This window comes from Acidovorax sp. DW039 (genome assembly GCF_037101375.1).
Classification (GTDB): Bacteria; Pseudomonadota; Gammaproteobacteria; order Burkholderiales; family Burkholderiaceae_C; genus Acidovorax.
In genome coordinates, this window is the sequence record NZ_AP029020.1 from 228,661 (window position 1) to 286,331 (window position 57,671).

Here is a 57,671-nt window from a genome sequence, read left to right on the forward strand (position 1 = left end):
CCGCTCTATGCGGATTTCGACCACGCCATCCTTACCGGCACCCGGATGCCTTAGCGATGAAGCAAGCGAATCGCAGTGCCCGTCAGAAATCGACTATCACAAGGAGGCTTATATGATTCGACTCACCGCCAAGGATTTTCACCCTGAGCTGCTGGAACTGTACGACGGCTACGTGCATGGACGCTTGAGCCGGCGCGACTTCCTCGATCGCGCGGCGCGGTTCGCCGTTGGCGGGCTCACTGCTGCAGCGATCCTAGCCTCGCTGAGCCCTGACTATGCGTTGGCACAACAGATCGCCTTCACCGATCCAGACATCCATGCCGAGTACATCCGCTATCCCTCGCCGAACGGTCACGGCGTGGTGCGCGGCTACCTGGTGCGCCCGGCCAAGGCGTCCGGCCGGGTGGCCGGCGTCGTCGTGGTCCACGAGAACCGCGGCCTAAATCCCTACATCGAGGACGTGGCGCGGCGCGTGGCCAAGGCCGGCTTCGTCGCACTGGCACCCGACGGTCTGAGTTCGGTCGGCGGGTACCCTGGCAACGACGAGGAAGGCCGGCGGCTACAGCAGCAGGTCGATCCACAGAAGCTGATGAACGACTTCTTCGCCGCCATTGAGTACCTGCATACCAGCGAGCTGACCACCGACAAAATTGGCATCACCGGCTTTTGCTACGGTGGCGGTATCTCCAATGCGGCGGCCGTGGCCTTTCCGGAGCTGGCCGCGGCGGTGCCGTTCTATGGCCGTCAGGCCAAGCCGGAGAACGTGCCGCACATCCAGGCGCCGCTGCTGCTGCACTTCGCCGAGACCGACCCGAACGTCAACGCCACCTGGCCGGCCTACGAGGCGGCGTTGAAGGCGGCGGGCAAGACCTACGAAGCCCACGTTTATCCCGGCACCAACCACGGATTCCACAACGACTCCACGCCGCGCTACGACGAGGCCGCCGCCAAGCTCGCCTGGGATCGTACTCTGGCTTGGTTTCGGCGGTACCTGAGCTGAGTGATGCACGGGCCACTCTGATATCAGATTTGATGATGCATGGTATAGAAATATAGGATTGGATTTATTTCTTGTTGCGCACGACCATAACGGTTGTGCCGAAAGGCGTTGCAGTTCCGAGCGTCTGCTGTGCTGCCTGCAAAGCGGCACAGAGCCAAACCGGCCTTACTCAACGATTCCAGGAGTGTTTCCATGACCATGAACGCCATCATCTGGCCCGAAGGCTACGTCCCGGGCTTCACAGAAAACTTCGCCTCTAACGAGGTCATCATCGCAGGCCTGAGCGCTGCCGAGGTCTGGCCGCTGCTGGCCGAACCGGCTAAGTGGCCCACCTATTACGCCAACTCGGCCAACGTGCGCTTTTACGACGGCAAGGGGCCGTTGCTGGCCGACGGCGACCGCTTCTATTTTGAAACCTTTGGCTTCCCGGTCGAGGCGCAGTGCAATGAATACGTCCCACCAGCGGCTGGTCAGCCTGGACGCGTCGCTTGGCACGGCTGGTCGGGCGAAGTCGGTGCCGACGACCGCTTGGACGTCCACCATGCGTGGCTGGTCGAGGATCTTGAAGGCGGCCGCGTGCGCATCCTCACCCAGGAGACCCAGAAGGGCAAACCGGCCGCCGAACTGCATGCCGCCAAGCCCAACCCGATGATCAACGGGCATCAGGATTGGCTTGACGGCCTAGTCGCCGCTGCTCGCACCGCCAAGGGAGCGAAGTGATGAAGGCCGTTATCGTTCGTGCACCGGGTGGACTGGAGCGTCTCGAAGTCACTGAGTTGCCCGATCCCGGCCAGCCAGGGCCAGGGCAGATCCGTGTGGCCGTGCATGCCACATCGCTGAATTTCCACGACTTGCTGGTCGCCAATGGCGGCATTCCCGCCGACGACGGCCGGGTGCCGATGGCCGATGCCGCCGGTGTGGTCGAGGCCGTAGGCAACGGCGTGACAGAGTTCAAGCCCGGAGATCAAGTGGTTTCCGGTTTCTTCCCTCAGTGGCCCGACGGCCTGCCGTTCGATGACGTCGGCCATTTTCGCAAGACTCCGGGCGATGGCATCGACGGCTATGCCTGCGAATATGTGGTGCGCGCAGCCAGCGACTTCACCTTGGCTCCGCGCGGCTGGAGCCATGCCGAGGCAGCCACCATCACCACCGCTGGGCTGACCGCTTGGCGCGCGCTGGTGGTCGATGGCCAGCTCAAGGCTGGCGTCAGCGTATTGGTGCTGGGCACCGGCGGTGTGTCGATCGCCGCGCTGCAGATCGCCAAGGCGATGGACGCACGGGTCATCGTCACCTCGTCCTCCGACGACAAGCTGGCGCGTGCCCGTAGGCTCGGTGCCGACGAGGTGATCAATTACCGGCAGGTGCCCGACTGGGGTAATCGTGTGCTGGAACTGACCGGCGGCCGTGGCGTCGACCACGTGATCGAGGTTGGCGGGCCGGGCACTCTGACGCAGTCGATCAAGGCGGTACGCGTGGGCGGCCACATCGCCCTGATCGGTGTGCTGACCGGCCGCGAGGGTGCCTTGCCCACCGCGGTTCTGATGGCCAAGCAGGCGCGTCTGCAGGGGCTGATTGTCGGCAGCCGCCGCGACCAGCAGGACTATGTGGCGGCGCTGGAGCAGACCGGCATCCGCCCGGTGATCGACCGCAGCTTCCCGCTGGAGCAACTGGCCGAGGCCTTCCGCTTCCAGGAAAGAGGCGCCCACTTCGGCAAGGTGGTGGTCGAATGGTGAGGCACGACATGAACCGTCCCCGCGCGCCGCTGGCTGCGCTGTTCACAGCCCTGGCTATGGTGCTCATGGCCGGCTGCGCGTCATCGCATGGCATCGGTGCGGTTGCCGACACGCAGAGCGCCATCGTCTGGCCCGAAGGCTATCTGCCCGGCACCACCGACAACTTCGTCTCCAACGAAGTCATCGTTGCCGGGCTCAATGCGGCCGATGTGTGGCCGTTGCTATCTGATGCGACCCGCTGGCCGAGCTACTACGCCAACTCAGCTGACGTGCGTTTCTATGATGGCAAGGGCCCGGAACTGGCCGCCGGTGACCGCTTCTTCTTCAAGACTTTCGGCTTTCCGGTCGAGGCTCAGGTCACCGAATACGTGGCGCCGACTAACGGCAAGCCGGGCCGGGTGGCCTGGCATGGCTGGGCCGGCGAGCAAGGCAGCTCCGAGCGGCTTGACGTGATTCATGCTTGGCTGGTCGAGGATATGTCCGGCGGACGGGTGCGCGTGCTCACCCAGGAAAGCCAGAAAGGCAAGCCAGCGCAGGCATTGGCCTCCAGCAAGCCGAACATCATGATCAACGGCCATCAGGACTGGCTGACGGGTCTAGTCGAGGCTGCGCGCAAGACCAAGGCGCAGTGACGATTCCGCCGCCGTCCACATGCGGGCGTAGGCGGCGGTTTCTTCCCTCTTCCCCCGAATGCAGGAAACCATTTTCATGAGCACCACCATCAAGATCCTGATGATCCTTACCTCCCAGGCCACCATGGGCGACGGTCCGCGGCCAACCGGCGTGTGGTTCGAGGAACTGTCCACACCGTACTACGCCTTCGTCGATGCCGGCGCGCAGGTGGACATCGCCTCCATCGCCGGTGGCAAGATTCCGATCGACCCGCACTCGCTGGCAGTCGAGGGCAAGAACTCGCCCAGCGTCGAGCGCTTCCTCAAGGACGCCGCGGCAATTCGCAAGATCGAGGTCTCGATGAAGATCGACGGCCTGTCCACCGAAGGCTACTCGGCGGTGTTCTTGCCCGGCGGGCATGGCACCATGTGGGACCTGCCCAGGAGCGCCGAACTGGCGTCCTTGCTGTCCACCGCCTGGGCAAACGGCAAGGTCGTCTCGGCGGTCTGCCACGGCCCGGCTGGGCTGGTTAACGTCAAGGACACTAACGGCCAGCCACTGGTCGCCGGCCGCCGCGTGGCGGCCTTCACCAACAGCGAGGAAGCGGTCGTCGGCCTGACCGACAAGGTGCCATTCCTTCTGGAGACTCGTATTAGCATGCTGGGCGCCAAGTATGAGAGCGGCCCGGACTTCCAGCCCTTCGCGGTGCGTGACGGCAAGCTCGTCACCGGGCAGAACCCGGCCTCCTCCGATGAAGTCGCGCGCTTGGTGCTGCAAGCCGTCCACGAGGCGCGCTAAGGCAACGCTGAACAAGCTGTCGTAATTTGACATGCGGCACTGAACGACGCAGTTTTCGTATTTTTGGGACCGTTGCGCTGTCCATTTAGGCAGTTCGCGGGACTTTCAGGTCCGATTCCTGCCCTCATGGGCGCACCAGTCCCTGCAGATGCAATAGGGACAGGTAAATGTTGCCAAGTGCCAAGGCAGTGAACGCACGCGTGGCGTTCTTTTGTAGCCCGCGATAGCGCACCTTGGTGAACTCCCATAGTCGCTTGATCACGGCAAAGACATGTTCGACCCGAGCGCGCATCAGCGATCTGTTGCGGTTATTGGCCCGCTGCGCCTCATCGACTTCTGTCGCACGGCGCACGCGCTGGTTGGTGAAGTCCCTTGTCGTGGGTGCCTTGCTCGCGCTATCAGTGCCTTCTGGCTGGCATAGGCCGAGTCGCCTTAGACGCGATGTTCGTTGCCGTGCGATGAATTGGGCAGTGGGTAGTTGTCATGCACTTTGGCCGCCGTGACCACCGCGCTGTGGGTCAGCCCCGTTTGGCTGTCTACACTGATGCTCAATTCCCCCTGGGGGCTTGGCTACGTGCTCGACCTGTAAACCGGCCGGGCGCAGGCGCCGATCGATACCGCGCCGCTGTCCGGCCTGCACAGGCTGGCTTTTGTGCAGGATTGTCTGTGATTCACTGCCCAGGGCTCCGAGGCCATCGGGCGTCTCGACCTGCAGGCCCGCGCGATCGATTGGATCGTGGGCATCGGCTAGGGCATCACTCATCTGCTGCATGTGGCGCACGATGGTAAGTGCGCTTATGTCACCAACTCGGGCTCCGGCACGGTCAGCCTGTTCGGGCGGCCCCTGCCGTAGCCGAGCATGCAGCCGACTGGCACCGCTGTATTCGGCAGTTCGATGGCCTTGAGCCGCATGGGGGTCACGCGTTGGGCAGCCCGGTCGAGTGTCTAAAAGCACCGGCATAGGTTGAACTTACCTAAGTGATTGATAAACATGCTGCATCGAGCATTGGCGTAGTCCTGTGAACTGCGGTACTGGAGTCATCGTGAAACAAAAAACGCTCGCACCCATCACAGGTTGGAGGCGGAAAAGCGCATCACGCGTGGGACACGCATGCTGCAGGTCGGTTGCCAGCTGCTGCACCAGCATCTGATCGATGTCCCTGAACAAACCCACCAGCTCTGTGTCGACGGCTTTCAGCGCCGCGTATTACCCCATTCACTCCTCTCGAATCAGCTTGCGGACTCCGGTTAGTCGGGGGGAGGGCAGTCTGGGCCTCGCGCAGTGCTGTTCCCCTGAACGGCACCTCTGATTCGATCCGCAGTGGCTTTAACCTGTGTGCCTATTTGCCTTGTGATGCGGTGCTGCATTCTCGCTGAGCTTGCGGGTTAACCACGATAACGGATGGTTATCGCGCAGAACGACGTGCCATCTTGTACCTGAAGGTGAGGATTTTTAGACTGAGCCAGGTCAAAAACTGTTTGCGCCAAGACAGCGAGCAGCCCCACTTTTGGAGACAAATCAACATGCGAATGCTTCGACGCGCCGCCATTGCGGCTGCTCTGGTCCTGCCTGTGCTTCCTGCTGCCCATGCGGCGGATGAGATCGTGCTCAAGGTCCACCACTTCCTACCGGCAGGGTCCTATGCGCAGCAAATGTTCATACAGCCCTGGTGCGACAAGATTGCTGCGGAATCTGCCAAGCGCATGCGTTGCCAGATCTACCCGTCCATGCAACTGGGCGGCACGCCACCGCAACTGGTGGATCAGGTGCGCGACGGTCTGGTGGATGTGATCTGGACTTTGCCCGGCTATACCCCCGGCCGCTTTCCTCGAATTGAGGCGTTCGAGTTGCCCTTCATGATGCAAAGCCCCGAAGCGGCCAGCCGTGCCTTGTGGGACTTTGTTCAGCAATATGCCAGTGAAGAGTTCAAGACCATCCATCCCATTGCCTTGCATGTGCACGGTGACGGGGTCTTTCACATGGTCCGCAAGCCCATCCAGACGATGGCTGATCTGAAGGGATTGAAGCTACGCGCACCCACCCGGCAGACCAACAAGCTGTTGGCTGCATTAGGTGCCACGCCGGTGGCCATGCCCGTGCCTGCGGTGGGCGAGGCGCTTTCCAAAGGTGTGATTGATGGAGCCCTGGTTCCCTATGAGGTGGTTCCTTCCGTGAAGATTCAGGAGTTGGTGAAGTTCCACTCAGAAACTGATCCGGTGGAGCCTGCGATCTACACGTCCACCTTCGTATTCGCCATGAACAAAGCGAAGTACGAAAGCCTTCCTGCCGATCTCAAAAAGGTGATCGATGCCAACAGTGGTGTGGAGTTGTCAGGCCGCATCGGCGCAACGTTCTTGCAGGCAGATGCGGAGGGCAAGAAGCTGACACAGGGCAACACCACCAACGTGATTTCCAAAGCAGAGCTTCAGCAATGGAAAGCGGTGGGCCAGACAGTGTCTGACGCCTGGGTCAAAGAGGTGAATGCCAAGGGCATGAATGGCCAGCAGTTGCTCGACGGCGCCAAGGCCCTGCTGCAAAAGCACGCGCGATAACACGCCCGATCAACGTGGAAGGGCGGGACACCTGAATAGCCTCCCGCCCCCTCTCGCATTTTCTTCTCGTTTTTCTGAAAAGACCCCGGGGTGTACATACCCGCGGGTATGGAGTTCTCATGTCTGAACCTCTTGCCACGGCCCCAGAGGCCCTGGCTTTTGGCCCTGCGGGCCGTGTTCTGCGCTGGCTGTGCCGCGTTTTTGCCATGGCAGGCGCACTCGTGTTTGTCGCGATCGTGCTGATGAGTGTGGTCTCTCTCACAGGCCGTAAGTTGTGGTCTTCACCCATCGCCGGTGATGTGGAGATGCTGCAGATGTGTGCAGCCTTTGCCGCCGCCAGTTTTTTTGCCTGGTGCCATCTGTCAGGCAGCGATGTGAAGGTGGATTTTTTCACCGCCCGCATGTCGCCCCGGGCCGTGCATGTCATGGATGCATTCGGTTCCTTGCTGGTGGCCTTTTTCGGCGCGGTGGTGGCCTGGCGCACTGCGCAAGGTGCATGGATGGTCAAGGAAGCAGGTGAGCAGAGCATGTTGCTCGACTGGCCTCTGTGGATACCGCAGATGGCCATGGTCCCTGGCTTTGCCTTGCTGGCATGGGCTGCCAGCTACCGCGCACTGCAACACCTGGGTGCCGCTGCTCAACCGGATGTTCAGGCACACGATCGAGCGGGAGAGGCAGCATGAGCGGGATTGCTGCAGGCAGCCTGATCTTTGCAGGCCTCATGGTGTTGCTCGTAGTACGCGTCCCCATTGGGGTGGCAATGTTCACCATGGGTGCTGCGGGTTACTGGGCGCTGGGTGGGTGGGAAATGCAGCGTGTGCTGGACGCACTCAAAACACTGGCCTACGCGCGCTTGTCCAACTACGACATTGCAGTCATCCCCCTGTTTTTGTTGATGGGCCAGTTTGCGACCCAGGGCGGGCTCAGTGCGGCCCTGTTCCGGTTCGTGGCCGCCTTCATGGGGCATCTCCGTGGTGGCGTGGCGATGGCGGCGATTGGTGCATGCGCTGGCTTTGGTGCCATCTGCGGTTCATCGCTGGCCACTGCAGCCACCATGGGCCAGGTGGCATTGCCTGAACTGCGACGCCTGGGTTATGCGGGCAGTTTGTCCACCGGCGCGCTGGCCGCAGGCGGCACGCTGGGCATCATGATCCCGCCCTCCGTGCCGCTGGTGATCTATGCCGTGCTGACGCAAGAATCCATCGGCAAGCTCTTTATGGCGGCTGTGCTGCCTGGCGTGATTGCCATGGTGGGCTACATGCTGGTGGTGCAGGTGTTTGTCGCTTTGCGCCCTGAAGCAGCTCCTGCTGGGCCTCGTGTGCCATGGCCTCAGCGGCTGCAGGCCCTGTGGCAGGTTCTGCCTGTGCTGATGGTGTTCTTGGTGGTGATCGTGGGTATATACGGCGGCTGGGCCAACCCGACTGAGGCTGCAGCCATTGGTGCGGCCGCCTGTGGCGTACTGGCGGTCGTGCGCGGGGGGCTGCGCTGGGAAGGCTTCAAGGCCAGCCTGCTAGGAACCGCCCAGGCCACAGCCATGATCTATCTCGTGCTCATGGGAGCAGACATGCTCAATACGGCCCTAGCTTTGTCGCAGATGCCCACTGAGCTGGCTGCCTGGGTGCAAGGCAGCGGTCTGAGTCCCATGCTGGTGATGGTGGCCATCCTGATCATCTACATCCTACTCGGCTGTGTGATGGACAGCCTGGCCATGATCCTGCTGACGATTCCCATCTTCTACCCCGTCGTCATGGGGCTGGATTTCTACGGCATGTCGCCCACCGACAAGAGTGTGTGGTTTGGCATCCTGGCGCTGATGGTGGTGGAGATCGGCCTGGTTCATCCCCCTGTAGGCATGAACGTCTACATCATCAATCGGCTGGCTCGTGACGTCCCTTTGTCTGAGACTTTCAAGGGAGTGATGCCATTCCTTGCTTCAGACCTGATTCGTATCGTGCTGCTCCTGGCCTTCCCATCATTGGCTTTAGTGCTGGTACGCACGTTTAGCAGCTGACGTTTTCTATCGCCCTTAACGCATTCAACACAACATAAGGAGACAACCATGCGTTTATTGTTCAAATCCAGCACAGCCATCGCGATGGCTACCGCAGCCCTGGTCAGCGGTTGTGGTGGAGGTGGCGGAGCCGAGTCATCGCCCAACGATGCCAAGCTCCAGTTCAACCCAGCGGCCTACACCACGGTGAACATTACCGTGGATGGTGTGGCGACCAAAGTGCGGCAATATCGCATCGTCTACGTGGCCAATCCCATCAAGATGGCGACCACGCAGGCCAATCTGGGCGGAAACAGCACCACCACGCTGGCCGATCCTTACGCCTACCAGTCCATGATCGTCTCGGTACCTGAGGACAAAGTCAGCGATCAGAAGACGGCGTTGTACTTCCTCGTAAACAACGGTGGCTGGTGGGCCAGCCCTGTGGCTACCACCATCAGTGAGGGAGCAAAGTTTGTCAGCACCAGCGACACCGACAATATCGGAGCCGCCCTCAAGGCCGGCTATGTAGTTGTCAACGTGGGCACCCGTAGCCGCGGCGGCGCCCGTGCCGAGGATGGGCGATGGATGGGCAAGGCACCCGCGCCCGTGGTAGATGCCAAGGCCGCCATTCGCTACCTACGCCTCAACGACAGCACCATGCCGGGCTCAGCCGAGCGCATCATTGTCACAGGCACCAGTGGTGGTGGCGGCCTGACTTCCGCTGTTTCCGCCAGCGGCAACAGCAGCGACTACCTCCCCTTCCTGGCAGAGGTGGGGGCTGCAGGCGTTGTCGGTTCAGGCTCTACGGCCACCAGTACTTTGAAAGACGATGTATTTGCCGCCGTGGCCTATTGCCCGATCAATAACCTCGGTAACGCTGACGCCGGTTATGAATGGGAGTACAACGCGGTTCGTTCAGACTCCAACACGGGTGCGCTGGGCGGTGTCGCTTACAGCGCAGGTCCTCAACCGGTTGCATCGCTGGCCATCGCCAACGCTTTCCCGATCTACCTGAACAGTCTCGGGCTTAAGCGTGAGGACGGCACACCGCTGACGGCTGATGCCCTGCGCGAGGCGACCAAGACCTTGGTGAAGCAGGAGTTGGAGCGCCAGATTGCCAAGGGCACTGCCGTCCCTCCACTGGGCGGTAACTTTGTCACCAGCCGAGCCACCTTGACCAATGACTGGCTCACCCTCAGCGGCACTGGTACCAGCGCTACGGTGGCAAATCTGGATTACAGCAAGTTCATCCGCTACGTCGCAGCCAATCAGGCCCTCAAAACTGTGGTGGCCTTTGATGCAGTCGGTGTAAACGGTAACGCCGCCATCAGTGGCGAGACCAACTTGTTCGGCTCACCTGCGTTTCAGTATTCCAATTTCACGGACTGGAGCTGGACCAATAACGCTGTCAAAGGTGATGGCTCAGGTCCTGACGATACCGGTCTCACCTGGAACCAGTATCTGGCCAGCTCCAGCAACAACCTGGCTACGCAGCTAAAGCTCATCAATCCCCTGTCGTACCTGAATACTGCGGCTGACAGTGCCCCGTACTGGTACGTGCGCCACGGCATGGTGGACCGTGATACCGCTTTTGCCATGCAGACATTGCTGTACTACGCGCTCAAGAACGACAGTTCCATCAAAGATGTGAGCTTCAAGTTTCCCTACCTGGTAGGTCACACAGGCAACTACGACGTGCAGGAGGCGTTTGGCTGGATCAAGGCCAAGCTCGACGCCAACCCCTAAAAAACGCAGCGCCAGCTATCCCAAAAGGCAGGCGCTGCTTGTTGCAATACCTTTCCTCACTTTGACTTTTAAGGAGACAGCGCCATGAGCAAGAAACTCTACCCTTTGACAACCTTTACGGTGGCCGCATTAGCTGCCCTTACCACCAACGTTCAAGCCCAGCAGGGACCTGCGTCCAGCGTCACGCTCTACGGCGTGGTGGATGCAGCGGTAGAACATCTCTCCAATGTGGGGGGTAATGCGAGCCTGACCCGTATGCCAGGCCTGACAGGTGGCATGGCACCGTCGCGTCTGGGCTTTCGCGGCAATGAGGACCTAGGTGGTGGTCTGCGCGCCGTATTCACACTGGAGCAAGGCTTTGGTGTGGACAATGGAGGTCTCAATCAAGGTGGTCGCACATTTGGCCGCCAAGCCTTTGTGGGCTTGAGTGGTGACTGGGGTAGTGTGACCCTGGGGCGCCAGTACTCGATGCTATTCTGGTCGCAGCTGGATGCCGACCTGCTTGGCCCCGCAATGTTTGGCTCAGGCTCGCTGGACAGCTACCTGCCCAACGCCCGTGTGGACAACGCAGTGGCTTACCGCGGTACGTTCAGTGGTGTTACGTTGGGTGCTCTCTACAGCTTTGGGCGCGATACCGTCAACGCAGGCCCCAGCCCATCTGGTACCAACTGCGCTGGCGAAAGCGCGACAGACACCAAGGCCTGCCGTCAGTGGTCTTTGATGGCAAAGTACGACACAGCGCAGTGGGGCGTATCTGCCGCTATGGATGAGATGCGTGGAGGCGCGGGAGCATTTGCCGGATTAACCAGCAGCGCCATGACCGATCGCCGCTCTACCGTGGCGGGCTGGGCCAAGTGGGGTGACTTCAAGTTTGGTGCCGGTGTCATTGCTCGTCGCAACGAAGCCAGCACGACAACGCCCCGTAGCACGCTGGCATATCTGGGTGCTGCATACAACATCACGCCCAACTGGGTCGTGGATGGTGAATGGTTCAAGCTGGACTACAAGAACAGCGCCAACCAGGCCACCTTGCTGGCCTTGCGCACCACCTACCACTTGTCCAAGCGCACGGCGGTGTATGCCACGGCGGGGCATATTGCCAATGACGGCACGCTGGCTCTGTCTGTCAGCAATGCGGGGACGGGCTCCAATCCTGCAGCCGGGGGATCGCAGACAGGGCTGGGGGTCGGCATTCGCCACAGTTTCTGATTAGCCACCATATTATCCCCAGAGGCGGGACATTTTTCAGGCCCGCCCTGCGCACTGCGGAGTGAGCGAGAGCCATATGGTGGGTAGGGCTGTGCCTGGTGGGGACGCAGTCCTGAGCCCATCTATCCTGCGCAGGGCGTGGTCTGCCTTTGTTGGTAGACGCTGAGTGCCTGTTCATAATCCTTACCTCTGGCGCGCACCGCTATGCTGCTGGTGCAGGAAAAGCCAAATACCCCAACGAGATTAACCTGGGTAAATTCGAGCCCATCCGCTCTGTGCTGGAGAGTGCTCGCAAAGCAACCTGCCAGCGCAGTGTTGATTTCAACTACGTGTTTTTTTGTGCGGACCTCTTTTTGCTGTGCACTGGTTGACAGTGGCGGGCACTGCCCAGTGACTTTCCCAAGTAGCGCACGGTGCATGCGTACTTTGTGATTTGGAGAGAGCCGCGTGAGGGTGGCAGCCTGCTGGAGCAGGCTTTAAAAAATCAGGTTGGCATGGCCCGAGAGAGACTGGAGCGCAGCGCCTCAAGCGCGTTCTTGATCATGGACGCGCAGAGCGTGAAGAACACAGACACGGCGGCCTTGAAGGGCTATGACGCGGTAATAAAGTCTCTGGCATCAAGCGCCTCCTTGCAGTGGACACCCAGGGACTGCCACATGCGGTAGCGGTGACAACAGCAGAGGTGACGGACCGCAAGGGAGTCTTGCAAGCACTGCAGCGCTGCAAGCCGGCTCTGGGCAAGGTGCAGGCGCTATTGTGCGACAGTGGCTACGTGGGCAAGCCGTTCGCACAGGGGATGCAAGACATACTGGGCGGGCACGTTAGCGTACGGATCGTCAAACGCAGCGAGCTGCACAAATTCAAGGTGATGCCCCAGCGCTGGGTGGTGGAGCGCAGCCTTACGTGTGTGGAGAAGAACAGGCGGTTGTGGAAGAACTGCGAGAGGCTGCTGAACACTAGCTTGCAGTTCGCTCATCTGGCGTTCTGGGGCTTTTACTCAAAAGATTTTGAACTGGTTTTCAGAGCGTTGAGCCTCCGCAAAACCAGGGATATTCACCTTGCTCGAAAGAAATCGAGCTCAACTCATCGAGGACGACTTGGCTACTAGGTCGAACGCTCAACCGCCTCTAGCTTGTAGTAGTGCTCTTGCCAAACAGTTATTCTACGGACCAAGTCTTCCCCAATGAAGGTCTCAGAGAGAACTCTGCGTACCAGGTGGCTATCTTAGGGAACCTTAATCGCCATTCAAGCTCTGCAAATCGCAGGTCCAGATACCACAGCGCGCAAGCAATGCTGAGCGTACCCAGGTCCACCTTTGAACCTTCGAGCAGATGAAAATTCTGGGATAAGAAGGTCAGTGAGCTAAGTGACTTACTCAATTGAGCGGTTCGCCATTCAGACCAACGGAGTGATTCCGGTCTTGCCACCTCTTCATACCTTGCAAGTAAAGCAGCATCCAGAATCCCATCCCCTAAGGACTGCATAGTCAAGACATCCCAACGTGCAGGACCGCCTATGGGTATCAACGAACCGCCTCCTAATTCGTTGAAATATTCACAAATGACTCTGCTGTCATACAACACATGACCATCCGGCGTGATGAGCGTCGGAACCTTTCCAAGCGGGTTGATCGCAATGATGTTCTGATCGCGGTTGATTGGGTGCGCGTTGGCCACCAACAGTTCGATGCGATCGTCCAAGCCCAACTCAGAAGCGGTGACTAGGCATTTTCTGACATAAGGTGAAAAGGGTGAGAAATAGAGCTTCAAACGGTCTTCTCCGAAGGGTGGAACGGTGCAAGTGTGATGACGCTAGTTGGCTGACGGCAAGGAGAAGGCCCCAAGCCACTTAAGCCTTCCGCAAACTCGGTAGTACATAGTCGATAAATTGAGAGCGCAAACTCGCCTTGAGCATTTTCCCAGTAGCACCCAACGGAATTTCCGACACGAAGACGACATCATCAGGACACTGCCACTTCGACAGCTTGCCCTCATAAAACGCGAGAAGTTCCTCGCGAGTCACCTGAGCATCGGGCTTTTTGACTACAACCAAAATGGGTCTCTCATCCCACTTGGGATGCTTGACACCAATGGCAGCCGCCATAGCTACGTCTGGGTGACTCATGGCTATGTTCTCGATGTCAATGGTGCTCAACCACTCACCGCCTGACTTGACCACGTCTTTGCTTCTGTCCGTGATCTGCATGTAACCGTATTGATCGATGGTGGCAACGTCACCAGTCGGAAACCATCCGTCGTTGAGCCTACCAATTCCTCGGTCATCTTTGTAGTACTGTTGAATGACCCATGGGCCGCGCACCTCCAGGTCACCCGCACTTTTGCCGTCCCAAGGTAGTTCCTTGCGCTCACCATCAATGATTCGAAGATCAATGCCGAAAACGGGACGACCTTGCTTCATCCGCACCTTGTTCTGTACTTCCAGAGGCTGTCGCACATGCAGCCCACGCAGCGAGGACACAGTTCCCAGAGGTGATGTCTCCGTCATACCCCAGCAATGCAGGACCTCAACGCCGTAGTGGTTCTGAAAGCGAGTCAACATTGCCATTGGGCATGCAGCACCACCGATCACGGTTCTGCGCAAACTAGTAAACCTCAGGTCATTGGCGTCCGCATGGTTCAACAACATCTGCCAGACTGTAGGCACACCCAAGGCCAAGGTGACCCCCTCTCCTTCAATGAGCTCGTAGACCGATCGGCCGTCCAAATTGGGGCCTGGCAGCACTAGCTTTGCGCCGACCATTGCGGCACCGTATGGAATGCCCCAGGCATTCACGTGGAACATGGGGACAACCGGAAGCAGTACATCCCTTGACGATAGGGCCAAAGAGTCAGGAAGTGCAAGCGCATAGGCGTGCAGAATGGTCGAGCGATGGCTGTAGAGCGCAGCCTTAGGATCTCCGGTGGTGCCGCTCGTGTAGCACATGCTGGATGCCGTTTTCTCATCCAAATCGGGCCATTCGTACTCGTCGCTGGCCGCAGCGATCCAGTCTTCGTAGCCCACCAGACCTGGAATACCAGTATCAGCAGGCAAATGACCAGGATCACAGAGCATGATCCAATGTCGCACCCGACATTGGAAGTGTATCTGCTGTACCAATGGCAGGAAAGTCGCATCGAAGCAGACGACCTCATCCTCGGCGTGGTTCAAAATCCAGAGAATTTGCTGCGCATGTAACCGAGGATTGATGGTGTGCAGCACCCTTCCGGAACCACTAACCCCGTAGTACAACTCCAAATGCCGGTAGCCGTTCCAAGCTATGGTGGCAACCCGAGCAGACGGCGCCAACCTCAAAGCACCAAGAGAGTTAGCCACGTGACGAGAGCGAGCGGCGACATCCCGCCATGTGTATCGATGGAGATCGCCCTCCACCCGACGAGAAACCACTTCTACGTCACCATGATATCTCTCGGCCGACTTGATCAACGATGAGATCAAGAGTGCCTGCTCTTGCATCAATCCATACATTTCTTGCTCCAGGCTGGGCACTGCGTGCCCGGGAAATTGGTTACACAGTGGCTCAGGATGTAGGCAATTGCATGGACTTGTACTCCATGTACTCTTCCAAGCCGTACCCACCAAGCTCACGGCCGTTGCCAGACTGCTTGTAACCACCAAAGGGCGCCAACAGATTGAAAGCTGCTCCGTTGATATCCACCTGTCCCGTGCGTAGCCGCCGAGCCACCGCCTTTGCACGATTCAGGTCGGAGCTCCAGACACCCCCACCAAGACCGTAAATCGAATCGTTAGCAATCCGCACTGCTTCCTCCTCGGTGCGGTAAGTGATGATTGAAAGAACCGGACCGAAGATTTCTTCCCTTGCAATCGACATCTCAGGTTGAACTTTGGTAAATACCGTGGGCTTGACGTAGTAGCCTGTGTCTAAGCCTATGGGAGCTTCTGCACCGCCTGTGAGTAACTCAGCCCCCTCTTTGATGCCCTGCTCAATGTATCGGCGGACCCGGTCGCGTTGGAGTTTGGACACCAGTGGGCCAAGATTGACTTTGGGGTCCGTTGGATCCCCCATCATGAAACCCGCGATCGCATTGACAACTGCTGTAGTCACCTCGGCGTAACGGGCCTCGGGGACCAGCAAACGCGTGTGCGCTATGCACGTTTGCCCGGAATTGATGAAGCATGCATGCAAGGCACCGGGAATCGCCGTTGAAAGATCGGCATCGTCTAGCAAGATGTTTGCTGACTTTCCACCGAGCTCAAGCGCAACACGTTTGACAGTTTGCGAGGCCAACTCACCAACACGACGCCCAGCCCGGGTAGAGCCCGTGAACGACACCATGTCAACTAGCGGGTGGCTGGCCAATGCTTCACCCACCACGGGACCGACACCTGTCACCAAATTGAAGACACCCGAAGGCAAGCCAACTGAGTCGATCACTTCAGCCAACAAAAAGGCGTTGAGTGGTGCCACTTCAGAGGGCTTGAGCACCACCGTGCACCCGGCTGCCAGAGCTGGCGCCACCTTGGCTGCAATCTGATGCAGAGGGTAGTTCCAAGGCGTGATACAGGCGACAACACCAACAGGCTCACGGACGACTTCAGAATGCCCAACCGTGGTTGAGAAAGGATAGGTGGTTAACTGTTCGGCCGCCATCTGGAAGCTTGCGACTGGAAGGCCAGCTTGAGCAAAACGCGACAATTTGATTGGCGTGCCCACCTCTTGGCTGATGAGTTGAGCGATCTCCTCTTGGCGCACCTTCAAAGCTTCGTGAATCTTCTGAAGCCAGGCGGCACGCTCTGACACCGATGTGCATGCCCAAGCCTCAAAGGCGCCATGGGCTGCTATGACCGCCGCGTCAGCATCGTGTTCGTCCCCCATACAGATGCGACCAATGACGGCCTCAGTTGCGGGGTTGATGACGTCCTCAGAAGATGTGCCGTGGGGCTTTTTCCATTGACCTTGGATGTAAAGCGAATCGTGATGTTTCATGTCGAATTGCGAACAAAGATTGAGAAAAAGAACAACGGCCAGCTCAATACGTTTCGCTGATCAACACACTAGGAGCGGTGTCGGTGTAATTGTCGAGATCGGCGGCCAGTGCTTTGCCATGCTGCGCCATCGCTGCCTTGAAGGTCGCAATGTCATTGAAGAGCATGTGGGCGGCTGCGATAAACGGAGCGGGTTTGCCACCGCCATCTGATACAACCCTATCGATCTCCAGGCGTTGAAGGCCCAGTGGCTGCAGCAGTTCTCGGATCAGCGCCGCGTGCTGCTTTTGATAGTAGTCATGGTCAAAACGTTGGCCCAATGCGGTGGGGTAGGACACCGTGATTCGAATCATGTGAGAGTCTCCATTCAAGTTAGGGGTTAGAGGAATTCAAGGGCGCAGCTCACGGAACAGATCTCGCTTCAAGACGGCAGATGCCGCCAGCAAGCCGCCAACCATGGCACCGCTAACGCCCCCCATGGAGACGTCTTGTCCACTGAAATAGAGGCCTTTGACCGGACTGTGCGCGCGCATCCATCGCTGGGCATAGCGCTGGGGCGTAGGTGAATAAGACATGAAATCGCCCTGGCTGCGGTTCAGAAAGTGATTAAAGCTGAGGGGCGTAGCCAGTTCGGTGTAGTCAACATGTCCTTTGGCTGAAGGGTAAAAGCGATAAACCTGTTCAAGCATCTCTGCAGTCAGCCGCTGCTTTAGATCCTCATAGGCTTGCCCGCGACGCTTCCATTGAGTCTGCGTATAGGGCTCGAACAAGCGCCAATCTGTGAAGCTGCAAATGTCCATGGTGCTTCGGCCTGGATACCGCTCAGCCCATGTCGGATCTTTGGCCGACGGCTGCGAAATGAAATGCAGCGGCATAGGCTCTTGAGCGGGGTTGGCAACATAACGTTTCCAGTCTTGGCCTTGCTGGGCACTGCGGTGGATCCAAATGTTCGCGGGCCCTACACCCAGTTCCTGATTGCTTTTGTTCAAGCCAACATTCAGCACCACAGCTCCAAGCGTCAGTGGCAATTTCGAACTCGCCCAGCGTAAAGGTGCGCAGCTTTCAAGGTCTGCCGGCAACATGTCGAGCGTTTTTCGAATGCCGATCGAACTGATCACCGTTTTGGCTTCAATCACGAAGCCATCCGCCATCTCAACTGCATGCACTTGACCACCACGCTCGATCAGACGCGCCACCTCGGCTCCCACCAAGACCAGGCCGCCAGCAGATCGGACTGTATCGGCCATACCATCGGCCACTCCCTGCGCCCCCCCAATGGGATAGCTCGCTCCATCCAGGTAATGACGGATGACCATAGCGTGCGCCGCAAATGATGCCTGCTCAGGCAAAGCGGCGTAGTCTCCGAAGTGGCCGCACAGCACAGCGATCAATGTCTCATCGGACGTCAACTCACGCAGTACATCCAACACAGTACGACCAGCCCAGGTCATGAATGTGGGTGCCACCTGCGCATAAAGCCCGTCAGCCTGAGAGGGGGGCAGGGCACGCTCGGCAAAGAAGCCAGCAGAGCCCTTACTGGCTAGGTTGACCAATTCAATGTAGCGATCAATAGCGCTTGCCTCTGCTGGAAAATACTCTTTCATGCGGGCTTTGAAAGCGCTGCTGCCGGCGTGGTAGTCGAATATCGCATCGCCGATGGCGATACGGTTATAGATCTCCGGCATGCGTGCCCACTTCAGACGCCCCCGGCTAACTTTGTTGAAAAGAGTGGACAGCGTGCCTTCGCGGTGGACCTCTCCGACATAATGAAGCCCAACATCCCATTCGTAGCCATTGCGCTTGTAGACCTGTAAGCACCCCCCTGCTACGGCATGTCTTTCAAGAACTAAGACACGCTGGCCGTCAAGTGCCAGCAAAGCAGCAGAGCAAAGTCCACCTGCTCCGGACCCAATGACGATGGCGTCAAAAGGGCTTTCTAGGTCGCCCCGAAGGCGAGCTCGTTTGTAGCTTTGATCATCTCCACTCACGGTTGTCTCCTATTTAGGTTTGAAAAAGATTGATCTCAGAGGCGGCTACTGAATAAGCCCGGGCCAGCCAGAGAGGCGCCACCATCCACAGGTAACACTACGCCCGTGATGTACTCTCCGAGAGATGAGCTCAGCATCAAGGCTGCGCTGGCAACTGCCTCAACCGTGCCAAAGCGGCGCAAGGGCACTGCACTTGCAACGGCTTGTCGGTCCGCTTCGGTTGGGGTGAGTCGGCGCATGCCTTCTGTGCCATCGATCGGACCCGGTACGATCGAATTGACTCGAATACCTTGTGGGCCCCACTCCATGGCAAGCACTTTGGTCAGCATGTCAACACCAGCTTTGGCTGCGCATACGTGGGCCTGCATGGGCATCGGGACCAAGCCCTGCGGGGCAGAGATATTGATCAACGAAGCACCGGGGGCGCGCAAACAGGGGTACGCGGCGCGAAGCACATTGAAGGTACCCAGGAGGTCGATGTCGACAACCGACTTGAAACCATTGGGGGAAATGTTGACGGCGGGTGCCACGAAATTACCTGCCGCGCCAGACACCACGACATCAATGGCCCCCCACTGTGTAAATACATCAGAGAGGGCTCCCGCCACTGCCGACGGATCCCGCACATCCCCAGTCAAGCCAACGACTTGCGCACCATCACGCTGCAGAAACTGCACAGCAGACAAGCCCCTTTCCGGGTTACGACTAAATATTGCCACCTTGGCGCCCGCCCGCGCGAAGGCGTCTGCGATTCCAAGATTGATCCCACTGCTACCGCCAGCTACAAAAACAACTTTGCCACTGAAGTCGAATTTCAAATCAGACAAAATACCTCCTTAATGCGAGTGCAATCACACGCATTTAAAAATGAAAACAATGAATGGAATAATTTGGAAAATTTAGTACTGGACGAAATCGTCAATCAGTAAAAGTAGAAAATCACATCTGAGCCTTGAATTTCAAGTTCAATGCTAGTATTCAGATTAAAGTAAGACTATAAAATTTTTTAACTTCAGGAATCAAAAATCTAATGGTTTACGAGGGTGTCGCAATTACCAAACTCAGGCCGTTGCTTCTTCAGGACAGTTGGTTTAGGTCTTGTGCAACTGCCTTCCAAGACACTCTTCTGACGTATGGCAAAGTCCGACGACTTGTCGACGGTGAAGCTCTGTACAGCCGCATGACTCAACTAGAGCAAAGTCTGTTTTGTGTTCTGGAGGGTGCACTTTGCGTTGGCAGTACGGATACGAATGGCCTAGCTTCCATGTTGGTCTATCTCGAACCTTTTCACTGGTTTGGTGAATTGCCTTTGATCGACGGACAGCCTCGCACACACGACGCGCTCGCCGATGGCACAACATATGTCTTGTGTGTGCCGGAGGATCGCCTGATACGATGGCTCGATAGTCACCCTGAAAATTGGCGTGATCTGACACGTCTTTCCGCCTACAAGTTACGCGTGGCCTACAAAGTACTTGGGGAGCCTGGCACGCTGCTTCAACTTGTTGCTCGGCGTCTTTGGCTCGCCGCGCATGGGTTCGGCTCGCGCACGGAAGACCCCAGAAACATCCTGCGGCTTTCCCAGGAGCAATTGGCATTCATGTTGGGGGTGAGCCGGCCAAGCGTGCATAAAGCGCTGCGCATGCTTGAACTCGACGGCATCATCAAGCAACACTATCGAAAGATTGAGGTGATTGACCTTGCTGCACTTGCAGCGAGCGCCAAATACCTCAGCTGAGTCGGCCTCGTATTGCACAAGGCCACCGTTTTATTGGGGTGCCAAGCCAGTAGCATCCGCCAAGTGCTTGTAATATTGCGTCTGGGCGATGTAAAACTGTTGCAACTCCGAAAGGGTCATCTCCTGACCGATGCTTGCTCCAGAAGTTTCAGTTTGGCGTCGATACTCGACATCGTGGAGTGCATCATTAACTGCAAGATTCAGTTGCTCGGCTAGGGTCTCAGGAACTCATTTTTCTACAAAAATTCCGCCCCAAATATCAAGAAAGAAGCCCTTACCACCAATGATTTCATTGATAGTTGGAGTTTCAGGTAATCGGGTTGAACGTCGCTCTGCAGCTACTCCTAATGCTATGAGCTTTTTTTGCTGAATCAACTCGACGGTGTTACCACCCAAGGGTAGAAATGGCATTTGGATTTGCCCACCTATCAAGTCTTGAACTAATGGAGCAGCGCCCTTATAAGGGACATGCGTCATCGACAGGTTAGTGCGGGCGGCAAAATCCTCGCCAGCCAGATGAGGTAACGAACCCGCACTAAAACTGCTGTAATTCAAGGTCGAAAAGTTGGATGTACGCTTACCGGCTCAGTGACATGAGCAGTCCACGGGCATCAAACTCAATACCGCTGACTAGTACAAGTGGTGTGCGACTGGCCATTCCGACCAGCCTTAAGTGATCCGGCCGATGGCGGACAGCAGCCAGCGCCAATGGTGCCAAAATGACACTACTTGGATCAGCAAAAAGAATCGTACGTCCGTCAACAGGTGCACTGAGCAACTATTCCGCCGCGATTGCACCACTGGCTCCTGGGATATTTTCTATCAGGAATCCATAACCGAGACATCTCCGCATAGCTGGTTCGATATGCCGTGCGGTGACGTCGGCAGGGCCTCCAGCGGGATATACAACGATTATTCCAAAATTTTCTAATTATTAACTTGAGCGCAATCTACGGAACTTCCAAGCAATAATAATAATAAACCAAAAGAAATACCTGGCCAGACATCGCTATGTGGAAGCAAATATCGCAAAATTCACGCCGAGAAAAGATAAAAATTCATAAATGTCTCCGCTTTAATTATTTGAGGCACTTCAGTGTCGAATGCAAAAACTCACTAACGGCAGTTTTCCAACAAATCGAAGCTCACTGATGTGTTGATGCGCCAACTTTTTGTGACGACACGACGCGGAGTAGCCTTGGGGACTCATTTGAGGCGGTGGCAAACGTAGGCTTGCCAACCATGACAGCAAAGCAAACCGTGGCAGGCACCTGGTTGATGAGTGTCTTGGAACAGTTCGAAGCACAGATCATGGCGATCAACTCATTGCCCGACGCAACATGGTTGCTCGAAGCCAGCGAGCGCAACCCCACTCGACCATTACAAATGCAAGCGGTGCATCGCATATGGCACCAAGAAGCCAAACTCAACGGGGATCCGCTGCTTGGCATACGTGTGGGGTTAAACCTGTCTCTGCAGGCGGTAAACATCATCGCTTGGATTGCCATCCATAGTCCGACGCTACGGAAGAGCCAGCTTAGTTTTAAGGGTTAACCAGCTACGAACAAATATTAGACTGTCATTTTTTTGACAGAGTGTTGCGGTAATATGCAATAGCATTTTTGATATTTTACTTTTTGTTAAAAATGCATCAAAATTTCAACTACCAAAACAAAACAGTATTCGTAGCCGGAGGGAGTAGCGGAATTAATCTAGGTATAGCTAACGCATTTGCCGAAAAAGGGGCTAATGTCGCTATTATGAGTCGTAATGCAGAGAAGATTAAAGCGGCGGTCGATTTGCTAAAAAATCATTCTGGAAAGGTTATTGGATTTATTGGTGATGTGCGCGACGCCTCAGGAGTTGCTGATATTTTTCAGCAAGTCAATCAATCCTTTGGCCCGATTGATATTGTAGTTTCTGGTGCAGCCGGCAACTTTGTAGCTCCTGTTACTGGTATATCGCCCAATGGCTTCAAAGCAGTAGTGGACATAGACCTCCTGGGTACTTTTAACGTTCTTCGCGCCTCACACCAGTGGTTACGTAAGCCCGGTGCTTCGATAATAAATATTTCCGCTCCACACTCATTGGTACCTACGCCCATGCAAGCACATGTTTGTGCCGCCAAAGCAGGAGTGGATATGTTGACTAGGGTGCTCGCAATGGAATGGGGGCCGGAGGGTATACGTGTGAATTCCATCATCCCTGGGCCTATAGACGAGACAGAAGGGATGAGGCATTTAACGCCTACGGATAATGCAAGGCGTGCAGTGACTGCTAAGGTACCACTGCGTCGCTTTGGTACCATTAATGAGGTTTCTGACGTTGCTTTATTGCTTTGCTCACCTATGTGTAGCTATGTTACAGGTGTAGTTTTGCCTGTTGATGGAGGATCTTCATTAGGTGGTCCAACACCATTTGGTGAAATTTCCTCTAGCCAATCAATTAGAAATTAAAAATTCCATTTTTTAAAATAAATTAAAGGCCATCTAAATTTATTAAATCTTGATTGCCGATCATTTAATTTATTTGAAATCAATCAAATGTCAATTTTGAAAAATATAAATTTCTCAAAGAGGCTGTTTTGCGCATTCTCTATTTTAATACTAATGATGCTTGGGTTGGGTATTGTTAGCTGGATTCGCTCGAGTGAACAGAAATACGCGCTTGATGATGTCCTAAAAATACGCATACCTATCACTAAGGCGCTAGCAATACTAGATGATGCTGTGAGCATTCAGGCAATTCAATATCGCAATGTACTCATTTTTGATTCACCAGAGATCCGTAAGCGCACATTTGAGCAGACTGAGAAAGCAAGGCACGTCGTAACCGAGCAGTACCGAATCCTCGAAGAATTGATCGATAGTGAACAAGGGAAGGAAATTCTTAAAAAAATGACTCAGCAGCGCGGAGATTTTTTAAAGCGTTCGAATGAGTTTCTTAATATGGTGCAACAGTCTAGAAAAGACGACGCAATCATCTATCTAGAGTCACAGTTGCGGCCAATACAAATGGAGTACCAGCGGACAATAGAAGAGCAAATTATCGAACAGAGTAAGCAAACAGCGGGTGCAGCCGATCGGGCCGAAAACGCACTACACGCCCTGCAACGCGACGTCCTGATCGCCATGGCTCTGGCCATCGGTCTTGCGATAGCGCTTGCCCTGGCCATCATTCGGTCCATCACCGCACCGCTCAATCGTGCCGTCGTCATCGCAGACCAAGTTGCCGCAGGCGACCTCACAGCCCCCATCGAAGTCACCTCGCAAGACGAAACCGGCCAACTGCTGAGCGCCTTGGCCCGCATGCAGCAAAGCCTCGTGCGCACCGTCTCCGTCGTACGCCAGAACTCCGAAAGCGTTGCCTCCGCCAGCGCCCAGATCGCCTCCGGCAACAACGACCTGAGCGCACGCACCGAACAGCAAGCCAGCGCCCTGCAGGAAACCGCAGCCTCCATGGAAGAGCTCGGCTCCACCGTGCGCCAAAACGCCGACAACGCCCGCACCGCCAACCAGCTGGCCATGAACGCCTCCAGCGTGGCAGAACAAGGCGGCAGCGTGGTTGCCGAAGTGGTGGAGACCATGAAAGGCATCAACGCCAGCAGCAACAAGATTGCCGACATCATCACCGTCATCGACGGCATCGCCTTCCAGACCAACATCCTGGCCCTGAACGCCGCCGTGGAAGCGGCCCGTGCGGGCGAGCAAGGCCGCGGCTTTGCCGTGGTGGCCGGAGAAGTGCGCAGCCTGGCCCAGCGCAGCGCAGAAGCCGCCAAGGAAATCAAGAGCCTCATCACCGCCAGCGTAGAGCGCGTAGAGCAAGGCAGCCTCTTGGTAGACAAAGCCGGTGAAACCATGACCGAAGTCGTCACCGCCATCCGCCGCGTCACCGACATCATGGGCGAGATCAGCGCCGCCAGCAGCGAACAAAGCCAGGGCGTGGGCCAGGTGGGAGAAGCCGTCACGCAAATGGACCAGGCCACCCAGCAAAACGCCGCCCTGGTGGAAGAAATGGCCGCAGCTGCAGCCAGCCTCAATGGCCAGGCCGGAGAACTGGTCAACGCAGTGGCCGTCTTCAAGCTCGCACAAGACACCAGCTACCGCAGCGCAGCCCCAGCGCCCAGCATCAGCCGGACTACAGCACCCGCTTACAGCACCAAGAGCGCTTTGGCAGGCAGCTAAGACTCCCTAACAATCGCCACGCCAGCTGGTTTTGACAGAAGTTGCTTGGGAGAGTTGTCACGTTTCCTTTGCTGGGTAACTGGCTTGTCCAGTAGCTACGGATGTCGTGAATAACGCCCTGTGGACGCTGATAGTACAGACGCTCACCAGCCCCGCAACCTGTCTCAAAGCCGATAGACAAGTCCCCATTAGTACGCTGCACCGGACTCCGCCATGCACTCTCAACCCGTGCTTTTACCCCCGCCTTTTTCGGCGTTGCTAACTACTGCTGGCAGTGTTGCCCTTTCTTTTCTTTGGTGGCGCGCTTGTTGAGCGCGTTAGGCAGTAAGCCCTGGTGGCTGTTGTGGAGCGCATTGTTGGCGCTGGTGATGCTGGGGACAAACAAGAATGCGGCGGCCCAAAGCGCGCTCGATGGGTTTGCTCCGAATGTCAATAACGGGGTGAGCAGCCTGACAGTGCAGTCCGGCGGCAAAGTGCGGGTGGGGGGCTTCTTCACCAACATTGATGGGCAACCGCGCAATTACGTGGCCCGACTCAATATCGATGGCGCGGTAGATAGCAGCTTCAACCCCGATGTCAATAGCACGGTGAGCAGCCTAGTGTTGCTGCCCGATGGCAAGATGCTGGTGGGGGGCCTTTCACCACCATCGGCGGGCAAATGCGCAACCAACAAATCGTTTTGAAGGAGAGCGCGCAAGAAGCTTGTGCGATGGGTCAAAAGGTCAAACCGGGGTGGGGGTAATCCGATAGGGATACAGAGCATCAAGCCCGATGTGCAGATAGGAGCCTCACCCGCGAAAGCCATCAGGACAAGCAGGACGAACACCCTGCACCGACAGGCCGAAGGTAAGACTGCAAACCCTTCAGACCTTCACGCCGCCGAGTCTTACCCTTCTGGAGACATCCATGTAAGGACATCCCTAGAGCAGGTCCGTTAGGGAATGAAGGAATTAACGTTAGCCTTGAGAGAAAGTCACGATGTTCAGCGAATGAACTGATCTACGTAGTCCAACCCCAAGCCTACTTTCTCGTAGTGCCTACGGCACATCTCTATTTTGGTAAAAACATCCTCATAGCCGGTCTGTCTCCCTTGTTCATCAACATAAACCATGGCGCCATGGATATTGAATTGGGTGATCATTTCAGGCTCACCAGCCACCTCATCTACTGTAAGTGTGTGAATCTCACCCGGTGGCTCATACACGAAGGAGCCAGTCGTTGCTACCCAGTTATGCTCCAAGTAACGCCAAGCTCCCTTCAGTACCAAGCCAGTAACCCAAGAGGGATGTATGTGACGCGAGAGCACACCACTCTTACGCACCCTTAGCAGATTGCACCAGCTACCTGTGACGGTGTTCATGAGTAGAGGGCGAAACCAAACGTTTTCGGCTTGTGGTACCCAGATACGCTCGTCATCGGGAATGGCAGAAACAACAATTTCTTTTTGAATACCAAGGTGTTGAGTGATCATGTTTTTTCTTCGTACAAAAAGCTAGGAGCAGTTCTTGGCTATTCATACGGCCAGGTAGCCGCCATCAACAGGTAGGATCACCCCAGTCACAAAAGCCGCTGCGGTACTTGCCAAGAAGAGCACTGGTCCTGCCACGTCTTGAGGCGTACCCCACCGCCCCAGTGGGGTACGTGAAATAATAGGCTGCGACCTAGCTGGATCGTCCTGTAGTGCTTGGGTCAATGGTGTGCTAATCCAACCGGGTGCTATGGCATTCACCCGAATACCATCATCTGCGAAAGCCACCGCTAAGCTCTTGGTCAGTTGAGCTACGCCCCCTTTGCTTGCGGTGTATCCAGGCACTAATGGTCCACCGAAAAAGCTCAGCATCGAAGCGGTATTGACGATGCAGCCCCGCCTAGCTTTCAACCCAGACCGAGCTGCTGTGCAAACACGCATGGTGCCATTGAGATTGATGTCAATGACCTCCTCAAACACCGAAGGATCATGCTCTTGACCACCGCGACGTACGATGCCTGCGCAATTTACGACGACGTCCAAGTCGCCCAACGCCTTGACTCGTTGCTCCACGGCATTTGCATCTCGGACATCCAAGCGATCAAACTGGATATCGGAGTTGTTGGATCTTGCTAGTTCGACTTCTAGGTCTGTAGCACCGGTGGCTACTACCCACTCTGCAAAAGGAGAAAAGGCACGGGCGATACCCAGACCGATGCCGCTTGTGCCACCAGTTACCAACACTCGAAGGGAAGTCGATGGTTTGATGTGATTTGCTAGCGTCATGTTGTGCCAACCTTCATTTCGCGTGGTACGGCTGTGCCTGAGTGCTTGTTCGATAAATGCGAAAATTAGGGACTGCAGGATTATCGAAGTCCATGTCACCATCGACCCACATGTGCAAATGATTGCTCACAAGGTAAAGTGAGCCACCTGGTCCCCATGCCAGAGTGTCTGGCCAAGAAATGTCCTCGTGACTGAACCATGTGGTGATTGCTCCCGTTGCTGCATCTCGTTTCATAATTCCATTGAGGCTGAGAGCAGTCATATATAGATTGCCCATCCGATCAGAAGTCATGCCATCCGTGTTGGAGGGCAGGGTGGCAACAACCTTGACTGCTGATTTGACATCGTCTTCAGATTTACTGAAATCTCGAATTAGGTCAGTAGGCAGGGACAGTAGACGGTTACCAGTCAGATTCGTCCAGTACAGTGTTTTTTTATCTCCGGATAGCGCAATACCGTCTGCCCCAGTCTTCATACCATTAGGTTTGCCGTCGACTGGTTTGAGTACATCGCGACCGTTGATCTTGAACTGATATTCCTCGTTATTCACCCATTCAGGAGCCGAAAGCACACGTTTGGCCTGGCCCGACCGGATGTCATAAACGATCAGTCCTCCTTTGAGTGGGTCGCAGAAAATTCCAGAATCGCTTATGTAGACAACTCCAGCGTCGTTATCCACAACCACGTCGTTGAGAAACGAGCATTTTTTATCTGTATCTGAGTCCTTAAATTCGTAACGAGCTATCTCTTTGCCCGCGCGGAGATCCCATGCGATCAGCTTCTCATCCCCTGGACCAGACGGAGCCCCTGCGACATGACCTTGGTCCAGTATCCACATCACATCGTTTCGATCGATCTCAAACCCCAACACCGCCTTGAGCCCACGCGGATTGTTGACGTCATTCATGGACTTACTTGGGAAAGGCTGAAGCTTCCACTCCGTGCCTTTACGTACTAGCTTGGAAAGAGTGGCTGGTACCTCCTTACCACCCCAGCGAGCCGTACTCACATAGAGGTTGTCCTTGGAATCTGCCTTAACCCCTTGCATCAGCACCTTTTTGTAAGTCTGCTGTTCGTCGTAGGCTTTCTCTGCGGCTTTATCGCCGAGATCGAAACTCAACCGATTCCATTCCGCCACTATCTCTACCTTACGCGGGCCTGCGTGAGCCATGCCAAGTGCAGCGCCCAATACAAGCGCGGCGCATACACATTCAAATCGAATTTTCATGTTGTCTCCTTGTTAGCGGTCTGGTGAAATGCTGGGCGCCTAAATCAACGCCATTGCTTGGAGCACTTGAGTCGCGTTTGGAATTGGTTCAACTGCACCAAAGCCTTGGGTGGAAAGGGCTGCCGCAACGGCGGCATAGCGACCGGCCTCCTGTAGATCATCACCTGCCAAATATCGAGCGACAAAGGCACCTCCAAATGTGTCGCCGGCACCTGTTGCGTCCACTGGATTGCAGGGGTATGGAGGAATGCGATAGCGTTGCTGTGCATCCGCCACAATGGCTCCGTCAGCGCCTAGTTTGAGTGCCACGATCTTGGCGCCTAGTTTTAGGCAATGATCGACAAGTACATCTGGGTTGCGAAGCCCTGTGATAGCAGCAATATCTTCATAGCTAGGCAAGCATAGGTCGGACAGCCGAATCAGGTCGCTCATCACAGCCCGAGCACGGTCTACTGGCCATAAGCGCAACCGAAGGTTAGTGTCGAAAGAAACTAGGGTATCGGCATCACGTGCTGCACGCACTGCGGCGTAGCATGCATCACATGCGGTGGTCGAGATCGCAGCCGAGATGCCTGAGAGGTGCAGCACGCGTGAGGCCCGTATCAGATCTAGCGGAAGGTCCGTAGCTGCATATTTGGAGGCAGCAGAACTACTGCGAAAGAACTGAAAGTGGTGGCCTCGCTCATCATGACTGACGAAATACACACCGGTATAAGCTTCGGGAAAGCTTTTGACCGCATGGTGGTCTACGCCTTCACGCTCCCATAATTGGCGGAAGAGGGCGCCGTTAGTGTCTTCACCTACAGCACCAATATAGGCTACTAGAGCACCCTGTCGTGCAGCCGAAATGGCAAAGTTTGAGGTGTCGCCCCCGAAACCCTGTAGATATAGTCGTCCCTCACCATCGCCGGTCTGGTTGAATTCCACCATTGGCTCACCCAGAGCTACGATGTCAAAGCTCTTATGTGAAGCTTTCATACTCAGATTCGACCGTATTTGGCCAAGCCAGCACGCAAAGACTTCTCAGAAATGATCAGCTTAGCCTGCTCCAGTTCACGGAGATCGATTTCTTGTGCCATAGCTAGCACCTCGGCAGCCTTTTGGTGAGGCACAACGACAACTCCGTCCACATCGCCGACGACAATATCCCCAGGGTGTACGATCACGCCGCCAACCACCACCGGTACCTGAGAAGCCACCGTACGGTAGCGGCCCAAGGTTGTGCCTGGGCTTACATCGCGTGCGTACACTGGAAAACCGTAGTCACGACGGATTTCGGTCAAATCACGCACAGCGCCATCCAAAACTGCCCCCACATGTTGGTTCGCCACTGCCCCAGCCGTCATCAAGCCACCCCAGACGGCAACATCAGGTTGTCCACTTTCGATCGAAATCACGATCACGCTTCCGCGCGGCGCTTCGTCAATGAGGTCTAGTGCATGTTGCGGTGGCAAAAACTCATCGGTAGCAGCTTCGAGCACCGTAGCTGCAGGGCCGCAGATGCGCTCTTCATTAATGCGTGGCTTAATGTTGCTGCTCATGTATCCGCGGTGACCACAAACTTTGTCAACAGCGTCAGCAATAGAAGCGATGGCCACTTTCTTGAAGCCTTCTACGATGGATTCCATAAAAAATCTCCGTCAGTATTGAATTAATGTTGATGAAATTGGATGCGTTGCACTCAGCTCACCAGCGGTTTAGCCAATGGCGTGGTGCCTCGCCTTGCAGGACGCGTGCAGCCTCTTCAGCTGCCTTGCGTTGTACGTCGCGCATTGCTTCTTCGCTGTACCAACCGATGTGGTTAGTAAGGACAACGTTGTCCAACTTCAGGATTGGGTGCTGAGGATCGATAGGCTCATGTTCGAAGACATCCAGACCCGCACCCAAGATACGGCCCTCTGCCAAGGCGTTGTAGAGAGCATCCAGATCAATGAGGCCTCCTCGGGCTGTGTTTACAACAATTGCCGTAGGGCGCATCAAAGCGATACGATCAGCGTTGATCAAATGTCGTGTCTCAGGGGTCAGCGGCGCATGCACCGAAATCACATCGGCCTGAGCGCAAATTTGATCGACGCTGGCCAACTCAATGCCAGCTATATCCTTTACGGCCGGATCGCTCACTAGCACCCGCGAAAACCCAAAGCCTCCGAGCATGGCGTGAGTTAGTCGAGCGATACGGCCATATCCCAGTAGCCCTAACGTACGGCCACGCAGCCGGTACATGGGCTGCAGTACACCAGTGGACCAACGACCTTCTCTGACCTCGCGGTCATGCAAGCGCAGGCGTCTTACTACGGCCAGTAGGAGTGCAACAGATTGGGTGCTGACCTCGTCGGTACCATAGTCAGGCACGTTGGCCACGGCAATTCGGCGGGCTTGTGCTGCTCTCAGATCAATATTGTCGACACCGATGCCATAGCGCACGATTGCTTGGCATCGATGCATACCGTCAATAGTGGCTGCATCCAGTGGAGATTCCCTGACAAGCACAGCATCCACATCGGCAGTAGCGCGACGGATTGCTTCGACATTACCGCCGCACGCTCTAACCTCAAAGTTGGCACCCGCTGCAGCAAGAATTGCAATTTCTTGATCATAGGCGTGGTACCCACCGTCTATAGCCACCACCAGCTTTTTCTTCGTATTCATGAGGCTCCTGCTTTAGTTTTTGAGAGAGCCGATTTGCTTGACTAGATCTGGGCCGATCTCGTTCGCAAACTTTATGACTACTGGCCTGACTGCATCACGCAAACGTTGAAGTTCGCTGGGACTCAGTTCATTGATTTGCATTCCTTGTGCCTTTACGGAAGCCATGAGTTTGGCGTTCTGGTCACGTTGAAGCTGGCGTTGGAATTTGGCAGCCTCTTGAGCGGCCTCTTTTACTGCGATCTTGTCGGCAGCGCTGAGCCTATCTACCCACTTCTTACTAGCTAGCAGAATGAAAGGCGAATACACATGACTAGTAAGTGACATGTACTTCTGCACTTCATAGAACTTCGACGACTCAATGAGGCCGATAGGGTTCTCTTGTGCATCCACTGCCTTCGATTCAAGGGCACCGTAGAGCTCAGTAAATGGCATCGGTACGGGATTCGCACCCAGTGCCTTGAAAGTCTCGATAAATACTGGGTTCTGAATAACACGTATCTTCAAACCAGAGAGATCCTCCAAGCGCTGTATGGGACGCTTCGAATTCGTAACACTGCGAAAGCCGTTTTCCCAATAGCTTAGGCCAACAAGTCCGAATGCCTCGAGTTTTGCGGCTAGTTGCTGGCCTACCGGGCCATCAAGCATGCCGTCTGCTTCGTTATAACTAGACACTAAGTACGGCAGATCAAAAATCGCGTATTCCTTGATGGACCCCACCAAGTTAGATGTCGGTCCAACCATCATTTCCAGAGTGCCACCTTGTACAGACGATTGCATAGCAGGGTCGGAACCCAGCTTTCCACTGCCGTAGGTATTAATGGTCACTCTGCCGCTGGTCTTTACCTTGACCAGCTCTGCAAACTTACGAGCAGCGACCCCCTGTGGATGGTCTTCAACCGCTCCGTAACCTAGCTTTGCCGTACTTTGTGCCATTGCAAGTGGCGCTGTAATCAATACACCAATAATCAAGGCCAAGGAAGAGAGTTTTTTACGCATGGTTTGTCTCCGTATTGGTAGGGATAAGAATGAAATCAACGCAGCCATTGGAAAGGCACTAACATCAAAGAAGGGAAGATGCTCATAAGAATCAGAACTAAGGTCTCTGCATAGAGAAAAGGCATCACTCCTCGAATAACTTCATTCATTGGCACTTTCCCAACTGAACAAACTACGTTGAGAACGTTACCTACCGGGGGAGTCAATAAACCGATTGCGTTGTTCATTACGAACAGCACACCGAAGTAAACCGGATCAATGCCTGCCGCCTTCACCAACGGCATCAGCACGGGTGTCAGAATCAGAATGGTTGGAGTGAAATCCAGCGCCGTGCCCACGATCAGTACGATCAACTGCATAAGGATCATCAGAATTACCGGGCGATCAATAAACGGACTAAGCAACTTGATTAGTTCGTCTGGAATATTGGCCACAGTGATAAGCCAAGCTGAGATCAGGGCTGCCGCTACAAGGAACATGACTACGGCAGATGTGCGAGCCGCAGCCAGCATGGCTTCATATAGCTTGGACCAAGTTAGCTCTCGGTAGGCAAAGGCACCGACCATTGCTGCACACACTGCAGTGACCACCCCTGCCTCTGTAGGTGTGAAGACACCAAACTTGACACCCACAATGATGATTAACGGCAGGATCAACGCCCAGCCGGATTCGCGCAGTGCGTTCCAGCGTGCACCCGAAGCAGGTAGAGGCTGTGAGGCTGGTGCTTCCTTTCGGCATACCCACCACCAAGTAATCAACAATGACATAGCCATCATCAATCCGGGGACGATGCCTGCTATGAAAAGTTTGCTGACTGACACTCCAGCAATAGAGCCGAATAACACCAAACCTATTGACGGTGGCACAACTGGCGCGATGATTCCGCCGGCAGCCAATAACCCAGCTGAGCGTCCAACGTTGTAGCCGGCCTCACGCATCATTGGGATCAGCAGAGCTGCCAGGGCTGCTGAGTCTGCAATTGCAGATCCAGAGAGACTGGCCAGTAGCAGGGCAGTGATCACCGCCACATAGCCCAAGCCACCGCGCACATGACCCACCCAGGCCATCACGGCGTTGACGATACGCCTTGACAACCCGCCGGCATTCATGAGTTCACCAGCGAGTAAGAAAAAGGGGACAGCCATCAATGGGTAGCTATCTGCTCCATCGACCAGGTTCTGAGCAAGCACCTGTGCGTCAAAGATATCAACTTGGAACATGAGCGCTACGCCACACACCATCAGGGCAAAGGCGATCGGCATACCCAGCGCCATCGCACCAAGCAGCGAAGTGATGAAAACAAAGACGGTCATCGTTATCACTCCGTCTCTGCGCGGTGCTCAAATGAATCGAGCGGTGCACCTTGGATTAGTCGGGTAACGTTGCGCAGCAACATTGCGCCTATGCACAGACCCGTGAACACCGCTACCGCGTATATCGCGCCGCGAGGCACGCCAGAAACTGGTGCGAAGTTCCGGATATTGACTACGGTTTGGTGCCACCCTCCCCAAACCATTAATGCGCAGCAAGCCAACATCAGCAAGCTGGACATAAGAATGAGCGAGCGATGCGCCCAGCTGGGTAGGCGGCTCAGTGGGGTACTCATAGCTATATGCCCACCCTGAGCAAAAACCAGCACTGCTCCAATAAACGTGATCCAGACAAACAGAAAGCGGGACACCTCTTCCGAGAAAGTGATACCGCTTGCGAAGGCATAGCGCAAAACAACATTGCCAAACACCATCAAGGCCATTCCAGCCAGCCCAGCCACCAGAAGGTACTCAGTGAGTCGTTGGAGTTGCTTCATTCCAGTTCCTCGTGAAGGCACTGATGACAAGTAGCTCGAAGCACCGACCCGTGGATAAAGACAGGTCTAGGCCGCTCGCCGGGGAAGGGAAAGGTGGGTTCGTTCATAGGTCTCCAGTTTTGTTTGAGATATCGTATCTAATATCTCAGATGTTTGATCAGGAGAAACCCTATACTTGCGCATTGCAAGGATGGAGACCTAAATGAATGCACCCCTAAAAGTCGAACGCCCACAATTGCTGACCGACCTCGCCTACGACCGTTTGCGTGAGGGCATCGTCATGGGGGAACTGAGGCTGGGAGAGCAGGTCTCCGAGGCATTGCTCGCACAGCGCATGGGCATCAGCAAAACCCCTATACGAGAGGCGTTGGTGCGTCTCCGCATCGAGGGTTTGGTTGAAATCCACCCCCAGCGGGGGACTTTTGTCTTCAAGCTTCAGCCCGAGCAAGTTGGGCAGCTGTGTAGATATAGGGCAATGATTGAGACGGCGGCTCTTCGAGAGGCAGCAGAGCTTGACCTTTCACACCTAATCCAACGACTGCAAGAGCAGGTAAGGGAGATGGAGGCATTGGAGAGGAGCGGAAGCCTAGATCGACTTTCCAGAGTGGATATGAACTTCCACTATGAGATCTTGTCTTGTTGCGCCAGCCCCTACCTAAAAGCTGGCTATGAACTTATCCGCTACCAGCTGGCAGCTTTGCGTCATCGCTCGCCAATTCCTAACATGGTTTCTAGCCACCAAGTCCTGCTTGAGTTGCTGAACAAAGGTGATATTGAGGGCGCATGTATTGAACTGCACAACCACGTCTTGGAAAATGAGGCTCGGTATATTGCTGCCTGTGAAGTGAGGTGAGTCTTGTCGATGCGCTTCGGCAGTCAATTACAAGAGTTTGCGTAGAGGCTGCCGTATCCGGAAACTATCTTGCAGTTATGGGCCCTCCATACCCATAGAGAGCATTTGGGTCGCCAGAGCCTCGCCATGGAGCGCGACTCTGGCGAAGCAGGTGCTCATGCTCACCGCTGGCCCCCTACCAGCTGGGCACTCGACTAGCCTGCGGCGGGATCGGGCCACGCTCCCCCCAGCACCTTGAACAACGTTACCCGATTGGTCTGCTCGGTCAGGTGCAGGCTCACCAACGCCTGTTGTGCGCTGAACAGAGAGCGTTGTGCATCCAGCACCGTCAAGTAACTGTCTTGACCCTGTTCGAATCGTGCCTTCGACAAGTCGTAGGCGCGCTGGTAACCGTCCACCAGCGCCTGCTGCGCCTGAATCCGCTCTTGCAGTGCGCTGCGTACCGCCAGCGCATCCGCCACCTCGCGAAAAGCAGTCTGGATGGCTTTTTCATAGGTGGCCAGCTGAATCTGGTAGTTCAGTCGGGAGACCTCTACTTGGGCTTGACTGCTTCCCCCATCAAAGAGGGGAAGGCTGACTGAGGGCACAAAACTCCACGCGCCGCCCTGAAAGAGCTTATCCAGACTGGTGCTGGCGGTACCGGCTGCAGCCGTCAGGCTGATGCGGGGAAACAAGGCAGCCCGTGCTGCGCCGATATTGGCGTTGGCGGCCTGCAGTTGGTGTTCTGCATTGCGCACATCCGGACGCTGCTGCAGCACCTGCGATGACAGGCTGGCCGGCGGCAATGTCCAGGCTGGTGGGGGCGGTTGCACCGCAGGCTCTGGCTGCAGTGAGGCTGGCAAGGTCGTGCCTAGCAAAAGCTCCAAGGCGTTGAGATCCTGCTGAACCTGGGCTGTATAGGTTGCTACCGCCAGTCGCGCCGTGTCTGCAGCCGTTTGTGCTTGCGTGACGGTGAGTGCTGAGGAGGCTCCGAGGCGATGGCTTTGGGCAATGCGTTCCAGGCTTTGTGTTTGCGAGGCCAGCGTCTGCCGCGCCAGCGCCAACTGTGTGCGATCTGCCCGCAGGGTAAGCCAGGCATTGGATACATCGGCCACCAGCGACAGGCGGGTACTTTGCTGGGCCTGCTCGGTGCCCAGGTAGCTTTGCAGTGCAGCGTCACTCAGGTTGGCAATCCGCCCGAAAAAATCCACCTCATAGGCTGTGATGCCCACCTGCAACGTATTCTGACGTGTGTAGGTGGTCTGGCCGCTGGCATTGGCCTGAGAGGGGGTGCGACTGGCTGTGTGAGAGCCACTGAGGTTGAGGACAGGCCATTGGGCTGCATCCTGGATCTTGTAGGTGGCTCGCGCCTTGGCTACGTTCAACGCAGCGACCTGCCAGTCCCTGTTGTGCTCCAGCGCCAGGGCGATGACGCTGCGTAACTGGTCATCGAGCACAACGGAGCTCCACGCATGCGATGCAACAGGTGCGCTGCTGGCCGCCATGCCCTGCCACTCGGCAGGCACGGGTGCTTGCGGCGTCTGGTAGGCAGGGGCCAAGTTGGTACAGCCGGTGATGCTTGCCAAAGCTGTGGCGACTGCGAGTGATAAGGGGGTGCACCAGCGACTGTCTAGAGCGGACGCGCGTAGTAACGAAATAGAGGGCAACATGGCGTCAGGCTTCCACGGAAGTTGGCACAACAAGGGCTTTGCGGGCCGTGCGGCGTTCGACGACTGCACGCACCAGCACATAGAACACCGGTACAAAGAAGATGCCCAGCACGGTGGCACTGGTCATGCCGCCCAGCACACCGGTACCGATGGCCCTGCGGCTTGCGGCCCCTGCGCCGCTGGCCATGGCCAGTGGCAGCACACCCAAAATGAATGCCAGCGAGGTCATCAAAATGGGCCTTAGCCGCAGCTTGACTGCTTGCAGCGCCGCCTCCATGGCATTCAGGCCTTGTTCCTGTAACTGCTTTGCGAACTCGACAATCAAAATCGCGTTCTTAGCTGCGAGTCCCACGGTCGTCAGCAGGCCGACCTGGAAGTACACGTCGTTTTCCAGCCCCAGCAAGCTGGTCAGGCTCACCGCACCGATGACTCCCAAGGGCACCACGAGCATCACCGACACAGGGACAGACCAGCTTTCGTACAAAGCGGCCAGACACAGGAACACGAAGAGCACCGATACTGCGTAAAGCACAGGAGCTTGAGCTCCCGACAGGCGCTCTTGATAGGACTGTCCAGCCCATTCGATGCCAAAGCCTGGCGGCAGTTGCTTGACCAGTTCTTCCACCACGGCCATCGCGGTGCCAGAGCTCACGCCCGCAGCAGCTTCGCCTACGATTTCATAAGAGGAAAAGCCGTTGTAACGCTCCAGCTTGGGTGCACCAAAGGTCCACGATGTGCTGGCAAATGCCGAGAACGGGACCATGCTGCCTGTGCCGTTGCGTACAAACCATTGCATGATCGAATCCGGTGCCATGCGGTAGGGGGCATCTCCTTGCAGGTACACCTTCTTCACTCGGCCCTGATCCAGGAAGTCATTGACATAGCTGCCGCCCAGGGCTGACGACAGCGTAGTGTTGACGTCACTGGTGCTCAGTCCCATGGCTCCGGCCTTGCGGTCGTCAATGTTGATGCCCAGCTGAGCCGCGTCTTCGAGTCCACTGATCCGCACTTGCGCAAGCTCAGGTCTCTTACGCGCGAGTTGCAGTAACTGATCGCGTGCTGCGACCAGCGCCTCGTGCCCTTGGCCATTGCGGTCTTGGAGTTCAAAGGTAAAGCCCGCACTGGAACCCAAGCCACGCACTGACGGAGGTTGCATGATGAACACCCGCGCATCCCGCAGGCTGGCCAGCTCTTTGTTGGCGCGGCGCGCGATGGCTGCGGCGCTTTGACCTGCTTCCTTGCGCTCGTCCCAGGGCTTGAGTTTGATAAACAGCCGACCGCTGGCCTGGTCGCCACCAATCCCCACAATGGAGGTGTAGCCTGCCACGTCGGCTTGCTGGGAGAGCCAGTTTTCCACTGTTTGGAGTGAGCGCCGCAAGCGCTCTTCTGTTCCGCCAGAGGGGAGTCGGACTTCGCCCATCAACACGCCTTGGTCTTCGTCAGGCAGAAAAGACGTGGGTAGGCGGTGGTACATCCAGGCCATGGCCAATGTGATCGCGGCATAAACCAGCATGACCCGGCCTGTGCGGCGCAGCAGCCTGTCGACCAGCGACCCTGAGGCGGCACTACCGCGCTCAAAGCCCCGGTTGAAGTTGGTGTAAAACCGCTGAACTAGCCCTTTGGGTGCGTGTGCCTGGCCTGCAGGTGTGCGCAACAGCGTAGCGCACAGCGCGGGTGTGAGGCTCATGGCCACAGCCACCGATAGCAGCATTGCAGAGACCACTGCGATAGAGAACTGGCGGTAAATAACACCGGTGGATCCACCAAAAAATGCCATCGGAACAAATACTGCAGACAGTACCAGTGCGATGCCCACCAACGCTCCCGTGATCTCATCCATGGATTTGCGGGTGGCCTCCTTGGGAGAGAGTCCTTCTTCGTGCATCACACGCTCGACGTTTTCCACCACCACGATGGCGTCGTCCACCAGCAAGCCAATTGCCAGCACCATGCCAAACATGGTCAGGCTATTGATGGAGTATCCAAATGCTGCGAGCACACCAAAGCTGCCCAGTAACACCACGGGCACGGCGATGGCGGGGATCAGCGTGGCCCGCCAGCTTTGCAGGAACACCAGCATCACTAACACCACCAATGCCATAGCCTCGAATAGGGTGACCAGCACTTCCTCAATGGAGATCTTGACAAAGGGCGTGGTGTCGTAAGACGTTGCTATCTGCAGTTGGTATGGGAAATTGGGTTGCAGTTCTGCCAGTTTGCGGTTGACCAAGTCGGCTACCCCGATGGCATTACCCCCTGCGGCCAGCTTGATGCCCATGGCAGCCGAAGGGTTTCCCCCGTAGCGGGTGCTGATGGTGTAGCTCTCGCCTCCCATTTCCACACGGGCCACGTCGGCCAGACGTACCACGCTGCCGCTGGTATCTGTTTTGAGCACTACGTTTTCGAATTCCTCCACCGTCTGCAGTTTGCTGCGTGCGGTGATGGTCACGTTCATTTGCTGCGCGGGTGCGGCAGGCAGCCCGCCGACCTGCCCTGCGGACACCTGAGCGTTCTGTGCCTGCACCGCAGCGCTCACGTCCGAGGGCATGAGGGCATAGCTGGCCAGTTTGGCGGGGTTCAGCCAGATACGAATGGCGTGCCCTGTGCCCAGTGTCTGCACATCGCCCACACCATCGAGTCGACTGATCACATCAACGAGGTTGGACGAGATGTAGTCACCGATGTCGATGGCTGTGGCGCTGCGGTCGGCTGAGTACAGCGCAACCACCATCAGAAAATCCGTACCGGTCTTGGTGACTGTCACGCCCTGGTTTTGCACGGCCTGCGGTAGTTGTGACTGTGCTTGTTGCAGCTTGTTCTGCACCTGCATTTGTGCCACATCAGGGTTGGTGCCTGCCACAAAGGTTAGCGTGATGCTGGCTGTACCTGCCGAGGAACTGGTAGATGCCATGGACAGGAGTCCATCAAGCCCCTTCATCTTTTGCTCAATCACCTGGGTAACCGAGTCTTCAATCGTCTTGGCAGAAGCGCCGGGGTAGGTCGCGTTGATGGTGACTTTCGGAGGCGCGATGTCTGGATACTGCTCCAGCGGCAGACGGGTGATGGCCAGTGCGCCAAGCAGCATCACCACGATGGCCAGCACCCAGGCAAATACAGGGCGGTCAATAAAAAAGCGGGCCATGGCAATTCCTTATTGGGAGGCTATAGCCTGTGTTGCGGGCGCCGATGTGCTCGACAAAGCTGTGAGGTCGACAGCATGCGTTTGCACCACGTCGCCCACCCGTACCTTTTGGCTGCCTTCCACCACCACCCTGTCACCCTTGCCCAAGCCGGAGGCGACCAGCCACTGATTGCCTACCGTACGGTCCAGCGTCACTGTCCGTTTTTCAACCTTCCCATCCTGGGAAACTACGAGCACGGAGGTGCCATTACGGCTGTCCCGACTGACCGCTTGCTGAGGGACCAGTAGGGCGTTGTCTACCACTTCGGTAGGGAGGACTGCGCGGACATACATGCCCGTCATAAGCAACCCTTTTGGGTTGGGAAACGTTGCACGCAAGGTGACGGCTCCCGTACTGGTGTTAACCGAAACTCCGCGCACCTTCAGCGTACCGGGCTGGGGGTAAATCGTCCCGTCTTCCAGCATCAGCCGCACGCTGGCAGTAGTTGCATCTGCGGCCTTGCCTTTGCCGCTTGCCAAGCGGCGTTGGAGTGTGAGCCATTCTGCGCTGGACTGACTAATATCTATCTGGATCGGATCGGTTTGACGCACCGTCGTCAGTGCTGTGGCTTGGTCGGCCGTCACCAGTGCGCCCGTGGTCGCAGTTGACACATCAGCTATTCCACTGATTGGGGCGCGCACCACCGTGCGCTCTAAGTTGATGCGCGCCGTCATTACTGCGGCTTGGGCCGTAGCAACGTCTGCTTGGGCTTGTTTGAGTGCGGCGCGTGCGTTTTGAGCATCCTGCTGGCTGACAGCATCGATCTTCAGCAGTGCATCCTGGCGCTGTGCCGTTAGCTCTGCGGATTCCAAGGTAGCTTTCGCTTTGAGTAGTGCTGCCTGGGTACTTGCGTATGTGGCTTCGTATGTTGCTGGGTCGATTTGGTAAAGCGCTTGCCCAGCCTTAACCAGAGTGCCTTCGGTAAAGCTGCGGTTACGAATGATCCCACCCACTTGTGGGCGTATCTCTGCCACAAGAGGGGCAGTCGTGCGACCAGGTAGTTCAGTGGTCAGCGTTACGGTCTCGGGCTTTATTTCATGCACGCCGACTGCCACGGGGGCTGATGCCTTGGCGGTTGCTGCGGTACTTGATGCAGGACTGCATGCCTGCAGGAGCAGAGAAACGGCAAGTGCACCTGCACAAGTTGCAGGGCTCAGTCCGAAGCGCTGTAGGGCACGCCGGACATACAAGGCTTTGTGGGAAATGGGGGAATTCATGACGGCTCGAGTCTGTTGGGACAATGGCGACCATGTTCCTGTTCAAATGTGCAGGAACTTTGGAGATCCGCAGGCCGAACATGAACTTATGTAAACGTCCGGGTATCACGACTCGTGTTTTTCTGGCAGCGTTGGCGACAGCAGTGCTGGTGGCCGTGGTCATGGGAGTGGCTACCCACCTGAGCTTTACACGGGGGTTTTTGGGTTTTCTGAATGCCCAGCAGGTGCTGCGCATGGATGCGGCGCTGCCCAGCCTGGAGCAGGCCTATGCGAGCCAGGGCTCCTGGGAATTTGTGCGCAATCGCCCCGATGTGTGGTTTCGTCTTCTGGGTGCAGAGCACACCTTGGCGCGTCCAGGAGCGACACCTACGGACAGCCAGTCCAATTTGGTGGCTCCCGACCTTCTGGGTGCAGGACGACGCCTTACCTTACTTGATGCGCAGCGTCAGCGTGTGATCGGCTTCCCCTACATCCTGGCTGCCTCCGTGCAGCGGGAGATCATTGTGGATGGGAACACCGTGGGTTGGCTGGCCATTGCCCCTATCGAGACAGCCACTGACGTGGCCGCTGTCAAGTTTTTGCAGGCCCAGTGGCATTCGCTTTGGCTGGCTGCGGGCTTGGCAGTGCTGTTATCGGGTTTGATGGCGTGGTGGGTCGCGCGGGCTTTGCTTTCACCCGTACGTCAGGTGGCTGCGGCCACCCACCAGCTGGCCGCCGGTCGTTTCGGCACTGAAGTGGTTGTGCAGGGGCACGACGAGGTTGCTCAGTTAGCGCAGGATTTCAATCGCCTTTCCCACGCTCTTGCGCGTCATGAAAAAATGCGTCGTGACTTCATGGCCGACGTGTCACACGAGTTGCGCACCCCACTGTCTGTGCTGCGTGGCGAGCTCGAAGCCGTAGAGGACGGGGTGCACCCCCTCACGCCTGAGTTGCTGCGCGTGATGCAGTCCCAGGTCACGGCCTTGTCTCAGTTGGTAGCGGACCTGCATGAGTTGGCGTTGGCCGATGCGGGGGCATTAGCATACCGCATGTTTGATACCGACTTGGTGTCGTTGGTGCGCCAGACGGTACAGGCCTTTCAAGGGCGGTGCACTGAGCGTGGGCTGACGCTGCAGCTTCTCTTGCCCCCGCAGCCTGTCATGGTCACGGGTGATGAAGCAAGGTTATCCCAGTTACTGCGCAACCTGCTGGATAACAGTGTGCGCTATACCGACGGCCCAGGACAGGTGCAGGTAAGTGTGTCTGTATTGCCATCGTCCGTCTCACCGCTTGTCACGCTGGCTGTGCAAGATAGTGCACCGGGTGTGGACGCAGCTGCCTTGCCCCGTCTGTTCGATCGGTTTTATCGGACAGACAGTTCACGCAGCCGTGCTGCAGGTGGCAGCGGGTTGGGGATGGCGATTGTCCAGAGCATTGCCCAAGCCCACGGGGGGCACGTGCAGGCTTGTAATTCTTCTTTGGGAGGGCTGTACGTAGAGGTGCACCTGCCTTTGTCGATGGCTTTGACTTCAGGAGCACCTACGTGACTGTGTCATTGGTACCCCGTATCCTTGTGGTGGAGGACGAGCCTCACCTTGCGACACTAGTGTGTGACTACTTGCGTCAGGCCCGTTATGAGGCTCATGCGCTAGACCATGGCAGTCTGGTGTTGCCATGGGTGGAGCAGCGTAGGCCTGATCTCATTGTTTTGGACCTCATGCTGCCTGGTGTCGATGGACTAACGCTATGCCGTCATCTACGTGCGAACAGTGATATCCCTCTGGTGATGATTACAGCCAGGGTAGAAGAAGTGGACCGACTGATTGGGTTGGAGGCTGGTGCGGACGATTACCTTTGCAAACCTTTCAGTCCCCGCGAACTGGTCGCTCGGGTCAAGGCCGTGCTGCGGCGATATCGTCCCGCGCCTGCTCAGGATGGGGTGGTGGTCTTTGTGCCTGGGGCAGGCCTGCATGTAGACCGGGAGCGTCATCTGGCCTTTTGGAACGGTACCCCCTTGGATCTAACTCCTGCAGAATTTCGGCTGCTGAGTACGTTTGCCCTGTCCCCTGGAAGGGTGTTTTCGAGGGACCAGCTTTTGGACCGGCTGCATGATGATCAGCGCAACCTTAGTGACCGTACAGTGGACAGCCACGTTAAGAATCTACGTCGCAAGCTGGAATCTGTATGCCAAGGGCAGGAACCCATACGTTCTATCTATGGGGTAGGCTACCGATTTGAGTTGGACGCATTAAAGATCTGACGTTTTGTTATGAATGCCCGGGATAAGCTCCGCACCGTCCAGCCGTCGGGGGGCGTCTAAAACTTGGATTACTAGGAGGTAGTTCTGTATTCCTACGGAGATTGAATACGAGCTGTTGAGCTCTATATCAAGCTCGGCAAACGCAGCAGCCCGACCATCCGTCCGCTGGGGACCCAACCCAGAATGTATTGAAGGGTGGCACCGCGAGTATCAGCCGCGGCTCGACCTTCCAAAGAAATATGTTCCTAACAGCGGCTGCGCGAGCAGCCTTGGTGCAACAAGGTGACGTTCTATGAACAAGTTCTGGCTTGATGGATAACCCCGTAGCTGCTTGGCAATCACCTTGTTGCAACAAGGTGATGTTCTATGAACTACTCTGAACTACTCATTTCCCGCAGGCCACAGCACTGAATCGCTCCGGATTTGAACTTCCCCCCAGAAGTTGGACGGTGGCCTTGCCTCCGACCCGACGGTGTTTGTCCGTCAATATTTCACGGGCTGAGTCCATTCAATCTGCGCTTTATGTGCTCATGGTCGTAGGCCACATGCCTGCGTACGTTCCTGTTGGCATCGGCCCGCCTGTCCACTCCTTGGTAGCCCGTTTCACCAAAGGCATCTTTCTCTTGCCCATACAGCAAACTGTTTGCTTCAACCACCTCGTTCATATTGCCGCTGGTGCTTCGAACGCTGTGCGCCAAGCTTGAATCAGCATCCATACTAATGTGGTCCTTCATACCAAAGCGCCACTGGTTGCCCTCCTGCTTCGGTGCATTTCCGGGTCACGCCCTGCGCTTCGATTCTTGGTATCGATGAGCGCAGCAATCAGCGTGGCATCCACCACAGTGCCCGCTTTGAGCTGCAACCCTTTAACTTGCAGGTGACACGGTGGTCAGGATCTGATCGGCCAGCTTGTGGCGCTCCAGCAGGTGGCGAAACCTCAGGATGCTCGATTCGCTGGGAATGTGTTCGTCCCAGTGAGATAGGCCTGCAAAATCACGGAAGGCCGGCACGTCGTGCAGCGCTTCTTCCATGGCTGGGTCGCTGAGCTTGAACCACTGCTGCATGAAGTGGATGCGCACCAGGGGGGCTGCACCGAAAAATTGCGCCTAGCTTCGGATGTAAACGGTTCTATCAGCGAGACCAGTTCAGCCCATTACATCCCCACAGTTCCATTGCGTCAAGGAATTCACGCTTGCGTGTTCACTTAGTGGTGTTGCTCAGGCTGCTTTGCTTTAGGGAAGGTCTGCGAAATCCCGCTCGCCAGCCCGGCACAGCCTGATGTCGAGCGCCGCCTCACCTGATGCCTGCGCAATCCGCTTTTTGGGGCCGGTTTGACACCGTTTGCAGGCCTGGTTCAGCCCTTGTGGCACCACTTTGGCACCCCACAGACGCACCTATCCCTGCAGCGCCATGATCCGCTTCCTGGCCATCCACAGGTTGCCAAGCGCAAACAGCATCGTCAGACGCGCCGTGTTCTTCTCTAACCCACGGTAGCGTATCTTGGCATACCCAAACTGCTGCTTGATCACCCGGAACGGGTGCTCCACCTTGGCCCGCACGCTGGCCTTCAGTCGCTCGACCTTCTCCAGCAGTTTGTGCAGCTCCCGATTGGCATCGAGCGTCTTGCGCTTGCCCGGGCGCATGGCTACGTGCCACTTGATCTTGGCCTTGCTCCCTTGCATCTCCTGGCGCTTATCCACGCCCTGGTAGCCCGCGTCACCCCAGGCATGCTTCTCTTTGCCATGCAACAGTCCTGCTGCCTGCGTCACATCGTTGACGTTGGCAGCTGTGCCGATGACGGTGTGCACCAGTCCTGAGTCGGCATCCACGCCAATGTGCGCCTTCATGCCAAAGTGTCACTGGTTGCCCTTTTTGGTCTGGTGCATCTCTGGATCTCGCTCACCTTCTTTGTTCTTGGTTGAGCTGGGGGCAGCAATGATGGTGGCGTCCACGATGGTGCCGGTCTTGAGCATCAGGCCTTGCTGGGCCAGTCCGGTGTTGATGGCCGCCAGCACCTGCGGGGCCAGTTGGTGCTTCTCCAGCAAATGGCGGAAACGCAGGATGGTGGTCTCATCGGGCATGCGAGCTGCACCATCAAGGCCTGCAAAGCGGCGGTACAGGGGCCGCTCGTGCAGTTCTTCTTCCATGGACGGATCGCTCAGGTTCCACCACAGCTGCAGGCAATGGATGCGCAGCATGGTCTCGATAGGAAACGGTGGGCGCCCACCCAGGGCCTGGTGCGAGCCCCGGGCGAAGGGGGCAATGAGAGCCACCAGCGTTGCCCAGGGCACCACCTGGTTCATCTCATCGAGAAAGACCTCTTTGCGGGTCTTCTTGGGCAGTGGGTCCAGGCCCAGGGTGTATTGATCCATGGCGCCATTGTCTTGGATGCTTGGCGCTGGGGAGGATCAGGTCAGGAGGTTTTGCAGACCTTCCCTAGCTTCAGAACAAGCAATTGTTTTAGAAAGTGGGCAAATGGGGCGTGAATGAGTCAACACTAAGCAAGGTCGGACAGCACCTCGCACAACGTCTAACACTAAATCGCCCCGGGTTTGAACTGCCCCCCAGAAGTTGGACAGTTGCCTTGCTGCCAATCAGGCGGTGTTTCTCAGCCAGTATCCCACCGGGCTGAGTCCGTTCAATCTGAGCTTGATGCGCTCATGGTTGTAATAGAGAACGTAATCCTGCACGCCCGCTTCGAGCGTTTCCAAGACTGTTGGGAACAGCAAGCCGGAAGTACTCTGCTTTGAGGGTGCCGAAGAAGCTCTCAATTGCCGCATTGTCAAAGCGGTTGCCTTTTCGGCTCATGCTCTGCTTGACTCCCCGTTGCACAAGCAACGCTCTATAGGGCTGCATCCTTTAGTGCCAACCTTGGTCGGAATGGACGAAAGTTCCCCCGTGCAAACGGTCCGCGCCAGCGCTGCCTCGATCTCGCGGTTGTACAGATCCATGCATACTGACAGGTAGAGCTTGTGGCCATTCACATTGAACTCGGTGACATCGGTTGCCCACTTCTGGTTTGGTGCGATCGCACAGAAGTCTCGCTGCAGAACGCTCGGCACGTGTGCATCGCTGACGCCTAGAGCACGCCGGGACCGCATGTTCGCCCGAATCATCGCGCGCAGCCCCCTCTTGCGCATCAGACGCTGCACGCACTTGGGGTTGATAAGCTCCGCCACCGCATTGCATAGCGCGGCCGTGATCCGTCTGTAGCCGTTGCGTCCTTCATGCTCGTCACACCATACATCCAAGGCGCTTTGCTGGTCAGTGCGTTGGCTCGCCTTGCATTGGTAGTTGAACGTGCTGCGTGGCAGGCCTGCGACCTGCAACAGGTATGCCAATTTATGACGATTCCTCAACCCGGAAATCAGACGCGCTTTGTCGGCGCAGCTGATCTCCTCGACCGAATCAAGGCCTCCAATTTTTTGAGGCACGCGACCTCGGCACGCAGTCGTTCGTTCTCTTCTTTTAGTGTTTGCGGCACATCGGCGCGCCCCACGGGCTTTGCTTGCTTCGCTGTACTCAGTCCAATAGGGGAGCTTGTAGCTGGTCTTTAGCTATAAATTGCACACACCCCAGAAATGGGGGCTATCTGTGCAATGAAGCGGTGTGGCGAAGCGATTATCAGAGCACCTTGGCCTGGAATTCTTGGGCGGTCATAACGTGCGCAGTGGAACTAGCAAGGATGACGAGCGTTGCCTTGTGAACCTCTGCGGCACTCATGGCGCCCTGACCTACATCCGCATAGTCGAAGGTACCCGTTGCATCCGAAAGGAATACGGTCTTGTAATTGAGGAACATCGCATCACGAGCAGTTGAGAGACAGCAGCACTCAGTCGTGGTACCCGAGATAATAACCGTGTCGATTCCCCACTCTCGAAGCATGATGTCCAAGTCTGTCCCGAAAAAACCGCTGTAGCGGTGCTTCTTGACCACGTGCTCACCGGGCGCTGGGGCAAGCTCAGGAAAGATATCGACACCAGGGGTTTCGTCGACAAGTGCCGAGCGGTTGGCAATCGGAGGATAAAGATCGTCGTATAGCCCCATATCGCTGCCATCCCTGCGGTGAACGTGGGCGGTATATACAACCTTGATGCCTTGGTTGCGGCAGAACGCCAAAGTGGCAGCAAGTCGGGGGACCATGGCAAATGCTTGGGCCGACTGCATGGGAAGCCCCTCGGCAACGAAGTCATTCTGCATGTCTACGACAATCATCGCAGTTTTCTTAGGGTCGATGCTGTCAATTTGATAGGGCATGGCGAGGACCTCTGAGTTGAGTTGATGGAAATTCAGAATGATCCTATCCCTCGGATCTCCAATCTATTTGCATGTGATCGACATCTGATTTCCTAAAAAAGACAACTCACACTGGGCAACCGTCAGTCGGTCTGATCCGCCTGGAAATCGCGAACCAACTGTTGAGCATTGATCCCATGCAGCGCCTTGAAGGAACGGCTGAAGTGGGCTAAATTGCTAAAACCATGCGCATACGCGACGTCACTGACCCGTTTGAACTGCCCGCACGCGAGAGCTGCATAGCTGGACTTAAGACGTTCCTCCCACAGCCAGTGCATAGGTGTGGTTCCTTGCGATGCAAAAAGACGAAGCAACGTGCGGCTGGACATGTGCAGGTCTGAAGAAACGCTATGCAGGCTGACATCAGGATCACTCAAGCGTTGACGCAGGTAGCGCTGCACCGATTGAAGGCGCATGTTTTTTTGTGTCTCGCGCGGCTGTACAGGCTGTGCATCACTGGTCTGTAAGGCCATGAGCCAGAGATCCAACATAGGGCTCCAGACCTTTTCACCGATTGTGCGCATCTGGGCGGAACAGTCGGGCGAGACGATCTCGTTGACCGTTGCCCTAGCAATGCGTGCCAGAGGCGACTCAGATGGGATCCGCATGGCGGTGTAGTGCTCTGCTTGCACAAACCGAGAGAGCATGAGGCGGCGCGGTACGATAACCATCAAGGCCGCTGAATGTTGGCTGAAGGCGAGGCTAAAAGGAGCAGCTTGATCGTGCAGCATCATGTCACCCGCGTGCAACTGCGTACAACGGCCAGCTTGCTCAAATGTGATCGTACCTTGTCGGCTAGTCCACATCACAAAGTCATCACGGTAGTCTTTTCGGATCTCCCTATTGCTGCGGGTCACCTTCAAGTCCACACCATGACTTACCTTAGAGCTGATTTGGCTCACCGCCAGATCGCCGAAAGGATGAACTTGTACTTTTGCGCTGAAAGCATGGTCTTTGATCGATTGACACTCGGTCACAGAGTAGTTGCGACATGTGACTTGGTGCCAGCGCTCAAACGGATCACCCGGTAATACGTCTTCGTAGGGCATCATATGAAGTTCTCCGAGAGGACTTTTTCATGTGGAAGGCCTGCAAGAATGTAGATCGCACCTTGTTTTGCGGAGGCTGTTTGGTTCAAGTCAGCGTACTCCCACAGTGGCCTGACTGGCGAGTTACAAATAGTAGTTTGCCTCAGCTTCTACTGGTGGGATTTACCCATTGAGTCCAAGCGGGCGTTGGATTACTCGGCCTTATGGAGACCGTTGATGGTCTCAGCCAAGGCGTTGTCATAGCTCTGCCCTTGCGGCCACTGACGGCTCGATATCCGCTTCAGCCAGTCGCTCAGAGTACCGAATGCTGACGTTTTGCGACCCGCGGTCGCTATGGCACGTCAAGCTTCCATCCAGTTCAGGCTGGAGGGCGTACAGGGCTTGCTCCAGCCCATCGAGCACGAAGTCGGTTAGCATCGAACCTCTCACTCGCCAGTCGACGATACAACGGGCCAACACATCGATCACAAAGGCTACGCAATGCCAGCCCTGCAAGATCGAGACGTAAGTGAAGTCGCTGGCCCACAACCGATTGGACCTTTCAGCACAAAACTGGCGGTTGACCTGATCCAACGGGCAGGGTGTCTTTGCATCGCCGACCGTAGTGCGCATCACCTTTCCAAGCATTACCCGCGCAGGCCCAGGCTGAGCATCAGGCGCTCGACCTTACAACGCGCCACTGTCACATCTTGTAGACCTGCACGTTGGCCTGCCAGACGCGTTGAATCTGCGGCATAAGCACCTCGTCGCGCTTGGCTCTGGCGCAGCAACTTGTGATGCTCGCGCATCAGGGCGGCGTGGTGTCAATACGCAGACGGGGCGCCCTTCAAGACCTTTCAGAGCGGCTCAACCCCGAAAGCATTGCGCTACTTGTCGATAAAGGCCTTCACGGCTTGAGTCGGTGGTAGAGCTCCGCCTGAGCGAAAAACGCGCTGGCCAGCTTCAATATCTCGTTAGGCGATGGATTCGATGGCGGCCCACAGCGATGGGTATAACGACCTGCTGCGTCCACCGAATACGACCACTGAGGTAGTAGCAGACGCCAATGCGCCAGCCGAACACAATAATTCGTTGTTAAACGGTTCCAAATGGTGCACCAGTTCCAGCAGGCAGATTGATTCAGCATTTGTCGCTACTCCCTTTGTAAGCTAGGGAAGGTCTGCAAAACCTCCTGACCTGATCCTCCCCAGCGCCAAGCATCCAAGACAATGGCGCCATGGATCAATACACCCTGGGCCTGGACCCACTGCCCAAGAAGACCCGCAAAGAGGTCTTTCTCGATGAGATGAACCAGGTGGTGCCCTGGGCAACGCTGGTGGCTCTCATTGCCCCCTTCGCCCGGGGCTCGCACCAGGCCCTGGGTGGGCGCCCACCGTTTCCTATCGAGACCATGCTGCGCATCCACTGCCTGCAGCTGTGGTGGAACCTGAGCGATCCGTCCATGGAAGAAGAACTGCACGAGCGGCCCCTGTACCGCCGCTTTGCAGGCCTTGATGGTGCAGCTCGCATGCCCGATGAGACCACCATCCTGCGTTTCCGCCATTTGCTGGAGAAGCACCAACTGGCCCCGCAGGTGCTGGCGGCCATCAACACCGGACTGGCCCAGCAAGGCCTGATGCTCAAGACCGGCACCATCGTGGACGCCACCATCATTGCTGCCCCCAGCTCAACCAAGAACAAAGAAGGTGAGCGAGATCCAGAGATGCACCAGACCAAAAAGGGCAACCAGTGACACTTTGGCATGAAGGCGCACATTGGCGTGGATGCCGACTCAGGACTGGTGCACACCGTCATCGGCACAGCTGCCAACGTCAACGATGTGACGCAGGCAGCAGGACTGTTGCATGGCAAAGAGAAGCATGCCTGGGGTGACGCGGGCTACCAGGGCGTGGATAAGCGCCAGGAGATGCAAGGGAGCAAGGCCAAGATCAAGTGGCACGTAGCCATGCGCCCGGGCAAGCGCAAGACGCTCGATGCCAATCGGGAGCTGCACAAACTGCTGGAGAAGGTCGAGCGACTGAAGGCCAGCGTGCGGGCCAAGGTGGAGCACCCGTTCCGGGTGATCAAGCAGCAGTTTGGGTATGCCAAGATACGCTACCGTGGGTTAGAGAAGAACACGGCGCGTCTGACGATGCTGTTTGCGCTTGGCAACCTGTGGATGGCCAGGAAGCGGATCATGGCGCTGCAGGGATAGGTGCGTCTGTGGGGTGCCAAAGTGGTGCCACAAGGGCTGAACCAGGCCTGCAAACGGTGTCAAACCGGCCCCAAAAAGCGGATTGCGCAGGCATCAGGTGAGGCGGCGCTCGACATCAGGCTGTGCCGGGCTGGCGAATGGGATTTTGCAGACCTTCCTTAGGGCTGTGGCCGGGGTTTTTTTCGTCTTTGCTCATCTTTTAGGATTGGATTACATAACCGGGCCCACAATTTAGGCCAAAGTGTCACCATGCAAATACGTGCACTACGTTCCTGAAGCCCTTATCAGGACAGTGGTTTACAGTTCACGGATTGAAAGTGCGCCACAATAAGACAGGTTAATATCTGTCACTCGCTCTGAGTGGCACGCCGCAAGGATATTTACCTGATGTTGATGCGGTATTTTCTCTTAATGAGTCAACTTGGATTACATATCACGCGCTATTGAATAGCCAAAGCTGTTACCACGAAAGAGAGCTTACTTGCTTCCGAGTCTTAAAATGTTGTTCTATAGGTGAAAATAGCACCGGTGACTTCAATAAATCGATTTTCTTAGGGTTGGTTTGATATTTGAAGCTAGAAATCTTAAAATCGGGCATAACGCTTACCCGTCATGTCCAGCATTTCCATCCTCAGCGCAGATGAAATCTTTGAGCAATGGCTTCGCCACTGCGCAGTTTCTGATCGCCGTCCTATTTCAGAAGAGGATGCGGATGCGTACCGGTACATCTGGAGTACATGGAAGCGTTTTCTGGATGGCGAACGTGTGAAAGCCTGCGCGCCCTCTGTCCACTGGGCCGATGTCACTGCGCCTTTTGTATTGAATTTTCTCCACTCTGGGATTGGTAGCAGAAAAACCGGCGCAGACGTCAGTGCAATCACCAAGCGTCGTTATTGGCGTGTGTTAGACCGCATTTATGCTTTTGCTGTCGAAAAGGGCATCCTTTTAAACAACCCAGCCAGTTCTTTGTCCGAACAAGAAAAACCTCCCAAAGAAAACCCGCTGGGCGCGATTCTTTCTCCACGCGTTTGGAATCGCTGCATCCAAATGCTGGATGAGCCGATTGGCCCCGAAGTCGCCCAGCATGAGATCGCGGTGCGCAACCGAGCTTTGCTGCGAGTGCTGTTCGAGCTGGGGCTCACACCGGCTGAACTGCGCGGGCTGTTGGTGCAAGCGTTCGTGGACAAGGTTGGCCAACAGGATGCCTCCATCAAGGTGGATGGCGAGAGCTACACCCGAGTGCGTGAGCTTCTGATCTCTGAGCGCACACGTGTCGGTATCGTGGAGTGGCTGCGGGTGAAGGCAACATCGCCAGCGCACGCTGCCAGCGAGATCCTGTTTTCTGGCAAAACGGGTAAGGTGCTGACCGACGAGCAGCTTTTGAACCTGGTGCGTGCTTTTCTGCTGAAGGCCTGTGCCTCTGTGGATGAAGCGCCGCCTCTGCGCCTGGGTCCACAGATTGTGCGAAACACCTTGCTGGTGCGGCTGCTGCATGAAGGCGTTCACCAAGACGAGGTGGTGGTTAGGGCAGGGCTCAAGAATGCCAAGGGCTTGCTGCATTTGCGTCAACACTTGCCAGACGGACCACGCCTGAAGCTGGCCGGGGCTACAAGGCACAAAGATAATGAGGCGGTGGAGCCTGAGCTACGACCGCTGAGCTGCGCGTAGCTTTACACCGGTCGAAGAAGAGTCGCTCGTTCTTTACAGTCTGGTCTACGGTGCGGAATAAATATCGAGGGGATCACCGTGCAGAAATCAATTCAGCGGTGAATATCGATTCAAGACTGATGGTCGGATCGTCTCACGAGATTGGCCATCAAGATGTACCGCCCCTTATTGCAAGCTCAGCACCTTTCCATCTGCATCGACATTTGCTGAGGGTCGGTAGGGATTCATGTAAAAAACCGCAGAACTCAGCCTAACCACATGATTCCGTTGAGAAATTCGCGGCTCAGCATCGGCCTCTTTTGCCAGCAACCCCAGCGGTCATCCGTACCGGCCGCACCGGGCGGAACAGCTCAAAACCGGCCTCACATTGAATAACGCCAGATTATTAAATGTGAGGAAATGCCGTCACCGTGACCGCAAAGGTGCCGAAAACGGTATGTAATGCCGTATTACGTATCGCAGTACGATTCCCGCCTCAAGAGAAGTACCTCCCGTTCCTGAGAAGTCAGCGTGGAGCGCTCCCCATGCTGCCGCGCAGCCGTGCCACCTGGGCACGCGCTTCTACCAGCAGCTGCTCCCAGTCGCTCGGTGGGTGACCACTGGCCAGCATCTTCTTGAACACCCGACACGCATCAGAATCGCTCTCGTATGCGCGCTTGGTGTCTGCATCGTTGACCCAGCCCAGGACAATCAGCTTGCTGGGCGCGTGGAACCGGAAGAACAGCCGATATTGCTGGAAGAACTTGGCTCTGAACCAGTGCTTGTTTTCATCGCCAAGCGTGTTGCCCTGCCGGTACTCAGGCCGTGCCGGGTCTTGCGGAATCACATCAAACGCCAGGCTGACGATGGCTGCAAGCCTCTTTGCGGAATTCTTCTTCTCGTAGCCCGTCGGGTCTTTCGCTTGCAGTTCGGCAACCTGCTGGAGCAGCTTCTCGTACTGATTAAGGAACAGAGGGTGCGCGAAGACCGTCCATCCATGGATAACCACCTCGGGTTGCGGTGTCGAATTTTCTGAGGACTTGGGCAGGCGTGACGGCGGAACACCCGCACCCACATGGCGGATGCGGCTCATTCGTCTTCTGGTGAGAGTGGTGCATCCATGTCGAACTTCACACCAACGGTCAGCTCGCGCCCCCGTTGCACCAAGCCCATGTCAATGCGCTGGAGACGTTCCGGGTGCACGGCGATATCGCGGGCCAGGAAATCCAGGAACTGCCCGATGACGGGGTCCGCCTCTGCGGCAGCGGCGCGGGTCAGGACGACCTCGCCAGTGGACTGGATCGCGTAGTGGATCTTGTCGCGCTTACCCAGGCGAAGCGCTCGGCGGACGGTTTCTGGAACCGTGGTCTGGTAGCGGTCGGTCAGAGTGGACTCTGCTTCAAGTGCGGTTGGCATGACGCAATCTCCGAATGGAAGGAGGAATGCTACGCATAGTAATGCATTTGCATTGCCGGTTCAACCGCACTTTTGGCGAGGTCCTACAGCGGGAAGGAGGATGAACTGCAAAAAATGCAGTGCAATCATGGGCTTAAGCCCACTTCTGCGGTTTTTTACATGAATCCCTGCCGAACCTCTTTCACCGCAACTTTGATCGCTTGATGGCGGCACGGCGTGGCGCCCGTGGTGCCTTGGCTGAGCCCGCCTTGGCCAGCTCTTTGACGCGCTCCTGCAGTTCCGCCACTTTGTCTTGAAGCCAGGCCTTCTGGCTGTTGGCTTGCGCATGCTCGGCACGAAGAGCGATCAGCGCCTCCTCGGTCTTGTTCATGCGCTGGCGGTAGGTGGTCACCTCTGCGTCCTTGCTGGCTTTTTCCATCTGCAGCTGCTCTCGCACGTCCTTCTCTGCCTGTCGCGCCGTATCGATCTGGCGCTTCGCAAAATTGATCTCCCCACCAAACCGCTCGGCCTCCACACGGCGCTCAGCGCGTTCTTTCTCCAGCTCTTGGAGGAACCTCGTTTCGGATTCTTTGCGCTCTGCGGCAGCCGATTCGGCCTGGTCCTTCCAGCTCTGGGCTTTGGCTTCAAGTGCTGAGACCTCGGCTACCAGCGCTTCTGAGCGTTTTTCGGCAGCAACCAGCCGTTCCTGCAAAGCCGCCATCTGAACGCCCAGCGCCTCCACCTGACTCCACGCCTTCGCGCACTCGTGCTGGGCAGCTTGCACCTGACCTTGCGCCTCATGCACCTGCAGCTCGCACTCCTGACGAGTGACTTCCAGGCTCTGCTGCGCGTGCTCACTGGACAACGCCCACATCTTGCTCAGTGCCTCGCTGAATGCCTCTTGAAGCTGCTCGGGTACCACTGGCACCTGAAGCTCAAGCCGGATCCGCTTGCGTAGCTCCTCCCAGAACTCCCTGAGGTCACGACTGATGTCGCTCATGGAGCCTTGCCGCGTGAAATCGAGCACCACCTTTGCAGACGGGTGGATACCAAAGTCCAAGAAAAGCATCCTGGCCACCAGCTTCGTTTTTTCCTTGCGGCCAGCGCCCACAGGCAGATCGCGAAGCGCAGCGGTGATGGCGGGGTAAGCAAGGGCGTGGTTTTCAGCGCTGTTTTCCTGCATGGCGTTGCCTTGAGTGAGGGGTGGATGGCGCATTTTAGCTTAAATACGGTATTTGTAGTCGTTACGTTTTACGTAATGTACGCTACTAATTTACGATAGTTTTTATGATTACGGCTCTTATCGTAAGAAATAACGACGTTGAGAGAGGCACCTCAAAACGAAAAGTGTTCACGCAACTGATGTTGTGCCTACTGCAGCTGGTTGGCGTCAGCTACTAGGTGCGAAACTCACCAAAATTCCATTTGGAATCAGTGACTTACGCCGCGCCACCGAGAACGCGCGAGACAGACCGCTCCAAAGTCGTGTCCAAATGGTTGACACATGGTAGTTTTCGACGAAGATCTGGGTGTGTCCATCTGGTTGACACAAATGCTGAACGCCACTTCATTTGCCTGAGTGCGCCAGTGATCTTTAGTTTTTGACCCTGTGCCTACTGTGTCGTGGGCCGATGACGTGCTCGCGTGACGTCTAAGCGCCGCGCGGCGTGCCCTTGGCGCTGCGTTGCACGAGATGGCTCAGTGGGGCGGGCTGCGAAGCATGTGGCGTTGGAACGCTGCTGACTAGATGATGCCCGCAGGATCAATGGCGGTCCGCACCGACACCTTGAGATGGGAGGCACTCGATGCTGTAAATCCGATCACTTGACAGTGGCCTACATACCGGCCGATACTAAAAAGGCAGCGTCAACCTGACCTAGACCGCACAGGCTGAACAAGGAACTGTCGCTGCACACGACCGCTTTTTCGAGTTTCGGACCTCCGTAAATCTCGGCCATCGTGACTACAACCCGTGCACTAATTCGATGGCTGAAATTTTTACGCGAGAAATTTCATGTCTGATTTCGACGCTGGGCTTTTCAAGCCCATCTGCACGGCCCTAATTGAGGCATTTGCTTCCGAAGGTCACCACCTCGGCCGTTCCAATGCCCATGAGGTCTTGGCCGCAGCGCTAGGATTTTGGACTTACAGCCTCGTCCGACAGCACGCCACCCCATTAGCAACACGGCTGGTGCATCGTTACGAGCGTCGGGAAGAACTCCCTCGACACTGGGCGCACCTGACTAAGCGCATCGAAGTCATTCTTGGCGTGTCCACTTGGGCTGCACAGGCATTGGTCCCCATTGTTCATCGGATAGTGCTCGACAGTGGATTGGCGGTAGACACGCACAGCCTGATTTTCGAAAGCGAACACCTCTCCACCCGCGATTCAATTCTCAAAGCTATTGACGATGTGGATTTCGCACCAACGAAAGCCACTGTTGCCATGCGGCGCGGCCTGCTGCCCTATCCAACCCGCACGAGCCTGGAAGAGCGTTTGCACGACGTTGCCCCCCAATACGCCAGGGAATTCGGGAAACGTACCGCGTACCTCTGGTTGAAGCCATCGACACAGATTCGCGCCTTGACGCCTGCCGTTGAAGACAGCTACTCCGTGTTAAACAACACGGCTCGTACCAGTTTGGGCCTCAACTTCACCATCGTAATACCGGACAAAGACTTTCGCGGCAAGCCTCACTTCACACTCCTGTCGCCAACAATGAGCTTTGACGAAGCGCATCCTGACGGCTGGCGCGTGAACTTGATCATGAAGTTTGTCGTCACTGATGCTCAACAGCAGGCATCGGGCGAACCGAAACTGGAAGATTTGATTGGTAAGTCTGTTGCCGACCTGCCGGAAGTGAAGGTTTGCCCTCGTTGCCTAACTCTCCATATGCATCCAGAACTGGGGCATCACTGCACTGCCTCAGTAAATGCCATCGGTATCACAAACGCTATTGAACGCTTACGTGCTTCTGGCGCGACAGGCGCCACCACCGATCAACTTTCCGCAGCAATGGTCGCCGCTGGTCATGTCGAAACGGATCTGGCAACGCTAGAGCAGTTTTTGGGTCGCCACGCTCGCGCGCTTCGGCTGCGGCGCTATGGCGGTGTTTGGGTCTTCACGAAGACTCAGGCCCCTTCAGACTCTCTATTTGAGCAGCGCTTTGAAGGCCTGAACATCTGAAGACAGGGTGCCGAGAGTCTTGATCAGGCTCTATGGTGCTCGCCCAAAATAGGCAGGCGCATTGCATTGATCCAGTCCGACAAACGGAGCACCGCTATACGTGACGTCAGCGGTACGCCGCAATCACGGGCGTAGTTAATGGCTCTGATGAGGTGCGCCACCAGTCAACGACCCAAACAGTTTCACAAGGCGCTGCGGCTTTTGGTCCGGGAGCGGCGTTCTTACGGTAACGGGCCCAAAAGGAAGTTTTTTATGAAAGTTCACGACATAGTGGGAAAAACCATTTCCTCGGCGGAATCAACCCGCGCTGCCCTAAACGCCCATGGTGAGGCCTACGCCTACCTTGAGGCCGTCCGGACAGGGACAGTTGATGACTTGCTGAAGCTCGCTGCTAAAAATATCCAAGAAGCAAAGGGCTGCTCAGCAGCTAAAGCTTTCGAAATCGTCGGCCAGCGTGGCGTCTATATTGAAGAACTAGCCCGTGGTGACTCAACGTTTCACGCGGCCAGGAAACAGTTGCAAGCTGGTGATGACAACGCAGTCGCTGCTCAAGCCATATAAATTTTGTTGAGGACACTCAGAGCCACTATAAGCCAGCCCACGGGTTGGCTTTTTTTATGGATCAATGAGGGCCCCAACTGGATACTCTCCCGCAAAACCATCAGGCTGGCGCTGGAGTCACCAAGTGCATCTTTTAGACTCCGCGCTGTCAGTTTAGCGGGTCGATGGAGTTTGACGACCGAGGACAGCGCGTTGTGACCACGGCACCTCATGTTCGGGGTGGATCCACGAATTATTGATTTGTCGAGGTCGTGAGTTCAGCGGGCCAAGAAATACCGACAATGGAAAGCACGTCAAAGAAAGAAGGAATAAACAGCAGCTTTTTAATAGCTAAAAAGCTTATGAGTCAAAACTGGTCATATCCCGGCTTACTACCCTATGAGGCCATTTTCCGGCGCGAGGCGAAGAGTTACTCGCGGCAGCAGTTACGGGAGCGTTCACTGATTGCTTTTGATACCGCGCCCGGTTCCGTCTTGTTGATCTGCGCGGCCTGGACGAACACTACCCGGTGCTGCAGTCGCTACTCCCCTTGCACAACCTGGCAGTGATCGGCTTCACCGCAGCATTGTTCAAGCCGCATGGAGTGCACAGGTTGCCATCATCCCGTAATACTGCAGCGCACTCCGTACGAATACGGATCAGTCCTTCTGGGTTTGCACCGCACGGTTCCACAGCAATCAGCCATGTGAGCTGTGTCTTCTCATCTGTGATTACTCTTGCTTAGCTGGATCAGCCAATGAACGAAGAGA

General features: G+C 56.3%; 47 protein-coding genes, 5 pseudogenes and 1 other annotated feature. Of the genes and pseudogenes, 23 read left to right on the plus strand and 29 right to left on the minus strand.

Features of this window, described 5'->3' with window-relative positions:
• Nucleotides 1-112: 112 nt before the first annotated feature.
• The 5 genes from yghX to AACH87_RS22785 all read left to right on the plus strand — a co-directional run bounded on the left by yghX (nucleotide 113) and on the right by AACH87_RS22785 (nucleotide 4,143).
• The gene (gene yghX / locus AACH87_RS22765; RefSeq protein ID WP_338799120.1) at nucleotides 113-1,000 is read left to right on the plus strand and encodes a YghX family hydrolase; all 888 of its coding nucleotides are present in this window, start codon (nucleotides 113-115) and stop codon (nucleotides 998-1,000) included.
• Nucleotides 1,001-1,198: 198 nt separating this feature from the next.
• Nucleotides 1,199-1,720 (plus strand): SRPBCC domain-containing protein, encoded by a 522-nt coding sequence (locus AACH87_RS22770; protein ID WP_338799364.1) that lies wholly within the window; start codon nucleotides 1,199-1,201, stop codon nucleotides 1,718-1,720.
• Nucleotides 1,720-2,733 carry an NAD(P)-dependent alcohol dehydrogenase gene (locus tag AACH87_RS22775; RefSeq protein ID WP_338799121.1) on the plus strand — a complete coding sequence of 338 codons (1,014 nt, stop codon included), beginning with the start codon at nucleotides 1,720-1,722 and terminating at the stop codon, nucleotides 2,731-2,733. The genes AACH87_RS22770 and AACH87_RS22775 overlap by 1 nt, the downstream gene beginning before the upstream one ends.
• Nucleotides 2,734-2,798: 65 nt before the next feature.
• Complete coding sequence (locus AACH87_RS22780) at nucleotides 2,799-3,365, plus strand: SRPBCC domain-containing protein (RefSeq protein WP_338799365.1); 567 nt, start codon at nucleotides 2,799-2,801, stop codon at nucleotides 3,363-3,365.
• A 76-nt stretch (nucleotides 3,366-3,441) separates the two neighbouring features.
• Nucleotides 3,442-4,143, plus strand: a complete 702-nt coding sequence (locus AACH87_RS22785; protein WP_338799122.1) for a type 1 glutamine amidotransferase domain-containing protein — start codon at nucleotides 3,442-3,444, stop codon at nucleotides 4,141-4,143.
• Nucleotides 4,144-4,267: 124 nt separating this feature from the next.
• On the opposite strand, the gene AACH87_RS22790 is transcribed toward AACH87_RS22785, so the two are convergent.
• Nucleotides 4,268-4,603: a transposase gene (locus AACH87_RS22790; protein WP_338799366.1), complete on the minus strand. Its 336-nt coding sequence runs from the start codon at nucleotides 4,601-4,603 to the stop codon at nucleotides 4,268-4,270.
• A gap of 1,064 nt (nucleotides 4,604-5,667) precedes the next feature.
• On the opposite strand from AACH87_RS22790, the gene AACH87_RS22795 reads away from it, so the two are divergent.
• The 6 genes and pseudogenes from AACH87_RS22795 to AACH87_RS22820 all read left to right on the plus strand — a co-directional run.
• Nucleotides 5,668-6,696 (plus strand): TRAP transporter substrate-binding protein, encoded by a 1,029-nt coding sequence (locus tag AACH87_RS22795; RefSeq protein WP_338799123.1) that lies wholly within the window; start codon nucleotides 5,668-5,670, stop codon nucleotides 6,694-6,696.
• 119 nt (nucleotides 6,697-6,815) lie between these two features.
• The gene (locus tag AACH87_RS22800) at nucleotides 6,816-7,379 is read left to right on the plus strand and encodes a TRAP transporter small permease (protein ID WP_338799124.1); all 564 of its coding nucleotides are present in this window, start codon (nucleotides 6,816-6,818) and stop codon (nucleotides 7,377-7,379) included.
• Entirely contained in the window at nucleotides 7,376-8,707 is a 1,332-nt protein-coding gene (locus tag AACH87_RS22805; protein WP_338799126.1) for a TRAP transporter large permease, read from the plus strand. The genes AACH87_RS22800 and AACH87_RS22805 overlap by 4 nt, the downstream gene beginning before the upstream one ends.
• 48 nt (nucleotides 8,708-8,755) lie before the next feature.
• Nucleotides 8,756-10,435 (plus strand): subtype B tannase, encoded by a 1,680-nt coding sequence (locus tag AACH87_RS22810; protein ID WP_338799127.1) that lies wholly within the window; start codon nucleotides 8,756-8,758, stop codon nucleotides 10,433-10,435.
• 84 nt (nucleotides 10,436-10,519) lie between these two features.
• Nucleotides 10,520-11,644, plus strand: coding sequence for a porin (locus tag AACH87_RS22815; RefSeq protein WP_338799128.1), 1,125 nt, complete (start codon nucleotides 10,520-10,522; stop codon nucleotides 11,642-11,644).
• 242 nt (nucleotides 11,645-11,886) lie between these two features.
• Nucleotides 11,887-12,629: pseudogene (locus tag AACH87_RS22820) on the plus strand (IS5 family transposase); the annotation flags it as partial.
• A 172-nt stretch (nucleotides 12,630-12,801) separates the two neighbouring features.
• Here the strand turns inward: AACH87_RS22820 and AACH87_RS22825 are convergent.
• The 6 genes from AACH87_RS22825 to AACH87_RS22850 all read right to left on the minus strand — a co-directional run bounded on the left by AACH87_RS22825 (nucleotide 12,802) and on the right by AACH87_RS22850 (nucleotide 19,424).
• Nucleotides 12,802-13,413, minus strand: a complete 612-nt coding sequence (locus tag AACH87_RS22825; RefSeq protein WP_338799129.1) for a glutathione S-transferase — start codon at nucleotides 13,411-13,413, stop codon at nucleotides 12,802-12,804.
• Between the two features lie 79 nt (nucleotides 13,414-13,492).
• The gene (locus AACH87_RS22830) at nucleotides 13,493-15,130 is read right to left on the minus strand and encodes a 3-(methylthio)propionyl-CoA ligase (RefSeq protein ID WP_338799130.1); all 1,638 of its coding nucleotides are present in this window, start codon (nucleotides 15,128-15,130) and stop codon (nucleotides 13,493-13,495) included.
• Between the two features lie 52 nt (nucleotides 15,131-15,182).
• Nucleotides 15,183-16,610, minus strand: a complete 1,428-nt coding sequence (locus AACH87_RS22835; RefSeq protein WP_338799131.1) for an aldehyde dehydrogenase family protein — start codon at nucleotides 16,608-16,610, stop codon at nucleotides 15,183-15,185.
• Between the two features lie 43 nt (nucleotides 16,611-16,653).
• Nucleotides 16,654-16,962, minus strand: a complete 309-nt coding sequence (locus tag AACH87_RS22840; protein WP_338799132.1) for an EthD family reductase — start codon at nucleotides 16,960-16,962, stop codon at nucleotides 16,654-16,656.
• Nucleotides 16,963-16,998: 36 nt separating this feature from the next.
• The gene (locus AACH87_RS22845; protein ID WP_338799133.1) at nucleotides 16,999-18,597 is read right to left on the minus strand and encodes an NAD(P)/FAD-dependent oxidoreductase; all 1,599 of its coding nucleotides are present in this window, start codon (nucleotides 18,595-18,597) and stop codon (nucleotides 16,999-17,001) included.
• 35 nt (nucleotides 18,598-18,632) lie between these two features.
• Nucleotides 18,633-19,424 (minus strand): SDR family oxidoreductase, encoded by a 792-nt coding sequence (locus AACH87_RS22850; RefSeq protein WP_338799134.1) that lies wholly within the window; start codon nucleotides 19,422-19,424, stop codon nucleotides 18,633-18,635.
• A 203-nt stretch (nucleotides 19,425-19,627) separates the two neighbouring features.
• On the opposite strand from AACH87_RS22850, the gene AACH87_RS22855 reads away from it, so the two are divergent.
• The gene (locus tag AACH87_RS22855; protein ID WP_338799135.1) at nucleotides 19,628-20,335 is read left to right on the plus strand and encodes a Crp/Fnr family transcriptional regulator; all 708 of its coding nucleotides are present in this window, start codon (nucleotides 19,628-19,630) and stop codon (nucleotides 20,333-20,335) included.
• Between the two features lie 228 nt (nucleotides 20,336-20,563).
• Here AACH87_RS22855 and AACH87_RS22860 read toward each other — a convergent pair whose 3' ends face one another.
• Nucleotides 20,564-20,890, minus strand: a complete 327-nt coding sequence (locus AACH87_RS22860; protein WP_338799136.1) for a tripartite tricarboxylate transporter substrate-binding protein — start codon at nucleotides 20,888-20,890, stop codon at nucleotides 20,564-20,566.
• 687 nt (nucleotides 20,891-21,577) lie between these two features.
• Between AACH87_RS22860 and AACH87_RS22865 the strand changes: the two genes are divergently transcribed.
• The 4 genes from AACH87_RS22865 to AACH87_RS22880 all read left to right on the plus strand — a co-directional run bounded on the left by AACH87_RS22865 (nucleotide 21,578) and on the right by AACH87_RS22880 (nucleotide 25,202).
• Nucleotides 21,578-21,889 carry an AraC family transcriptional regulator ligand-binding domain-containing protein gene (locus AACH87_RS22865; protein ID WP_338799137.1) on the plus strand — a complete coding sequence of 104 codons (312 nt, stop codon included), beginning with the start codon at nucleotides 21,578-21,580 and terminating at the stop codon, nucleotides 21,887-21,889.
• Between the two features lie 92 nt (nucleotides 21,890-21,981).
• A complete protein-coding gene (locus AACH87_RS22870) occupies nucleotides 21,982-22,791 on the plus strand; it encodes an SDR family oxidoreductase (protein ID WP_338799138.1) in 810 nt (269 codons plus the stop codon).
• A gap of 87 nt (nucleotides 22,792-22,878) precedes the next feature.
• Nucleotides 22,879-24,519 (plus strand): methyl-accepting chemotaxis protein, encoded by a 1,641-nt coding sequence (locus AACH87_RS22875; RefSeq protein ID WP_338799139.1) that lies wholly within the window; start codon nucleotides 22,879-22,881, stop codon nucleotides 24,517-24,519.
• Nucleotides 24,520-24,887: 368 nt separating this feature from the next.
• Complete coding sequence (locus AACH87_RS22880) at nucleotides 24,888-25,202, plus strand: delta-60 repeat domain-containing protein (protein WP_338799140.1); 315 nt, start codon at nucleotides 24,888-24,890, stop codon at nucleotides 25,200-25,202.
• 299 nt (nucleotides 25,203-25,501) lie between these two features.
• Here AACH87_RS22880 and AACH87_RS22885 read toward each other — a convergent pair whose 3' ends face one another.
• From AACH87_RS22885 to AACH87_RS22925, 9 genes are read right to left on the minus strand one after another with little or no spacing between them, the layout of a single operon-like run.
• Complete coding sequence (locus AACH87_RS22885) at nucleotides 25,502-25,990, minus strand: 2,4'-dihydroxyacetophenone dioxygenase family protein (RefSeq protein WP_338799141.1); 489 nt, start codon at nucleotides 25,988-25,990, stop codon at nucleotides 25,502-25,504.
• Nucleotides 25,991-26,032: 42 nt separating this feature from the next.
• Entirely contained in the window at nucleotides 26,033-26,773 is a 741-nt protein-coding gene (locus tag AACH87_RS22890) for an SDR family oxidoreductase (RefSeq protein ID WP_338799143.1), read from the minus strand.
• A gap of 13 nt (nucleotides 26,774-26,786) precedes the next feature.
• Nucleotides 26,787-28,001 (minus strand): L-dopachrome tautomerase-related protein, encoded by a 1,215-nt coding sequence (locus AACH87_RS22895; protein WP_338799144.1) that lies wholly within the window; start codon nucleotides 27,999-28,001, stop codon nucleotides 26,787-26,789.
• A 39-nt stretch (nucleotides 28,002-28,040) separates the two neighbouring features.
• Entirely contained in the window at nucleotides 28,041-28,979 is a 939-nt protein-coding gene (locus tag AACH87_RS22900; RefSeq protein ID WP_338799145.1) for a sugar kinase, read from the minus strand.
• Nucleotides 28,980-28,981: 2 nt separating this feature from the next.
• A complete protein-coding gene (locus AACH87_RS22905) occupies nucleotides 28,982-29,629 on the minus strand; it encodes an RraA family protein (RefSeq protein ID WP_338799147.1) in 648 nt (215 codons plus the stop codon).
• 58 nt (nucleotides 29,630-29,687) lie between these two features.
• Entirely contained in the window at nucleotides 29,688-30,650 is a 963-nt protein-coding gene (locus AACH87_RS22910; protein ID WP_338799148.1) for a C-terminal binding protein, read from the minus strand.
• 12 nt (nucleotides 30,651-30,662) lie between these two features.
• A complete protein-coding gene (locus AACH87_RS22915; protein WP_338799149.1) occupies nucleotides 30,663-31,646 on the minus strand; it encodes a TRAP transporter substrate-binding protein in 984 nt (327 codons plus the stop codon).
• 35 nt (nucleotides 31,647-31,681) lie between these two features.
• The gene (locus tag AACH87_RS22920) at nucleotides 31,682-32,959 is read right to left on the minus strand and encodes a TRAP transporter large permease subunit (protein ID WP_338799151.1); all 1,278 of its coding nucleotides are present in this window, start codon (nucleotides 32,957-32,959) and stop codon (nucleotides 31,682-31,684) included.
• Between the two features lie 5 nt (nucleotides 32,960-32,964).
• On the minus strand, nucleotides 32,965-33,453 hold the full coding sequence (locus tag AACH87_RS22925; protein WP_338799152.1) for a TRAP transporter small permease: 489 nt from the start codon (nucleotides 33,451-33,453) through the stop codon (nucleotides 32,965-32,967).
• Between the two features lie 202 nt (nucleotides 33,454-33,655).
• On the opposite strand from AACH87_RS22925, the gene AACH87_RS22930 reads away from it, so the two are divergent.
• A complete protein-coding gene (locus AACH87_RS22930) occupies nucleotides 33,656-34,306 on the plus strand; it encodes a GntR family transcriptional regulator (RefSeq protein WP_338799153.1) in 651 nt (216 codons plus the stop codon).
• A 194-nt stretch (nucleotides 34,307-34,500) separates the two neighbouring features.
• Here the strand turns inward: AACH87_RS22930 and AACH87_RS22935 are convergent, their stop codons facing one another.
• From AACH87_RS22935 to AACH87_RS22945, 3 genes are all read right to left on the minus strand, one after another.
• Nucleotides 34,501-35,871: an efflux transporter outer membrane subunit gene (locus AACH87_RS22935; RefSeq protein ID WP_338799154.1), complete on the minus strand. Its 1,371-nt coding sequence runs from the start codon at nucleotides 35,869-35,871 to the stop codon at nucleotides 34,501-34,503.
• Nucleotides 35,872-35,959: 88 nt separating this feature from the next.
• Nucleotides 35,960-39,097, minus strand: coding sequence for an efflux RND transporter permease subunit (locus AACH87_RS22940; protein WP_338799155.1), 3,138 nt, complete (start codon nucleotides 39,095-39,097; stop codon nucleotides 35,960-35,962).
• 9 nt (nucleotides 39,098-39,106) lie between these two features.
• A complete protein-coding gene (locus AACH87_RS22945; protein WP_338799157.1) occupies nucleotides 39,107-40,354 on the minus strand; it encodes an efflux RND transporter periplasmic adaptor subunit in 1,248 nt (415 codons plus the stop codon).
• Nucleotides 40,355-40,434: 80 nt separating this feature from the next.
• Here AACH87_RS22945 and AACH87_RS22950 point away from each other — a divergent pair, with 80 nt between their 5' ends.
• Nucleotides 40,435-41,880: an ATP-binding protein gene (locus tag AACH87_RS22950; protein ID WP_338799158.1), complete on the plus strand. Its 1,446-nt coding sequence runs from the start codon at nucleotides 40,435-40,437 to the stop codon at nucleotides 41,878-41,880.
• A 2-nt stretch (nucleotides 41,881-41,882) separates the two neighbouring features.
• Entirely contained in the window at nucleotides 41,883-42,593 is a 711-nt protein-coding gene (locus AACH87_RS22955; protein WP_338799367.1) for a response regulator, read from the plus strand.
• 539 nt (nucleotides 42,594-43,132) lie between these two features.
• Here AACH87_RS22955 and AACH87_RS22960 read toward each other — a convergent pair.
• From AACH87_RS22960 to AACH87_RS22985, 6 genes and pseudogenes are all read right to left on the minus strand, one after another.
• Nucleotides 43,133-43,814: pseudogene (locus AACH87_RS22960) on the minus strand (IS5 family transposase); the annotation flags it as partial.
• Nucleotides 43,815-43,987: 173 nt separating this feature from the next.
• Nucleotides 43,988-44,965: pseudogene (locus AACH87_RS22965) on the minus strand (IS5 family transposase).
• Nucleotides 44,966-45,397: 432 nt separating this feature from the next.
• Nucleotides 45,398-46,027 carry an IS3 family transposase gene (locus AACH87_RS22970; protein ID WP_338799159.1) on the minus strand — a complete coding sequence of 210 codons (630 nt, stop codon included), beginning with the start codon at nucleotides 46,025-46,027 and terminating at the stop codon, nucleotides 45,398-45,400.
• Between the two features lie 190 nt (nucleotides 46,028-46,217).
• Entirely contained in the window at nucleotides 46,218-46,850 is a 633-nt protein-coding gene (locus tag AACH87_RS22975; protein WP_338799160.1) for an isochorismatase family cysteine hydrolase, read from the minus strand.
• 122 nt (nucleotides 46,851-46,972) lie between these two features.
• Nucleotides 46,973-47,938, minus strand: coding sequence for a helix-turn-helix domain-containing protein (locus AACH87_RS22980; RefSeq protein WP_338799161.1), 966 nt, complete (start codon nucleotides 47,936-47,938; stop codon nucleotides 46,973-46,975).
• Nucleotides 47,939-48,132: 194 nt separating this feature from the next.
• Nucleotides 48,133-48,893, minus strand: a pseudogene (locus AACH87_RS22985) (IS3 family transposase); the annotation flags it as partial.
• Nucleotides 48,754-48,870, minus strand: a sequence feature (AL1L pseudoknot). (Overlaps the previous pseudogene by 117 nt.)
• Before the next feature lie 261 nt (nucleotides 48,894-49,154).
• Between AACH87_RS22985 and AACH87_RS22990 the strand changes: the two are divergent.
• Both AACH87_RS22990 and AACH87_RS22995 read left to right on the plus strand, forming a co-directional pair.
• A pseudogene (locus AACH87_RS22990) lies at nucleotides 49,155-50,132 on the plus strand (IS5 family transposase).
• Between the two features lie 612 nt (nucleotides 50,133-50,744).
• Nucleotides 50,745-51,800, plus strand: a complete 1,056-nt coding sequence (locus tag AACH87_RS22995; protein ID WP_338799162.1) for a hypothetical protein — start codon at nucleotides 50,745-50,747, stop codon at nucleotides 51,798-51,800.
• A gap of 505 nt (nucleotides 51,801-52,305) precedes the next feature.
• Here the strand turns inward: AACH87_RS22995 and AACH87_RS23000 are convergent.
• From AACH87_RS23000 to AACH87_RS23010, 3 genes are all read right to left on the minus strand, one after another.
• Nucleotides 52,306-52,872: a type II toxin-antitoxin system YhaV family toxin gene (locus tag AACH87_RS23000; protein WP_338799163.1), complete on the minus strand. Its 567-nt coding sequence runs from the start codon at nucleotides 52,870-52,872 to the stop codon at nucleotides 52,306-52,308.
• Nucleotides 52,869-53,195 (minus strand): type II toxin-antitoxin system PrlF family antitoxin, encoded by a 327-nt coding sequence (locus AACH87_RS23005; protein WP_338799164.1) that lies wholly within the window; start codon nucleotides 53,193-53,195, stop codon nucleotides 52,869-52,871. Before AACH87_RS23005 ends, AACH87_RS23000 begins: the two co-directional genes overlap by 4 nt.
• A gap of 181 nt (nucleotides 53,196-53,376) precedes the next feature.
• Complete coding sequence (locus AACH87_RS23010) at nucleotides 53,377-54,357, minus strand: DNA-binding protein (RefSeq protein ID WP_338799165.1); 981 nt, start codon at nucleotides 54,355-54,357, stop codon at nucleotides 53,377-53,379.
• An 831-nt stretch (nucleotides 54,358-55,188) separates the two neighbouring features.
• Between AACH87_RS23010 and AACH87_RS23015 the strand changes: the two genes are divergently transcribed.
• Both AACH87_RS23015 and AACH87_RS23020 read left to right on the plus strand, forming a co-directional pair.
• Nucleotides 55,189-56,361, plus strand: coding sequence for a hypothetical protein (locus AACH87_RS23015; RefSeq protein ID WP_338799166.1), 1,173 nt, complete (start codon nucleotides 55,189-55,191; stop codon nucleotides 56,359-56,361).
• A 252-nt stretch (nucleotides 56,362-56,613) separates the two neighbouring features.
• Nucleotides 56,614-56,922: a hypothetical protein gene (locus AACH87_RS23020; protein ID WP_338799167.1), complete on the plus strand. Its 309-nt coding sequence runs from the start codon at nucleotides 56,614-56,616 to the stop codon at nucleotides 56,920-56,922.
• The last annotated feature ends 749 nt before the right edge of the window (nucleotides 56,923-57,671 follow it).

Excerpts from the sequence above, each read along its gene's own strand:
- yghX (WP_338799120.1), top strand. The coding sequence starts at position 113 with ATGATTCGACTCACCGCCAAGGATTTTCACCCTGAGCTGCTGGAACTG.
- AACH87_RS22770 (WP_338799364.1), top strand. The coding sequence starts at position 1,199 with ATGAACGCCATCATCTGGCCCGAAGGCTACGTCCCGGGCTTCACAGAA.
- AACH87_RS22775 (WP_338799121.1), top strand. The coding sequence starts at position 1,720 with ATGAAGGCCGTTATCGTTCGTGCACCGGGTGGACTGGAGCGTCTCGAA.
- AACH87_RS22780 (WP_338799365.1), top strand. The coding sequence starts at position 2,799 with ATGGCCGGCTGCGCGTCATCGCATGGCATCGGTGCGGTTGCCGACACG.
- AACH87_RS22785 (WP_338799122.1), top strand. The coding sequence starts at position 3,442 with ATGAGCACCACCATCAAGATCCTGATGATCCTTACCTCCCAGGCCACC.
- AACH87_RS22795 (WP_338799123.1), top strand. The coding sequence starts at position 5,668 with ATGCGAATGCTTCGACGCGCCGCCATTGCGGCTGCTCTGGTCCTGCCT.
- AACH87_RS22800 (WP_338799124.1), top strand. The coding sequence starts at position 6,816 with ATGTCTGAACCTCTTGCCACGGCCCCAGAGGCCCTGGCTTTTGGCCCT.
- AACH87_RS22805 (WP_338799126.1), top strand. The coding sequence starts at position 7,376 with ATGAGCGGGATTGCTGCAGGCAGCCTGATCTTTGCAGGCCTCATGGTG.
- AACH87_RS22810 (WP_338799127.1), top strand. The coding sequence starts at position 8,756 with ATGCGTTTATTGTTCAAATCCAGCACAGCCATCGCGATGGCTACCGCA.
- AACH87_RS22815 (WP_338799128.1), top strand. The coding sequence starts at position 10,520 with ATGAGCAAGAAACTCTACCCTTTGACAACCTTTACGGTGGCCGCATTA.
- AACH87_RS22830 (WP_338799130.1), bottom strand. The coding sequence starts at position 15,130 with ATGTATGGATTGATGCAAGAGCAGGCACTCTTGATCTCATCGTTGATC.
- AACH87_RS22835 (WP_338799131.1), bottom strand. The coding sequence starts at position 16,610 with ATGAAACATCACGATTCGCTTTACATCCAAGGTCAATGGAAAAAGCCC.
- AACH87_RS22840 (WP_338799132.1), bottom strand. The coding sequence starts at position 16,962 with ATGATTCGAATCACGGTGTCCTACCCCACCGCATTGGGCCAACGTTTT.
- AACH87_RS22855 (WP_338799135.1), top strand. The coding sequence starts at position 19,628 with ATGGTTTACGAGGGTGTCGCAATTACCAAACTCAGGCCGTTGCTTCTT.
- AACH87_RS22865 (WP_338799137.1), top strand. The coding sequence starts at position 21,578 with ATGACAGCAAAGCAAACCGTGGCAGGCACCTGGTTGATGAGTGTCTTG.
- AACH87_RS22870 (WP_338799138.1), top strand. The coding sequence starts at position 21,982 with ATGCATCAAAATTTCAACTACCAAAACAAAACAGTATTCGTAGCCGGA.
- AACH87_RS22875 (WP_338799139.1), top strand. The coding sequence starts at position 22,879 with ATGTCAATTTTGAAAAATATAAATTTCTCAAAGAGGCTGTTTTGCGCA.
- AACH87_RS22880 (WP_338799140.1), top strand. The coding sequence starts at position 24,888 with ATGCTGGGGACAAACAAGAATGCGGCGGCCCAAAGCGCGCTCGATGGG.
- AACH87_RS22885 (WP_338799141.1), bottom strand. The coding sequence starts at position 25,990 with ATGATCACTCAACACCTTGGTATTCAAAAAGAAATTGTTGTTTCTGCC.
- AACH87_RS22890 (WP_338799143.1), bottom strand. The coding sequence starts at position 26,773 with ATGACGCTAGCAAATCACATCAAACCATCGACTTCCCTTCGAGTGTTG.
- AACH87_RS22895 (WP_338799144.1), bottom strand. The coding sequence starts at position 28,001 with ATGAAAATTCGATTTGAATGTGTATGCGCCGCGCTTGTATTGGGCGCT.
- AACH87_RS22900 (WP_338799145.1), bottom strand. The coding sequence starts at position 28,979 with ATGAAAGCTTCACATAAGAGCTTTGACATCGTAGCTCTGGGTGAGCCA.
- AACH87_RS22905 (WP_338799147.1), bottom strand. The coding sequence starts at position 29,629 with ATGGAATCCATCGTAGAAGGCTTCAAGAAAGTGGCCATCGCTTCTATT.
- AACH87_RS22910 (WP_338799148.1), bottom strand. The coding sequence starts at position 30,650 with ATGAATACGAAGAAAAAGCTGGTGGTGGCTATAGACGGTGGGTACCAC.
- AACH87_RS22915 (WP_338799149.1), bottom strand. The coding sequence starts at position 31,646 with ATGCGTAAAAAACTCTCTTCCTTGGCCTTGATTATTGGTGTATTGATT.
- AACH87_RS22920 (WP_338799151.1), bottom strand. The coding sequence starts at position 32,959 with ATGACCGTCTTTGTTTTCATCACTTCGCTGCTTGGTGCGATGGCGCTG.
- AACH87_RS22925 (WP_338799152.1), bottom strand. The coding sequence starts at position 33,453 with ATGAAGCAACTCCAACGACTCACTGAGTACCTTCTGGTGGCTGGGCTG.
- AACH87_RS22930 (WP_338799153.1), top strand. The coding sequence starts at position 33,656 with ATGAATGCACCCCTAAAAGTCGAACGCCCACAATTGCTGACCGACCTC.
- AACH87_RS22940 (WP_338799155.1), bottom strand. The coding sequence starts at position 39,097 with ATGGCCCGCTTTTTTATTGACCGCCCTGTATTTGCCTGGGTGCTGGCC.
- AACH87_RS22945 (WP_338799157.1), bottom strand. The coding sequence starts at position 40,354 with ATGAATTCCCCCATTTCCCACAAAGCCTTGTATGTCCGGCGTGCCCTA.
- AACH87_RS22950 (WP_338799158.1), top strand. The coding sequence starts at position 40,435 with ATGAACTTATGTAAACGTCCGGGTATCACGACTCGTGTTTTTCTGGCA.
- AACH87_RS22975 (WP_338799160.1), bottom strand. The coding sequence starts at position 46,850 with ATGCCCTATCAAATTGACAGCATCGACCCTAAGAAAACTGCGATGATT.
- AACH87_RS22980 (WP_338799161.1), bottom strand. The coding sequence starts at position 47,938 with ATGCCCTACGAAGACGTATTACCGGGTGATCCGTTTGAGCGCTGGCAC.
- AACH87_RS22995 (WP_338799162.1), top strand. The coding sequence starts at position 50,745 with ATGTCCAGCATTTCCATCCTCAGCGCAGATGAAATCTTTGAGCAATGG.
- AACH87_RS23000 (WP_338799163.1), bottom strand. The coding sequence starts at position 52,872 with ATGAGCCGCATCCGCCATGTGGGTGCGGGTGTTCCGCCGTCACGCCTG.
- AACH87_RS23005 (WP_338799164.1), bottom strand. The coding sequence starts at position 53,195 with ATGCCAACCGCACTTGAAGCAGAGTCCACTCTGACCGACCGCTACCAG.
- AACH87_RS23010 (WP_338799165.1), bottom strand. The coding sequence starts at position 54,357 with ATGCAGGAAAACAGCGCTGAAAACCACGCCCTTGCTTACCCCGCCATC.
- AACH87_RS23015 (WP_338799166.1), top strand. The coding sequence starts at position 55,189 with ATGTCTGATTTCGACGCTGGGCTTTTCAAGCCCATCTGCACGGCCCTA.
- AACH87_RS23020 (WP_338799167.1), top strand. The coding sequence starts at position 56,614 with ATGAAAGTTCACGACATAGTGGGAAAAACCATTTCCTCGGCGGAATCA.